This is a genomic window from Acidimicrobiales bacterium (assembly GCA_035546775.1).
Classification (GTDB): domain Bacteria; phylum Actinomycetota; class Acidimicrobiia; order Acidimicrobiales; family JACCXE01; genus JACCXE01.
Window position 1 is genome coordinate 1 of sequence record DASZWD010000060.1, and the last position, 57,671, is coordinate 57,671.

At 67.8% G+C, this 57,671-nt stretch carries 59 protein-coding genes (1 of these 59 running past the window's edge); 44 read left to right on the forward strand and 15 right to left on the reverse strand.

Features of this window, described 5'->3' with window-relative positions; genetic code table 11:
* Positions 1-1,490, reverse strand: a 1,490-nt coding sequence (locus VHC63_15055; GenBank protein HVV37926.1) for an ATP-binding cassette domain-containing protein, incomplete at its 3' end; no start/stop codon positions are given.
* A gap of 5 nt (positions 1,491-1,495) precedes the next feature.
* A complete protein-coding gene (locus VHC63_15060) occupies positions 1,496-2,284 on the reverse strand; it encodes a methyltransferase domain-containing protein (protein HVV37927.1) in 789 nt (262 codons plus the stop codon).
* A 142-nt stretch (positions 2,285-2,426) separates the two neighbouring features.
* On the opposite strand from VHC63_15060, the gene VHC63_15065 reads away from it, so the two are divergent.
* Positions 2,427-4,109, forward strand: a complete 1,683-nt coding sequence (locus VHC63_15065) for an ABC transporter ATP-binding protein (GenBank protein HVV37928.1) — start codon at positions 2,427-2,429, stop codon at positions 4,107-4,109.
* Entirely contained in the window at positions 4,096-5,904 is a 1,809-nt protein-coding gene (locus tag VHC63_15070; protein HVV37929.1) for an ABC transporter ATP-binding protein, read from the forward strand. The genes VHC63_15065 and VHC63_15070 overlap by 14 nt, the downstream gene beginning before the upstream one ends.
* Before the next feature lie 74 nt (positions 5,905-5,978).
* Here the strand turns inward: VHC63_15070 and VHC63_15075 are convergent, their stop codons facing one another.
* Both VHC63_15075 and VHC63_15080 read right to left on the reverse strand, forming a co-directional pair.
* Positions 5,979-7,079 carry a serine hydrolase domain-containing protein gene (locus VHC63_15075; GenBank protein HVV37930.1) on the reverse strand — a complete coding sequence of 367 codons (1,101 nt, stop codon included), beginning with the start codon at positions 7,077-7,079 and terminating at the stop codon, positions 5,979-5,981.
* On the reverse strand, positions 7,076-8,143 hold the full coding sequence (locus VHC63_15080) for an MBL fold metallo-hydrolase (GenBank protein ID HVV37931.1): 1,068 nt from the start codon (positions 8,141-8,143) through the stop codon (positions 7,076-7,078). Before VHC63_15080 ends, VHC63_15075 begins: the two co-directional genes overlap by 4 nt.
* Positions 8,144-8,196: 53 nt before the next feature.
* Between VHC63_15080 and VHC63_15085 the strand changes: the two genes are divergently transcribed.
* The 3 genes from VHC63_15085 to VHC63_15095 are packed head-to-tail and all read left to right on the forward strand — an operon-like array spanning position 8,197 to position 13,600.
* On the forward strand, positions 8,197-9,225 hold the full coding sequence (locus VHC63_15085; protein ID HVV37932.1) for an LLM class F420-dependent oxidoreductase: 1,029 nt from the start codon (positions 8,197-8,199) through the stop codon (positions 9,223-9,225).
* Positions 9,226-9,963 carry a hypothetical protein gene (locus tag VHC63_15090; GenBank protein HVV37933.1) on the forward strand — a complete coding sequence of 246 codons (738 nt, stop codon included), beginning with the start codon at positions 9,226-9,228 and terminating at the stop codon, positions 9,961-9,963.
* A gap of 34 nt (positions 9,964-9,997) precedes the next feature.
* Positions 9,998-13,600: a multifunctional oxoglutarate decarboxylase/oxoglutarate dehydrogenase thiamine pyrophosphate-binding subunit/dihydrolipoyllysine-residue succinyltransferase subunit gene (locus tag VHC63_15095; GenBank protein ID HVV37934.1), complete on the forward strand. Its 3,603-nt coding sequence runs from the start codon at positions 9,998-10,000 to the stop codon at positions 13,598-13,600.
* Here VHC63_15095 and VHC63_15100 read toward each other — a convergent pair.
* Genes VHC63_15100 through VHC63_15110 form a run of 3 tightly spaced genes read right to left on the reverse strand, consistent with a single transcriptional unit; the run spans position 13,597 to position 16,018 of the window.
* Positions 13,597-14,094 carry a hypothetical protein gene (locus VHC63_15100; protein ID HVV37935.1) on the reverse strand — a complete coding sequence of 166 codons (498 nt, stop codon included), beginning with the start codon at positions 14,092-14,094 and terminating at the stop codon, positions 13,597-13,599. The genes VHC63_15095 and VHC63_15100 overlap by 4 nt on opposite strands.
* The gene (locus VHC63_15105) at positions 14,091-14,693 is read right to left on the reverse strand and encodes an HAD-IA family hydrolase (GenBank protein HVV37936.1); all 603 of its coding nucleotides are present in this window, start codon (positions 14,691-14,693) and stop codon (positions 14,091-14,093) included. The genes VHC63_15100 and VHC63_15105 overlap by 4 nt, the downstream gene beginning before the upstream one ends.
* Complete coding sequence (locus VHC63_15110; protein HVV37937.1) at positions 14,690-16,018, reverse strand: M20/M25/M40 family metallo-hydrolase; 1,329 nt, start codon at positions 16,016-16,018, stop codon at positions 14,690-14,692. The genes VHC63_15105 and VHC63_15110 overlap by 4 nt, the downstream gene beginning before the upstream one ends.
* Positions 16,019-16,044: 26 nt before the next feature.
* Here VHC63_15110 and VHC63_15115 point away from each other — a divergent pair, with 26 nt between their 5' ends.
* The 4 genes from VHC63_15115 to VHC63_15130 are packed head-to-tail and all read left to right on the forward strand — an operon-like array spanning position 16,045 to position 19,533.
* Positions 16,045-17,418 (forward strand): S1 RNA-binding domain-containing protein, encoded by a 1,374-nt coding sequence (locus VHC63_15115; GenBank protein HVV37938.1) that lies wholly within the window; start codon positions 16,045-16,047, stop codon positions 17,416-17,418.
* Entirely contained in the window at positions 17,415-18,047 is a 633-nt protein-coding gene (locus VHC63_15120; GenBank protein HVV37939.1) for a DNA-3-methyladenine glycosylase, read from the forward strand. The genes VHC63_15115 and VHC63_15120 overlap by 4 nt, the downstream gene beginning before the upstream one ends.
* Positions 18,048-18,056: 9 nt before the next feature.
* Positions 18,057-18,845 carry an exodeoxyribonuclease III gene (locus tag VHC63_15125; GenBank protein ID HVV37940.1) on the forward strand — a complete coding sequence of 263 codons (789 nt, stop codon included), beginning with the start codon at positions 18,057-18,059 and terminating at the stop codon, positions 18,843-18,845.
* Complete coding sequence (locus VHC63_15130; GenBank protein ID HVV37941.1) at positions 18,838-19,533, forward strand: PaaI family thioesterase; 696 nt, start codon at positions 18,838-18,840, stop codon at positions 19,531-19,533. Before VHC63_15125 ends, VHC63_15130 begins: the two co-directional genes overlap by 8 nt.
* A gap of 113 nt (positions 19,534-19,646) precedes the next feature.
* Here VHC63_15130 and VHC63_15135 read toward each other — a convergent pair whose 3' ends face one another.
* From VHC63_15135 to VHC63_15145, 3 genes are read right to left on the reverse strand one after another with little or no spacing between them, the layout of a single operon-like run.
* The gene (locus VHC63_15135; protein ID HVV37942.1) at positions 19,647-20,090 is read right to left on the reverse strand and encodes a hypothetical protein; all 444 of its coding nucleotides are present in this window, start codon (positions 20,088-20,090) and stop codon (positions 19,647-19,649) included.
* Between the two features lie 35 nt (positions 20,091-20,125).
* Entirely contained in the window at positions 20,126-20,623 is a 498-nt protein-coding gene (locus tag VHC63_15140) for a DUF2505 family protein (GenBank protein ID HVV37943.1), read from the reverse strand.
* A complete protein-coding gene (locus tag VHC63_15145) occupies positions 20,624-22,666 on the reverse strand; it encodes an ATP-dependent DNA helicase UvrD2 (GenBank protein ID HVV37944.1) in 2,043 nt (680 codons plus the stop codon).
* Between the two features lie 68 nt (positions 22,667-22,734).
* On the opposite strand from VHC63_15145, the gene VHC63_15150 reads away from it, so the two are divergent.
* A complete protein-coding gene (locus VHC63_15150; GenBank protein ID HVV37945.1) occupies positions 22,735-23,424 on the forward strand; it encodes a hypothetical protein in 690 nt (229 codons plus the stop codon).
* A 7-nt stretch (positions 23,425-23,431) separates the two neighbouring features.
* Here VHC63_15150 and VHC63_15155 read toward each other — a convergent pair whose 3' ends face one another.
* Complete coding sequence (locus tag VHC63_15155; GenBank protein HVV37946.1) at positions 23,432-24,709, reverse strand: alpha-L-fucosidase; 1,278 nt, start codon at positions 24,707-24,709, stop codon at positions 23,432-23,434.
* A 96-nt stretch (positions 24,710-24,805) separates the two neighbouring features.
* On the opposite strand from VHC63_15155, the gene VHC63_15160 reads away from it, so the two are divergent.
* The 9 genes from VHC63_15160 to VHC63_15200 all read left to right on the forward strand — a co-directional run bounded on the left by VHC63_15160 (position 24,806) and on the right by VHC63_15200 (position 32,010).
* A complete protein-coding gene (locus tag VHC63_15160; protein ID HVV37947.1) occupies positions 24,806-25,465 on the forward strand; it encodes an alpha/beta fold hydrolase in 660 nt (219 codons plus the stop codon).
* Entirely contained in the window at positions 25,462-26,877 is a 1,416-nt protein-coding gene (locus tag VHC63_15165) for a Mur ligase family protein (GenBank protein HVV37948.1), read from the forward strand. The genes VHC63_15160 and VHC63_15165 overlap by 4 nt, the downstream gene beginning before the upstream one ends.
* Before the next feature lie 11 nt (positions 26,878-26,888).
* Positions 26,889-27,965: a hypothetical protein gene (locus tag VHC63_15170; protein ID HVV37949.1), complete on the forward strand. Its 1,077-nt coding sequence runs from the start codon at positions 26,889-26,891 to the stop codon at positions 27,963-27,965.
* Positions 27,966-27,973: 8 nt separating this feature from the next.
* Positions 27,974-28,339, forward strand: a complete 366-nt coding sequence (locus VHC63_15175; GenBank protein HVV37950.1) for a metallopeptidase family protein — start codon at positions 27,974-27,976, stop codon at positions 28,337-28,339.
* Between the two features lie 10 nt (positions 28,340-28,349).
* Entirely contained in the window at positions 28,350-28,886 is a 537-nt protein-coding gene (locus VHC63_15180) for an ACT domain-containing protein (GenBank protein HVV37951.1), read from the forward strand.
* A 4-nt stretch (positions 28,887-28,890) separates the two neighbouring features.
* Positions 28,891-29,391, forward strand: a complete 501-nt coding sequence (gene def, locus VHC63_15185; protein HVV37952.1) for a peptide deformylase — start codon at positions 28,891-28,893, stop codon at positions 29,389-29,391.
* A 12-nt stretch (positions 29,392-29,403) separates the two neighbouring features.
* Positions 29,404-29,880: a PH domain-containing protein gene (locus VHC63_15190; protein HVV37953.1), complete on the forward strand. Its 477-nt coding sequence runs from the start codon at positions 29,404-29,406 to the stop codon at positions 29,878-29,880.
* Positions 29,877-30,956 carry a glycosyltransferase family 4 protein gene (locus tag VHC63_15195; protein HVV37954.1) on the forward strand — a complete coding sequence of 360 codons (1,080 nt, stop codon included), beginning with the start codon at positions 29,877-29,879 and terminating at the stop codon, positions 30,954-30,956. Before VHC63_15190 ends, VHC63_15195 begins: the two co-directional genes overlap by 4 nt.
* Positions 30,957-31,035: 79 nt before the next feature.
* Positions 31,036-32,010 carry a class I SAM-dependent methyltransferase gene (locus VHC63_15200; GenBank protein ID HVV37955.1) on the forward strand — a complete coding sequence of 325 codons (975 nt, stop codon included), beginning with the start codon at positions 31,036-31,038 and terminating at the stop codon, positions 32,008-32,010.
* Between the two features lie 99 nt (positions 32,011-32,109).
* On the opposite strand, the gene VHC63_15205 is transcribed toward VHC63_15200, so the two are convergent.
* Positions 32,110-33,735 (reverse strand): hypothetical protein, encoded by a 1,626-nt coding sequence (locus VHC63_15205; protein HVV37956.1) that lies wholly within the window; start codon positions 33,733-33,735, stop codon positions 32,110-32,112.
* 258 nt (positions 33,736-33,993) lie between these two features.
* Between VHC63_15205 and VHC63_15210 the strand changes: the two genes are divergently transcribed.
* From VHC63_15210 to VHC63_15285, 16 genes are all read left to right on the forward strand, one after another.
* Entirely contained in the window at positions 33,994-34,545 is a 552-nt protein-coding gene (locus VHC63_15210) for a LemA family protein (protein ID HVV37957.1), read from the forward strand.
* Positions 34,546-34,551: 6 nt separating this feature from the next.
* Positions 34,552-35,454 carry a M48 family metalloprotease gene (locus VHC63_15215; protein HVV37958.1) on the forward strand — a complete coding sequence of 301 codons (903 nt, stop codon included), beginning with the start codon at positions 34,552-34,554 and terminating at the stop codon, positions 35,452-35,454.
* Complete coding sequence (locus tag VHC63_15220) at positions 35,451-36,485, forward strand: DUF3048 domain-containing protein (GenBank protein HVV37959.1); 1,035 nt, start codon at positions 35,451-35,453, stop codon at positions 36,483-36,485. The genes VHC63_15215 and VHC63_15220 overlap by 4 nt, the downstream gene beginning before the upstream one ends.
* 10 nt (positions 36,486-36,495) lie before the next feature.
* Positions 36,496-37,563, forward strand: coding sequence for a DUF3048 domain-containing protein (locus VHC63_15225; GenBank protein ID HVV37960.1), 1,068 nt, complete (start codon positions 36,496-36,498; stop codon positions 37,561-37,563).
* The gene (pdxS, locus tag VHC63_15230; GenBank protein ID HVV37961.1) at positions 37,560-38,444 is read left to right on the forward strand and encodes a pyridoxal 5'-phosphate synthase lyase subunit PdxS; all 885 of its coding nucleotides are present in this window, start codon (positions 37,560-37,562) and stop codon (positions 38,442-38,444) included. Before VHC63_15225 ends, pdxS begins: the two co-directional genes overlap by 4 nt.
* Before the next feature lie 15 nt (positions 38,445-38,459).
* A complete protein-coding gene (gene pdxT, locus VHC63_15235) occupies positions 38,460-39,032 on the forward strand; it encodes a pyridoxal 5'-phosphate synthase glutaminase subunit PdxT (GenBank protein HVV37962.1) in 573 nt (190 codons plus the stop codon).
* Positions 39,029-39,778 (forward strand): YebC/PmpR family DNA-binding transcriptional regulator, encoded by a 750-nt coding sequence (locus VHC63_15240; GenBank protein HVV37963.1) that lies wholly within the window; start codon positions 39,029-39,031, stop codon positions 39,776-39,778. Before pdxT ends, VHC63_15240 begins: the two co-directional genes overlap by 4 nt.
* Positions 39,779-39,793: 15 nt before the next feature.
* Positions 39,794-41,263: a recombinase family protein gene (locus VHC63_15245; GenBank protein ID HVV37964.1), complete on the forward strand. Its 1,470-nt coding sequence runs from the start codon at positions 39,794-39,796 to the stop codon at positions 41,261-41,263.
* A 203-nt stretch (positions 41,264-41,466) separates the two neighbouring features.
* Positions 41,467-41,664 (forward strand): helix-turn-helix domain-containing protein, encoded by a 198-nt coding sequence (locus tag VHC63_15250; protein ID HVV37965.1) that lies wholly within the window; start codon positions 41,467-41,469, stop codon positions 41,662-41,664.
* Between the two features lie 139 nt (positions 41,665-41,803).
* Positions 41,804-41,980, forward strand: coding sequence for a hypothetical protein (locus tag VHC63_15255; GenBank protein HVV37966.1), 177 nt, complete (start codon positions 41,804-41,806; stop codon positions 41,978-41,980).
* Positions 41,977-42,825, forward strand: a complete 849-nt coding sequence (locus VHC63_15260) for a bifunctional DNA primase/polymerase (protein ID HVV37967.1) — start codon at positions 41,977-41,979, stop codon at positions 42,823-42,825. The genes VHC63_15255 and VHC63_15260 overlap by 4 nt, the downstream gene beginning before the upstream one ends.
* Complete coding sequence (locus VHC63_15265; protein ID HVV37968.1) at positions 42,822-44,138, forward strand: hypothetical protein; 1,317 nt, start codon at positions 42,822-42,824, stop codon at positions 44,136-44,138. The genes VHC63_15260 and VHC63_15265 overlap by 4 nt, the downstream gene beginning before the upstream one ends.
* A 147-nt stretch (positions 44,139-44,285) precedes the next feature.
* Positions 44,286-45,026: a hypothetical protein gene (locus VHC63_15270; GenBank protein ID HVV37969.1), complete on the forward strand. Its 741-nt coding sequence runs from the start codon at positions 44,286-44,288 to the stop codon at positions 45,024-45,026.
* Positions 45,027-45,123: 97 nt separating this feature from the next.
* Positions 45,124-45,420, forward strand: coding sequence for a helix-turn-helix domain-containing protein (locus VHC63_15275; GenBank protein HVV37970.1), 297 nt, complete (start codon positions 45,124-45,126; stop codon positions 45,418-45,420).
* Positions 45,407-45,901, forward strand: coding sequence for a hypothetical protein (locus VHC63_15280; protein HVV37971.1), 495 nt, complete (start codon positions 45,407-45,409; stop codon positions 45,899-45,901). The genes VHC63_15275 and VHC63_15280 overlap by 14 nt, the downstream gene beginning before the upstream one ends.
* A 615-nt stretch (positions 45,902-46,516) precedes the next feature.
* A complete protein-coding gene (locus VHC63_15285; protein ID HVV37972.1) occupies positions 46,517-46,867 on the forward strand; it encodes a hypothetical protein in 351 nt (116 codons plus the stop codon).
* A gap of 735 nt (positions 46,868-47,602) precedes the next feature.
* On the opposite strand, the gene VHC63_15290 is transcribed toward VHC63_15285, so the two are convergent.
* Complete coding sequence (locus VHC63_15290) at positions 47,603-49,777, reverse strand: tyrosine-type recombinase/integrase (protein HVV37973.1); 2,175 nt, start codon at positions 49,775-49,777, stop codon at positions 47,603-47,605.
* A gap of 512 nt (positions 49,778-50,289) precedes the next feature.
* Between VHC63_15290 and VHC63_15295 the strand changes: the two genes are divergently transcribed.
* From VHC63_15295 to VHC63_15305, 3 genes are all read left to right on the forward strand, one after another.
* The gene (locus VHC63_15295) at positions 50,290-50,730 is read left to right on the forward strand and encodes a hypothetical protein (GenBank protein HVV37974.1); all 441 of its coding nucleotides are present in this window, start codon (positions 50,290-50,292) and stop codon (positions 50,728-50,730) included.
* A 1,000-nt stretch (positions 50,731-51,730) separates the two neighbouring features.
* Positions 51,731-51,952 (forward strand): hypothetical protein, encoded by a 222-nt coding sequence (locus tag VHC63_15300; GenBank protein HVV37975.1) that lies wholly within the window; start codon positions 51,731-51,733, stop codon positions 51,950-51,952.
* A gap of 144 nt (positions 51,953-52,096) precedes the next feature.
* On the forward strand, positions 52,097-52,468 hold the full coding sequence (locus tag VHC63_15305; protein HVV37976.1) for a hypothetical protein: 372 nt from the start codon (positions 52,097-52,099) through the stop codon (positions 52,466-52,468).
* Positions 52,469-52,632: 164 nt separating this feature from the next.
* On the opposite strand, the gene VHC63_15310 is transcribed toward VHC63_15305, so the two are convergent.
* Positions 52,633-52,911 (reverse strand): hypothetical protein, encoded by a 279-nt coding sequence (locus VHC63_15310; protein HVV37977.1) that lies wholly within the window; start codon positions 52,909-52,911, stop codon positions 52,633-52,635.
* An 866-nt stretch (positions 52,912-53,777) separates the two neighbouring features.
* Here VHC63_15310 and VHC63_15315 point away from each other — a divergent pair.
* Together VHC63_15315 and VHC63_15320 are read left to right on the forward strand one after the other, a co-directional pair.
* Entirely contained in the window at positions 53,778-54,125 is a 348-nt protein-coding gene (locus VHC63_15315; GenBank protein ID HVV37978.1) for a hypothetical protein, read from the forward strand.
* A 10-nt stretch (positions 54,126-54,135) separates the two neighbouring features.
* A complete protein-coding gene (locus VHC63_15320; GenBank protein HVV37979.1) occupies positions 54,136-54,483 on the forward strand; it encodes a hypothetical protein in 348 nt (115 codons plus the stop codon).
* Positions 54,484-54,488: 5 nt separating this feature from the next.
* Here the strand turns inward: VHC63_15320 and VHC63_15325 are convergent, their stop codons facing one another.
* Positions 54,489-55,259: a hypothetical protein gene (locus VHC63_15325; GenBank protein HVV37980.1), complete on the reverse strand. Its 771-nt coding sequence runs from the start codon at positions 55,257-55,259 to the stop codon at positions 54,489-54,491.
* A gap of 205 nt (positions 55,260-55,464) precedes the next feature.
* Between VHC63_15325 and VHC63_15330 the strand changes: the two genes are divergently transcribed.
* The 4 genes in view from VHC63_15330 to ruvB are tightly spaced (at most 57 nt apart) and all read left to right on the forward strand, a layout consistent with a single transcriptional unit that may run on beyond the window.
* On the forward strand, positions 55,465-55,917 hold the full coding sequence (locus VHC63_15330) for a peroxiredoxin (protein ID HVV37981.1): 453 nt from the start codon (positions 55,465-55,467) through the stop codon (positions 55,915-55,917).
* A 57-nt stretch (positions 55,918-55,974) separates the two neighbouring features.
* Positions 55,975-56,475 (forward strand): crossover junction endodeoxyribonuclease RuvC, encoded by a 501-nt coding sequence (gene ruvC / locus VHC63_15335; protein ID HVV37982.1) that lies wholly within the window; start codon positions 55,975-55,977, stop codon positions 56,473-56,475.
* Complete coding sequence (ruvA, locus tag VHC63_15340; protein ID HVV37983.1) at positions 56,472-57,086, forward strand: Holliday junction branch migration protein RuvA; 615 nt, start codon at positions 56,472-56,474, stop codon at positions 57,084-57,086. Before ruvC ends, ruvA begins: the two co-directional genes overlap by 4 nt.
* Positions 57,086-57,671 carry the 5' portion of a Holliday junction branch migration DNA helicase RuvB gene (gene ruvB / locus VHC63_15345; protein ID HVV37984.1) on the forward strand. 467 nt of this gene lie beyond the right edge of the window, so 586 of the gene's 1,053 nt are visible here — the first part of the coding sequence; it begins with the start codon at positions 57,086-57,088; its stop codon lies beyond the right edge, outside the window. Before ruvA ends, ruvB begins: the two co-directional genes overlap by 1 nt.

The following is a 57,671-nucleotide window of genomic DNA, read 5'->3' on the forward strand; positions in this document are numbered from 1 at the left end:
GCGATAACCGTGCCTTCGAAGGACGCGAGCGCGTCTTCGAGCGCTTCGGCGGAAACGAGGTCGAGGTTGTCGGTCGGTTCGTCGAGCAGCAGCAGCGTGGCGCCGGACAGCTCCAGCAGCAGCACCTGCAGGCGCGCCTGCTGGCCTCCGCTGAGCGTCTCGAAGGGCTGCTCGGCCTGGTTCTGCAGTTCGTAGCGACGCAGGCGCGCCATCGCCTGGCCGAGCGTGAGGCCGCGCGCTTGGAGGATCTTGACCACGTACTGGCCGATCAGCTCGGGGTGATCGTGGGTCTGGGAGAAGTGGCCGGGCACGACGCGGGCGCCGAGTTCGGCCTTGCCCTCATGGCCGATGTCCTGGCCGGCGAGCAGCTTGAGGAAGTGGGTCTTGCCGGTGCCGTTCGGGCCGATGACGGCGACGCGCTCGCCGAACCAGATCTCGCCGGTGTACGGATCGGTCAGCCCGTCGATGGCGAGGTCCTCGAGGATGACGACGCGCTTGCCGGTGCGCCCGCCGCCGAGCTCCATCTTGATGTTCTGTTCCTTCGCCGCTTCCGGCGGCGGGCCCTCGGCCTCGAAGCGCTTGAAGCGCGTCTCCGCGGCGCGGGCGCGCGCCGCGTTCGCATCCGACATGCCGGCGCGGATCTTCATGATCCGCATGTAGTTCTTGAGCCGGTCGCGCTCGTCTTGCCAGCGCTTGAAGTCGTCGTCGAGCTTGGCGAGACGCGCCTGGCGCGCCGCGTGGTACGTGGCGAAGCCCTCACCGTGGGTCCAGGCGCCCGAGCCTTCGAGGGTGAGCACGCGCGACGCCGAGTCGGCGAGCAGCTGGCGATCGTGGGTGATGTAGAGGATCGTCTTGCTCGACGCCCGGATCTGCTCGGCGAGCCAGTTCTTGCCTCGCACGTCGAGAAAGTTGTCGGGCTCGTCGAGCAGGAGGATGTCGGCCTCGCTGCGCAGCAGCACTTCGAGGGCGAGGCGCTTCTGCTCGCCGCCCGAGAACGTCGTCAGCGGACGGTCCTTGATCTGGTCGTAGGGCTGGCGGATCGAGGCCAGCGCGGCGGCGTCCCACACGATCTCGAGGTCGTAGCCGCCGACGTCGCCCCACTTGGTGACGGCGTGGGCGACGCGCATCCCGTTGCGTTCCGACGGGTCCTCGGCGAGCGCCGCTTCGGCCGCCTTGAGCTCGAGGGCGGCGCGCGTCTGCTCGGGTTCCGCGAGCGTGATCAGCAAGTCGGTGGCCGTCTCCATCTGGCCGCGCATGCCGACGAGCTGGCGCATGACGCCGAGGCGGCCGTCGATGCGAATCGTGCCCTCGAGCACCTTGCCCTCGATGTCGTCGCCCGCGATCAGGCGCAGCAGCGTGGTCTTGCCGACGCCGTTGTCGCCCACGAGCGCCGTCTTGGTGCCGTTGCCGACGGTGAAGGACACGTCTTTGAACAGCGTCCGGCCACCCGGGACCTGGTACGCCAACTTGTCGACATTTATTGCGCCCACGGCGGCTACTTCCTACAGATGACTTCGCCGTGCACGACGATGAAGCTGGCGTCCGGTTGCGCCGCCCAGCGGCGCCACGCCGCAGCAATCTCTTCGAGTTCGCCGGGCGTGGTCAACCCATATTCCAGCGTTTGGGTGGCGAAGGACGATTCGAGGGCACGGTCGGCCCACAATCCGCCCCACCACTGCCGGGTCTCGGGCGTGGCGTAGGCCCAGTTCGACGCGCTGAACACGACGTCGTCGAAGCCCGCCTCGGCGGCCCAGTGGGGGAGGAACACGCCGGCGTCGGCCTCCGCCGCGTTGTGGTCGGTCAGCTGGTGGTACAGCGCCAGCCAGCGGTCGAGCACGGGGTCGGCGGGGTACCAGGCGAAGCTCGAATAGACACCGTCGCGCGCCGCCACGATGCCGCCGGGTTTGAGGACGCGCCGCCATTCGCGCAGGGCGGCGACGGGGTCGGTGAGGTGCTGGAGTACCTGATGGGCGTGCACGACGTCGAACGACGCGTCGGGAAAGTCGAGGTTGTAGGCGTCGCCGACGGCGAACGCCACGCCCTCGGCGCCGAGGGCGCGTGCCGCGGCAATTGCGTCGTCCGCGGCGTCGATACCGATGACGCGGCCGGGCGCCACGCGCGTCGCGAGGTCGACGGTGATCGAGCCCGGGCCGCAACCCACGTCGAGAACGTCGAGGCCCGCGCGCAGGTGCGGAATCAGGTAGGCGGCCGAGTTGTCGACGGTCCGGTTGCGGTGGCTGCGCAGCACCGATTCGTGGTGGCCGTGGCTGTAGGTGTCGGGCATGCGCCGTCCAATAAATCACGTGCCTGGCATTCGGCCAAAGCGGCAGACTGCTCGATGGACTGGGGGAAGGTCACCAATGCATCTACAAGCTCTCTGGCGAGTGCGGAGTTACGTCCGGCCGCACTTGCGATCGATGATCCTGATGACACTGGCTGCCATGGGCGGCACGGTGGTCGCCGCCTACCTGCCGCTCGTCACCCAGCGAATGATCGACGGGCCGCTCAGCCACCACCACCGGCCGGGGGTCGCACCGCTGGCGCTGCTGGCGCTGTCGGTCGGCGTCGTCGATGGCGGCCTCGCCTTCGTTCGTCGCATCATGCTCGCCTACGCCGCCACCGACCTCGAGACGGCGATGCGCAACGACTTCTACGCCCACGTGCAGCGCCTCGACCTGGCGTTCCACGACCGCTGGCAGACGGGCCAGCTGCTGTCGCGGGCCAACAGCGACGTGTCGGTCATCCGCCGCTTCATCGGCTTCGGTCTCGTCTTCCTGTTCGTGAACACGTTCACGTTTCTCTACGTGTGCGCCGAGTTGGCGACGCGCCACGTCGGTCTGGCCGTGCTCACCTTCGTCGGCTTCCTGCCCGTCATCTTCATCTCGAAGCAGTTCAACGCCACGTACGGCACCGTGACGCGCCGCGTGCAGGACCAGATCGGCGACCTCACGACGCAGATCGAGGAGGCGGCGCAGGGCGTGCGCGTCATCAAGGCGTACGGCCGGCGCGAGACGATGCTCGCCAAGTTCATGACCGCCGCGACGGCGATCCACGACACGTCGATGGAGCAAACGCGGCTGCGGGCCCGCTTCTTCGGCCTGCTGGGCCTCATGCCCAAGCTGGTGCAGGCGATGGTGCTGCTGGGCGGCGCGTACGCGGTGTCGCACGCCTCGCTGTCGCCCGGCAACCTCGTTGCCTTCTTCTCGCTCCTCATCCTGCTGGTGTGGCCCGTGGAGTCGCTGGGCGAAATCCTGTCCATGGGCGAGGAAGCGGCCACGGCGGCGCAGCGCATCTACGAGGTCTTCGACACCAAGGCCACGATCGCCGACGCGCCTGACGCCGTCGACGCGAAGGCCGCCGGTCCGGCGTCGGTGCGCTTCGACCACGTTGGCTTCACCTTCCCGGGTGCCGACACCGCGGTGCTGCGCGACGTCAACCTCGAGATCCAGCCGGGCGAAACGCTGGCGCTCGTCGGCGCCACCGGGTCGGGCAAGACGACGCTGCTGGCGCTGATCGGTCGACTCTCGGACGCGAGCCAAGGGCGCGTGCTGCTCGACGGCGTCGACGTGCGCGAGCTCACACTCGAGTCGTTGCGGGCGCGCGTATCGGTCGCCTTCGACGACCCCACGCTGTTCTCGGCGTCGGTGCGCGAGAACGTGTTGCTCGGTTCCCCCGATCTCGGTGACGGCGAACTGGCCGAAGCGCTCGACGTCGCCAGTGCGTCGTTCGTCCACGAGTTGCCGTGGGGGCTCAACACGCGGGTGGGCGAGCAGGGCATCTCGCTGTCGGGCGGGCAGCGCCAGCGGCTGGCCCTGGCGCGCGCCGTCGTCGGCAAGCCGGCGGTACTCGTGATGGACGACCCGCTGTCGGCCCTCGACGTGCGCACCGAGCAAGCGGTGCACGAGGCGCTGCACCAGGTGCTGCGCGACGTCACCGCCATCATCGCCGTGCACCGCCCGTCGACCGTCGCCCTCGCCGATCGCGTCGCCTTCCTGCACGACGGCCGCATCGCCGCGACGGGCACGCACGCGGAGCTGCTGGCCACGAACCCGGCGTACGCCGCCGTCATCGGTGACGAAACGGAGGTGCTGGACCATGACGCTGCCTAACGACGCGGCCACGCCCAACGAGGCCGACTGGCGGGGGGTCGCGGCCGAGGACATCGACGACGTCACTTCGTCGCTCGGCGCGTTCCTGCGCGGCCGCAGCAAGCGGCTGCTCTTCTCGCTGCTGCAACCGCACAAGCGTGAACTGTCGGAGTCGATCGCCGTCATCACCGTCTACAGCCTGTGCAGCCTCGCTGGGCCCTACCTCGTCAAGCGCGCCCTCGACGACGGCATCCCGCGCATGATGCACGGCGGCAGCCCGGCGCACCTGCTCGTCACCGTCGGCCTGTTCGTGTTGTGCGCCGCCATCGCCGCGGTGGCGGACTACGAGTTCAACTACCTGACGGGTTCGATCGGCCAGAAGGTGCTGCTCGAACTGCGCCGCCGGTTGTTCGACCACTTCCAGCGCCTGAGCATCTCGTTCCACGAGCGCTACACGTCGGGCCGCGTGATCTCGCGGCTGACCTCCGACGTCGAGGCGCTCGCCGAGTTGTTGAACTACGGCCTCACGACGCTGTCGTGGTCGGTGCTCTACCTCGTCGGCATCACGGCCTTCATGCTGTACCTCGACGTGCCGCTCGCTCTCGTGGCGCTGAGTTCGCTGCCCTTCGTGATCGCCCTCACGTGGTGGTTCCGGACGCGCTCGGCGCTGGCGTACCGCGCGACGCGCGAGGGCGTGACCGGCGTCATCGTGCAGTTCGTCGAGACCGTCGGCGGCATGCGGGCGGTCGCCGCCTTCCGGCGCGAGCCGCGCAACGACGCGATTTTCGCGGACCTCGACGACAAGTACCGCCGCGCCAACGTGTGGTCGATGCGGCTGGGCGCGGTCTACGGGCCCGGGTCGCGCGTGATCGGCAACTGCGCGGCGGCGGGCCTGTTGCTGGTGGGCGGCTGGCGCGTCATCCAGGGCGACGTCACCATCGGCACCCTCGCGGCGTTCCTGCTCTACATCAAGCAGCTGTTCGAGCCGGTGCAGGAGATCTCGCAGTTCTATTCGATCTTCCAGTCAGCCGCCGCCGCGCTCGAGAAGCTGTCGGGCGTGTTGGAGGAGGCGCCGACGGTGCTCGAGCCGTTGCAGCCGGCCGACGCGTCGTCGCTGCACGGCGGCGTCGAGTTCGACCACGTCACCTTCGAATACCGCCCCGGTCGTCCCGTGCTCCACGACGTCGATCTGCGCATCGAGGCCGGGACGACGATCGCCCTCGTCGGCCGTACCGGCGCCGGCAAGTCGACGATCGCCCGTCTGCTGTCGCGGTTCTACGACCCGACGCAGGGCGCGGTGCGGCTCGACGGCATCGACCTGCGCGATCTTGCCGACGACGACCTGCGGCGCGCGGTGGTCGCCGTCACCCAGGAGTCGTTCCTGTTCGAAGGGTCGATCGCGTGGAACATCGGACTCGGCCGTCCAGATGCCTCGCGCGCCGAGATCGAGGCCGCGGCGCGCGCCATCGGCGCCCACGACTTCATCGCCGCGCTCCCCGAGGGCTACGACACCGACGTCGCCAAGCGCGGCGGGCGCCTGTCGTCGGGGCAGAAGCAGCTGGTGTCGTTCGCCCGCGCCTTCCTCGCCGATCCCAAGGTGCTGATCCTCGACGAGGCTACGTCGTCGCTCGACTTGCCCACCGAGCGTCTGGTGCAGGCGGCGCTCGACACCCTGCTCGCCGACCGCACCGCGGTGATCATCGCCCACCGCCTGTCGACCGTCGAGATCGCCGACCGTGTCCTGGTCGTCGACGACGGCCGCATCGTCGACGACGGCCCACCCGGCACCGTCCTCCCGACCCTGAGAATCGCGTAATCGCCGCCGAACGCAAACCGAACTGGGCGCGTCATATGGCGCAAAACACCATCTGACGCGCCCAGTTCGGGCGCTTAGGGCTGGGTGACTTCGGCGGCTAGGGAGGACAGGGCGACGCCGCGCTTGGCTTCGCGGATCATGTGCTGGTCGAGACCGTTGGTCAGGTAGACGAAGGACAGCCCGGACTCGGGGTCGGCCCAGGCGATCTGGCCGCCGGCGCCGTTGTGGCCGAAGGTGCGGGGCGACTGGGTCTTGCCGAAGCCGCGCATGCTCGCCTTGCCGTCGTCGCCGGCGATGATGACGCCGAGGGCTCGGTTGGCCGGCGTGTTGAACAATGGGTCGCCGAAGCTGTTGCGCACCTTCGACGTGGCGTCGCGCAACACGTCGTCATCCCAGATGCCCTTCTGGTTGTGGAGCAGCTCCTGGTAGAAGAGCGCGTAGTTACGCGCCGTGGTGACGCCGCCGCCACCGGGCACACCGAGGGCGCGGCGCGCCGGCTGGTTGAACGAAAGGAGCGCCTCGGGTGTCACCTCCGTCGCCGGGAACTCCCGCACGCCGAACGTCGCTTCCATCTCGTCGGGCGAAATCGGCTCGCCGACGTTGACGAGCGTGGCGATGTTGTCGCCGTCGCTTTCCGGAATGCCGAGCACCCGCGGGATGCCGATCGGTGTGGTGACGCGTTGCTCGATCACGTCGAGGAAGTTCTGCCCCGTCGCCACCTCGATGAGTTCGGCGAGCACCCAGTGCGCGGTCGTCGCGTGGTACTCGTAGCGCGTCCCCGGCTCCCAGTTGGTCTTCCAGTTGGCGAAGCGACTGCGCCGGCCTTCCGAGGTGGCCATCTCCATGTCCCACCCGTTGCGGGGGAAGCCGGAGGTATGCAGCATCACCTGCTCGACGGTGATGTCGTCCTTGCCGTTGCTGGCGAACTCGGGGATGTAGTCGGCGACGCGCGCGTCGACCTTGATCGACCCTTCGGCGATACACGTCCACACCGTCGAGGCCACGAGCGCCTTGGTCGCCGAGAAGATCGTGTAGCGCGTGTCCTCGTCGGCGTCGCCGAGGACACCGGACGACACGATCTCGCCGTCGAGGCCGAAGGCCCATTGGCACGACGGCAACAGTCCGGCGTCGACCTCACGACGGACGCGGGCTTCGAACTTCTCGACGTTGATCATGCGGTCACCTCGTATCGCTTGACGTTGTTTTCGACGGTCATGTCGGCGCGGCCGGCCTGGCGCAGGAACTCCAGGTGGGCGTAGCACTCGCCGTCGGCCATGTGCCCGATCTTGTCGGGGTGGAACAGGAAGGTGGACAGCTCGCGCACCGTGGCCGGCTTGCCCAATTCGGCCGAGCCCTTGCGCAGGCGGTCGAAGCGCTCCTCGTGGTGCTCGATGATCTCGCGGCATCGCTGTGCCGCGTCGTCGATGACGACGCCGTGGGCCGGCAACGCGCAGCGCACGTCAGGTAGAGCGGCGGTGCGCTCGAGCGACGCGAAGTAGTCGAGCAGGGGGTTGCTGCCACTGGCGATGCCCGAGATGTAGGGCGTGATGTGGGGCAGCACATGATCGCCGGTGAAGACGAAGCCGCCCTCGGGATCGTGGATGCACAAGTGGTCGAGCGTGTGGCCCGGCGTGTGCACCGCGAACATGTCGCGGCCCGCCAGGCGCAGCACGTCGCCGTTGCGGACGCGTCGCGCCGGTTCGGGCAGGCGGTAGTTGCCGAAGATGCGCGAGCGCATCAGGCGGAACTGCAGACGGCGCCCGCGTGGTGGGCCGACCTCGCGGGTCTCGCCGTCCCACGGGTTTGGGTCCAGGAACGGGTTGCCCTCGGGCAGCGAGTGGTCGTGGGCCATGTCGGTGTCGCCGTGGTTGCACGGCGCATCGGCGTTGCTCCAGAACGTGCGGAAGTTGTTGTGCGTGACGAGCTGGGCGTTGGCCTCGGTCGCCAGCCGTCCGGCACAGCCGAAGTGGTCGGGGTGCGAATGGGTGACGAGCACGGTGTGCACATCGCTCAGCTTGTAGCCGGCGTTCTTGAGGTGGGACTTGACCCACTTCCACGTGTTCGGCCCCGGCACGCCGACGTCGATGATGGCGAGGCCGCGGTTGTCGACGAGGCCGTACATGTTGACGTGGCCGAGGCCCGGCATCTGGATCGGCAGCTGCATCCGGATCACGTTTTGGCCGAGGTCGACGACGTCGGCGGTGGCGGGCGCCTGCTCGCTCTTGCGGTATTCAGCCATGTGGTCGCTCACCGTACTTGACCAACCGGTCAAGTTGTCGCGAGGCTGCGCCCATGAAGATTTCCACCGCAGTGAACTACGCCGGCGACGTGGTCGCTGCCGCCGACCAGGTCGCGCAACTCGAGTCCGCCGGCATCGACACCGTGTGGGTCGCCGAGGCCTACTCGTTCGACGCCGTGAGCCTCATGGGCTACCTCGCGGCCAAGACCAGCACCGTCAACATCGGCTCGGGAATCCTCAACATCTACTCGCGCACGCCGTCGTGCCTGGGCCAGACGGCCGCCGGTCTCGACGCCGTCAGCAACGGTCGGGCCATTCTCGGTCTCGGCGCGTCGGGCCCGCAGGTCATCGAGGGTTTCCACGGACTGCCGTACGACCGGCCGCTGGCCCGCACCCGCGAGATCATCGAGATCTGCCGGATGATGTGGCGCCGCGAGCCCGTCGAGCACAAGGGCATCTACAACTTGCCCTTGCCCGAAGGTCAGGGGACGGGCCTCGGCAAGGCGCTCAAGCTGATCAACCATCCGGTACGGGCCAACATCCCGATCTACGTGGCCGCCATCGGTGAGAAGAACGTGACGATGACCGCCGAGATCGCCGACGGTTGGATGCCGATCTTCTTCATGCCCGAGAAGGCACACATGGTGTGGGGCGACGCGCTCAAGGCCGGCAAGGCGAAACGCGACCCGTCGCTGCCCGAACTCGACGTGGTTGCCGGCGGCCTGCTCGCCATCGGCGACGGGGTCGAGGGTCTGCGCGACTTCATGCGTCCCGCCTTGGCGCTCTACATCGGCGGCATGGGGGCGCGGGGCAAGAACTTCTACAACGAACTCGCCTGCCGCTACGGCTTCGAAAAAGAAGCCAAGGAAATCCAGGACCTCTACCTCGACGGCAAGAAGCAGGAAGCCGCGGCGGTGGTGCCGGCCGAGATGCTCGAGTCGATGACGCTCGTCGGCCCCGAGGGATACATCAAGGAGAAGATCGCGGCGTTCAAGGAAGCGGGGGTCACCAACCTCCAGGTGACCGCCGGCGGCCCGAACGCCATCACCGATCTCGAGAAGCTCAAGGCCTGGGCCGACTAGTTGCTGACGCTGCTGCTTTTGGCCGGCCTCGTGCTCGGCCCGCTGCTGCTGGCGCGCCTACCGCGTCTGCCCGCTGCTCCCGGTCCTGTCGTCGTGTCGCCGCAGGCGACGGTCGACATCACGGTGCTGGTCGAGGGGCAGCCGGCGGAACTGCCGACGCAGCGGCCGTTGCCGGCGAACGCCGGCGGCTCCACCGTGACGATGGCGCCGACGGTGCAGCTGGCGACGCCCGAGGCGTTGCTGCGCATCGCCACCGCGCTCGAGGACAACCCGTCGATCGCGGTGTACCCGTGGCGCAAGACGGCCACGCGCAAAGAAGCCCTGGCGACCTTCTTCGTCTTGTACGAAGCGATGACGATGGCGCCGTCCGCGCCGCCGACGGGGCTGGTGGCGCGGCGACCCGACGCGTCCGACGACGCGCCGCCCAAGGTGTACCTCGGCGGCCACGTCGTGGCCGAGCGCGTGGCGGAAGGCTGGGCGGAGCGCGACACGCAGGAACAGCCCCTGGCGCTCGTCGGCGCGATGGTGTTCTTCATCACCGTGGCGCTGTGCGCGGTGCGCTTTGTCGCCGACCCGTCGTGGGCCACTTTTGCCCTCTACGCCGCGGCGGTGTTCTCGATCAGCCTGTGCTTGCGCCAGGTCGGCAAGTTCGCTCGCCTGGCCACGATCCTGTATCCGGTGACGCTGGGCTACTGGGTTGTGCACGCCCTGATTGCGCCCTTCCGCCGCAAAGCCTGAGGTGTGACGATCGGCCGGTAACCTTGGCCACACAATGGCTGACGTTGGACCGAACGAATGGCTGGTCGAGGAGATGTTCGACCAGTACAAGGCCGACCCGAACTCCGTGCCCGAAAGCTGGCGCGAGTTCTTCGCTGACTACCGGCCGAACGCAGCACCGGTAACGAACGGTTCTTCGCCGGCGCCTGTGGCGCCGGCACCGCCCGCCGCGGCGCCAACTGGTCCTGCCCAGCCCCCGAAACCGGTCGTGGACAGCACCAGTTCGGAGAGCGAGGAACCCGAAGGGGTCCCCTTGCGGGGGGCGGCGGCGCGCATCGTCGTCAACATGGAGCAGAGCCTCGGCGTGCCGACGGCGACCTCGGTGCGCCAGGTCCCGGCCAAGCTGCTCGAGGTCAACCGCAAGATCCTGAACAACCACCTGAGCCGCACCCGCGGCGGCAAGGTGAGCTTCACCCACTTCATCGGCTACGCCATCGTGCGCGCCGCCAACAAGGTGCCGGTGATGAACTCATCGTTCGTCGACGGCAACCCGGCGCGCGTGGTCACGCACAAGAACCTGGGCCTTGGCCTCGCCGTCGACCAGACGAAGTCCGACGGCTCCCACACGTTGCTGGTGCCCGTCATCAAGAACGCCAACCACCTCGACTTCCACGGCTTCTGGTCCGCCTACGAAGAGCTGATCCGCAAAGTGCGCACCGGCAAGATCACCCCGGACGACTTCGCCGGCGCCACCATGAGCCTCACCAACCCCGGCACCATCGGCACCGTGAGTTCGGTGCCGCGGCTCATGCCAGGCCAGGGAGCGATCGTCGGCGTCGGTTCGCTCGACTATCCGGCCGAGTACCAGGCGGCCGATCCCTCGACGCTGGCCAAGCTCGGCGTGAGCAAGGTCATGACCCTCACGTCGACCTATGACCACCGCATCATCCAGGGCGCCGAGTCGGGCGAGTTCCTCCAGTGGGTGCACAAGTTCCTCCTCGGCGAGGAAGCTTTCTACGACGACATCTTCCGCTCGATGGGGGTGCCCTACGAGCCGGTGCGGTGGCGGCGCGACGCCACGGGCGACAGCCTCGACGAGGAACGGTCGCGCTACGCCAAGCAGGTCCACGTCCACACGCTGATCAACATGTACCGGGTGCGCGGCCACCTCATCGCCGACCTCGACCCGCTGGCGGCCAAGGACCCGCACATGCACCCCGAGCTCGACCCCGCCACTTACGGGCTCACGCTGTGGGACCTTGACCGCGAGTTCTACGCCGACGGGCTCGCCGGGCGCGACGTGATGACGTTGGGCGACATCCTCGGGTTGCTGCGCGACGCGTACTGCCGCACCGTGGGCGTCGAGTACATGCACATCCAGGAGCCGGATCAGAAGCGCTGGATCCAGGAGCACGTCGAGGGCGTCTCGACGCAGCTCACGACCGACGAGCAGCAGTGGATCATGTCTCGGCTCAACGCGGCGGAGGCCTTCGAGAAGTTCCTCCACACCAAGTACATCGGCCAGAAGCGTTTCGGCCTCGAAGGCGGCGAGTCCGCCATCCCGCTCATCGAGACGGTGATCGACGAAGCGGCGGCCGCCGGGGTCGGTGAAGCCGTGCTCGGCATGGCTCATAGAGGTCGCCTCAACGTGCTGACCAACGTCATCGGCAAGAGCTACCGCGAGCTGTTCCGCGAATTCGAAGGCGACCTCGATCCCGACACCGTCCAGGGTTCGGGCGACGTGAAGTACCACAAGGGCGCAGTGGGCACCTTCACCGGTCGCCACGACCTGCCGATCGCCGTCACGCTGGCGTCGAACCCGTCGCACCTCGAAGCCGTCGACCCCGTCGTCGAAGGCATGGCGCGGGCCAAGCAGGACCTGTTCCCCAACTGGGACGACACCAAGCGCGGCGCCACCGTCATGAGCCTGTTGATCCACGGCGACGCGGCGTTCGCCGGCCAGGGCGTCGTCGCCGAGACGCTCAACCTGTCGATGCTGCCGGGCTACCGCACCGGGGGCACGGTGCACCTCGTCATCAACAACCAGGTTGGTTTCACGACGTCGCCCGAGTCGGCGCGCTCGTCGGTGTACGCCACCGACGTCGCCAAGATGGTGCAGGCGCCGATCTTCCACGTGAACGGCGACGACCCTGAGGCGTGCGTGCGCGTCGCCAAGCTGGCGTTCGCGTTCCGGCAGGCGTTCGAGAAGGACGTCGTGATCGACATGGTGTGTTACCGCCGCTTCGGTCACAACGAAGGCGACGAGCCGAGCTACACGCAGCCGCAGATGTACGAGCGCATCGAGCAGAAGCGGTCGGTCCGCAAGCTGTACACCGAAGCCCTCGTCAAGCGCGGCGACCTCACGATGGAAGACGCCGAGCGCATGCTCGACGACTTCTCGGCGCGTCTGCAAGCGGCGCTCGAAGAGACGCGGGAGTCGAAGCGGCCGATGCCGACGAGCCTGCCGGCGCCGCCGCCGACCGTCGTGGCGCTCTCACCGTTGACGGGCGTCGCCCGGGACGTGCTCGACCGCGTGGCCCAGGCGGTGCACGAGTTCCCGCCGAACTTCACCGTGCACCCCAAGCTGCAGAAGCAGCTCGAAGCCCGCGCCAAGCTCTACGCCGAGGGTCACGTCGACTGGGCACTCGGTGAACAGATGGCGTTCGGTTCGCTGCTCATCGAAGGCACCGACGTGCGCATCGCCGGTCAGGACACGCGGCGCGGCACGTTCAGTCATCGCCACGCCGTGCTCGTCGACTACCACACGGGTGTCGAGCACGTGCCGCTGTGGGATCTCGGTCCCGACCAGGGCCGCTTCTTCATCTACGACTCGCTGCTGTCGGAGTACGCGGCGCTCGGCTTCGAGTACGGCTACTCCGTCGTGCAGAAGGACGCGCTGGTCGCCTGGGAGGCGCAGTTCGGCGACTTCGCCAACGGCGCCCAGATCATCATCGACCAGTTCCTCGTGGCGGCCGAGGACAAGTGGCAGCAGACGTCGGGTCTGGTGCTGCTGCTGCCGCACGGCTACGAAGGCCAGGGCCCGGAGCACTCGAGTGCGCGCCTCGAACGATTCCTCGGCGCGTGCGCGGAGGACAACATCACCGTGGCGTCACCCACCACCGCGGCGCAGTACTTCCACATCCTGCGTCGCCAGGTGCGCGGCGACCGGCGCAAGCCGCTGGTGATCATGAGCCCGAAGTGGCTGTTGCGACGCAAGGAGGCGTACTCGCCGATCGAGGATCTCGTCGAGGGTCGCTTCCACGAAGTGCTCGACGACGCGTCCATCACCGATCCCGACAGCGTGCGCCGCGTGGTGTTTGCCGGCGGCAAGGTCGCCGTACAGGTCACCGAGGAGCGCGACAAGCGCAGTGCGCCCGTGGCGATCGTCCGGGTGGAGCAGCTCTACCCGTGGCCCGAGGAACAGATCGCGGCGATTCTCGACAAGTACGCTCACATCCAGGACGTCGTATGGCTCCAGGAAGAGCCGCGCAACATGGGCGCGTTCACGTACCTGCGGGGCAAGCTCGCGCGCGTCGTCGGTGACGAGTTCCCCATCATCGAGGTGACCCGCGTCGAGTCGGGTTCGCCCGCTGCGGGCTCCGCCGCCAGCCACGCCATCGAGCAAGCCGACCTGTACGACCGGGCGCTCACCGTCTAACCCTGGAGCCACACCTCCGGGCCTGACCCGGCGTACAGCGACGTGTTGACGCGGTGCACGCCGCGGGCCCAGTAGTCACCGACGTGTTCGGGGAAGGCGTGGGTCTCGTGGGGCTGGAGCGTCGCGTGGTCGTATCCCAGGTCGACGGTCTGGGGCGCGGCGGTGTTGTTCACGAACGTGAGCTGGTTCTCGGAGTGCACGATGACGCAGCGCGGCGACGGCACGTCGGGATTGAGCGTGATCTGCGCCGCCCCACCCTCGGGCGCATTGCCGCACCCGCTGGCCGCCGGCGTCGACGCATCCGGCTCGATCAGTGTCGTCGGGGTCGTCGGCGACGTCGTCGGTGTCGTGGTGGGTGTCGTCGTCGGCGTCGAATCGTTCGGCGCGGTGATCGCCTGGGGCGCCGTCGTGACGGGGTCGGCGAGCTTCGGTTCGTCCTTGCCGCACGCCGCCAGACCGGTCAGGAGCAGCGCCACCGCCGCGAGCCGCTTCACAGCCCGAGGTGGCCCTTCAACTCGGCGAGCGCGTCGCCCGGGTCGATGAACTTGATCGTCGTCATGCCCATCGCCTTGGCCGGCTTGAGGTTGATACCGAGGTCGTCGAGGTAGACGCACTCGACCGGCGTGACACCGAGGGCGTCGCACGCCAGCGAATAGAAGCGCGGATCAGGTTTGCGGACGCCGACGCGGCTCGACTCGACGATGACCGTGAACTTGTCGTGCCACTCGCTGGGCTCCATCGGCGCGAAGTTGTTCGTCACGCCGGCGTTCATGAGCCCGGCGTCGTTGATGGCGTCGATCATGGCGAAGACCTCGGGACGCATCTCACCGCGCAACGCCTGGAGGACGGCGAGGGCGTCGAGGCGGTAGCCCAGCGCGGCGGCTTCGGCTTCGAAGGCGCGGGCGAACTGTTCGATCGTGTACTCGTTGCGCTCGAAGTGCGCCCACGCATTGGTATCCGGGTTGGTGGCGTTGAGCGTGCGGATGAAGTCACGCGGCAAGCCGTTCGCTTCCTCGTAGCGATTGAACGACTCGAACGGGCTCGTGGAGATCACCCCGCCGAAGTCCCACAGCACTGCCTTGAACACGCTCACCCTCCGAGGAGATCCTTCGACAGGACCTGCCACATCTGCGTCGACAACTCGAGCGACTCGACGTCGACCCGCTCGTTGTCGCCGTGGAACATCGCGCCGTAATCCTCGTAGGACATGTTGCTCGAGAACAACCCGAAGCCGTAACTCGGGATGCCCATGCGGCGGAAGAAGCGAGCGTCAGTGGCGCCGACCGTCAGGAACGGGATGCATTCGGCGCCGCCGGGCACGAGGGCGTTGCCGACGCGGTTCATCGCGTCCCACAGCGGCGTGTCGAAGGGCGACGCCGTCGACGTCTCGTCGGTCATCACGTCGATCGACACGCGATCGGACAACTCGCCGAGCACGTCGTCGAGCATCGCGCGGATGTCCGAGCCGGTCTGGCCCGGCAGGGTGCGGATGTCGACTTCGAGCTCGACGCGGTCGGGGATGACGTTGGTCTTGTGACCGCCGTGGATGACCGTCGGCGCGAACGTCGTGTGGGTGCAGGCGTGGGCTTGGCGGGCGAGGGCAACCGGCAGCGTCTCGACCAGCTTGTTGAGTTCGACGGGGTCGACGAGCAGCTCGGCGAATTCGGGCGGGAACATGCCAGTGACGAACTGGCGCCACACGTCGTGGATCATCGTCTCGGGCTTGTACTCGTTGAGGCGACGCACCACCTCGGCCGCGGTGACGAGCGCGTTGTCGGTCCGCAGCGGCTGGCTGCCGTGGCCGGGCGTCCCCTTGACCGTGAGGCGGCACCAGTACGTGCCCTTTTCGCCGACGATCACCGGCAGCTTGGTCCCGTTGGGCGTGGGCATCGGGAACCCGCCGGCCTCGGTGATGACGTAGTCGGCGCGCACGGCGTCGGTCTCGTGGTCCGCCATCCACCCGGCACCGTGCGTGCCCAGGGCCTCTTCGTCGGCGACGGCGAAGTAGATGAGCGTGCCCTCGGGCCGCCACCCCGCGTCGGCCAGGTTGCGGGTGGCCACGGCCATCGACGCCGTGAGGTTGAGCATGTCGACGGCGCCGCGGCCCCACACTTCGCCGTCGACCAGCTCACCGCCGAACGGGTCACGCTCCCAGCCCTCGGTGGCGGGCACGACGTCGGTGTGGCCCATCAGCATCAGCGTGGGCGCATCGGGATTCGTCCCTTCGATGCGGGCGACGAGCGACTTGCGCCCCGGCGTCGGCTCGTAGGTCTCGAGATCGATGCCCGGACCCTCGACGACGGACTGCAAAACGTCCGACGACCGGGACTCGTGGCCGGACTCGGGCGTGCCGTCGTTGACGCAGGCGTTGCGGATCAGCTGCTGGAGAACTTCGGTGACGGTGACGCTGTTCGGCACACCCGCACCCTAGAGTCCGTAACGCAATGCCGCAGAAGCCCCACCATGTGATCGTTGACGGCTCGAACATCGCCACCGAAGGGCGGTCGATGCCGAGCCTCGCCCAACTCGACGAAGCGGTGCGCGCCTTCATGGCCGAGTTCCCCGACGCGCAGATCACCGTCGTCGTCGACGCCACCTTCGGTCACCGCATCCCGCCCGAAGAGGTCCCGGCGTTCGACGAGGCCGTCGCCAACGCCGAGATCGTCTCGCCACCCGCCGGTGCGTTCGGCCGCGGCGACGCCTTCCTGCTGCGTATCGCCGAGAAGGTCGACGCCGACGTGCTGTCGAACGACTCGTTCCAGGAGTTCCATGGCGAGCACGAGTGGCTCTTCGACCGCGGCCGCCTGATCGGGGGCAAGCCCGTCCCCGGCATCGGCTGGATCTTCACGGCCCGTTCGCCCGTGCGGGGTCCGAAAAGTCGCGAGGCGGTGCGCCGCGCCCGCAGCGCGGTCGTCAGCGAAGCCATCAAGACCGCCACCGACGAAGCCACGTCGTCGCGCAGCCGCCGTGGCGGCCGGCGCCGGCCGTCGCCCAAGGGTCCGGCCGTCCCGCAGGTCGGCGACGCCCGACTGGCGCCGTTGAGCGCCGAGGAACTCGCCGAAGAAGAAGAGAAGCGGCGCCGCCGGCGCGGCCAGGTGCCGTCGGATCCGGTCAACGAGCCGATGGTCTTCCTCGGCTTCGTGGCGTCGCACCGGCCGGGTTCGACCGTCGACGGCACCGTCGAGGAGTTCACCAGTCATGGCGCGTTCGTGCGCGTCGGCGAAGCGCGCTGCTACCTGCCGCTCTCCGCGATGGGCGACCCGCCGCCGCGCGCCGCGCGCGACGTCGTGGCCAAGGGCGAGACGCGGGCGTTCGTGGTGCAGGCCTTCGACCCGCCCCGCCGCGGCATCGAACTCGCCATTCCTGAGTTCGCCAAGGTGTCGGGGGCGCCGTCGGAGGAGACCGTCGAGCAGGAGATCAACCGCACCAAGAAGCCGGCGAGCAAGAAGGAGGCCGCGCCGAAGAAGGCGCCGGTGCGCAAGACGGCGGCGAAGGCGGCGGCCAAGCCTGAGGCGCCGGAACTTGTGCTCGACGCGCCGGCCGAGACCGAGCCCGCGGCGCCAGTCAAGAAGCGCGCCGCCAAGAAGGCGGCGGCGGCGACGGAGGCCCCGAGCGCCGAGGCTCCCAAGAAGACCGCGACGAAGAAGGCCGCGGCGCCCAAGAAGGCGGCGGCCAAGAAGGCGGCGGCACCCAAGACGGAGGCCGCCAAGAAGGCGGCAGCCAAGAAGACGGCGGCACCGAAGAAAGCAGCGGTCAAGAAGACCGCCGCCAGGAAGACGACGGCCAAGAAGGCCGCCGCCGCGCCGACCGAAGAGTGACCGGGCCCGCCGAAGTCACCAAGGCCGAGCGGGCCCTCACCAAGCTCGACCCCGTCCTCAAGCGCCTCATCGCCGAGGCGGGGCCGTGCACGCTCGGCACCCCGACGCCGGGCACCACGTTCGTCACGCTGGCACGCGCCATCGTGTTCCAGCAGCTCGCCGGGCGCGCCGCGTCGGTGATCCACGGCCGCTTCGTCACCGCCATCGGCGGCAAGGTGACTCCCCAAGCCGTGCTGTCCACGCCCTTCGAGGAGCTGCGCGCCGCCGGCCTGTCGGGTAACAAGGCCACGTCGCTGATCGACTTGGCCAACGCCCACCTCGACGGGCGCATCAACACCCGCAAGATCCCGTCGATGACCGACGACGAGATCGTTGAGCACCTCTGCATGGTGCGTGGTATCGGTCGGTGGACTGCCGAGATGTTCCTCATGTTCCACCTCGGCCGCCTCGACGTGTGGCCCACGGGCGACCTCGGCGTCCGCAACGGTTACGGCAAGGCGTGGGGCCTGCCGACGACGCCGACGGCGAAGGACCTCGAACCCCTCGGCGACCGTTTCCGGCCCTGGCGCTCGGTCGTCGCCTGGTATTGCTGGGCGGCGGTGGAAGTGACCCCGCCCGAGGGCTGGTAGGTAATAGGCGTGCGCATCGCCACCTGGAACGTGAACTCGCTCACCGTGCGGATGCCCAGGATCGAGGAGTGGTTCGCCTACGCCGAGCCTGACGTCGTGTGCATGCAGGAGACCAAGGTGGCCGACAGCGCCTTTCCGTACTTGGCGTTTCAGTCGATGGGCTACGAGGTGGCGCACAACGGGACGGGCCGGTGGAACGGCGTCGCCATCGCGTCCCGCGTCGGCCTCGACGATGTGACCCTCGGCTTCGGCAAGGTCGACTGTCCGACCTTCGACAGTGACGACGTCGAACCGCGGGCCGTTAGTGCGACGTGCGGTGGCGTGCGGGTGACGTCGGTGTACGTGCCCAACGGCCGGGGCCTCGCCGACCCGCATTACGAGTACAAGCTGGCCTGGCTGGCGGCGTTGCGCGACGAGATCGCCGCCACCTCGTCGCCCAGCGAACCCGTCGTCATCGGTGGTGACTTCAACATCGCGCCCGAGGACAAGGACTGCTACGACCCGAAGAAGTTCCTGACCGACACGCATACGTCGCCGCGCGAGCGCGCCGCCCTGGCGGAGATCTGCGGCTGGGGCTTGGTCGACGCCTTTCGCACCCAGTACGACGCCGAGCGGCTGTACTCGTGGTGGGACTACCGGGCCGGCGACTTCCATCAAGGACGCGGCCTGCGCATCGACCTGGTGCTGGTGAGCACGCCGCTGGCCGACAAGGTGACCTTCGCCCTGATCGACCGCAACGCCCGCAAGGGCAAGCAGCCGTCGGACCACGCCCCCGTGATCGTGGACATCGATGTCTGACCACGACACCGATCGGGCCAACCGCATCAACGCGGTCACGCAGGCGCCCGTCGCCACCGAGCAGCGCGTCGCCGCCCGTGAGATGACCGACGAGCTGCGGCGGTTGATGGAAAGCGTCGTCGCCACCCAGGCCGACGCGGAGGCGATGCGCGCTGCGACGGCACAGCTGCGGGAGATCGCGGATGTCATCGGCGCCTACCCGCGTGGTCGCGTTTACGACTTCAGCGAATCGTCCGTCGCCGGTGACCCCGGCGCGTTCTTCGACAACAGCCCGGTGGCCGGGCTCGCCAACCCGCTGGCGCCGCCGCTGCGCATGCGCGCCGAAGATGACCGGATCATCGGGGAAGTGCGCTGGGGCAGCGCGTACGAGGGCGCGCCCGGGTGCGTCCACGGCGGCTATGTGCTCGCGGCGTTCGACGAAGTGCTCGGCCTCGCCCAGGACCTCGGCGGCCAGCCCGGCATGACGGGCACGCTGACGACGAAGTTCCGCCGACCCACGCCCCTGCACACCGACCTGCGGTTCGTGGCGCGCATCGATCGCATCGAGGGCCGCAAGACCTTCACTGTCGGCGAGCTCTACGACCCCGACGACAACCTGCTCGCCGAAGCCGACGCCGTGTTCATCACCGTCAACATGGGCAAGCTGAAGAAACTCGCCGACGAACGCGAGAAGCAGCGCCCCCGCTGACCCGCATCGCCCCATCGCGTTTCGAGCACCGTTAGCGGGGTGATTTGCGGCCGCGCCGGGTCGGATCACCCCCGTATGGGTGCTCGAAAGTGGGAGGGGGAGTGAAGGCCGCGCTAGCGGCGGAGGAGGCCGACGGGCGCCGGGATCTGGCGGCGTTCGACGTCGGCGGTGAAGAGGCGGTAGATCTCGTCGGCCGCGTCTTCGATGATTTTGGGCAGAGGCAGCGCGGCGGCACCAGAACCGACCAGCGGCTTCGGCTTACGAGGCGAAACCCAACCGGCTGAGCCGCCGCGGCCTCGGTACACGATGAGCCCGGACACGGGGTCGGGCACCGCATCGAGCGCGATCTGCACGGCGAGCGTCTGGCGGTACCGCTCCCAGTCGGCTTCGCTCTCGAAGCGGACCTCGAACACGACGCCCCAGGTGTGGCTGTGCCAGTTCCAGTCGGTGGCGCCGGTGCGGAGTGCGGTTTCGACGAGGCTGTCGCCCACGTTTTCCTGCCAGGCGCGCGCCGAGAAGGGTCCGTCGAAGACCTCGATCGACATCCAATACGCCATCGCGCCGTCAAGGGTAGGGGACAAACCCCCAGGATTCAATGGTCAAAGTGGGTCAGATACGACTGAACCGCGACCTGTTCGGCCGCGGCGTGCTCTTGGAGGCCCGACACGATCGCCCGCTCGACACGGCCTCCGACCAGGGGAAAGTGCACTTTGATCTCCGCCTCCGTGCGCCGGATGGTGGTGTCGCCCTGGGCGCTCAGGGCGAACGTGCCCGAACAGCTGAGGCGGCTGGCGTAGTGGTCCGGGACGATGTGCCAGGTGGTGACGTGGGTGGCGCGGTCGAGTTCGGATACTTCGACCCAGGACAGCAAGTGCGGGTCGACCACGGCGGTGACGGCGGAATTGAGGTCCCCGGTGAAGTGGTACCGAACCCGCTGCTGAACCCGATCGCCCTCGGTGCGCTGGTCGAGCAGGTCGGCGCCGCCGACCTTGGGCAGCGTCGCCAGCGTCGCCAGGAGCTCGGGCGAGCAATAGGCGGCTTCCACGGCGGTGAGGGGAGCGGCGAACCGCTGCTCGATGAAGAAGCGCACCTAGGAAGCTTCGTCGCGCGCCGCCGCTTCGGCCAACACCCGCAGCACGTCGGCGCCGTAGCGGTCGATCTTGACCGGGCCGACGCCGGGCACGGCGAGCAGCTCGCGCTCGCTGCGCGGCATGACCTCGGCGAGCGCGGCCAACGTCGTGTCGTGGAAGATGACGTACGCCGGCATGCCGGCGGCGCGCGCCGTCTGCGCCCGCCACGCCTTGAGCGCGCTCAGCACGTCGGCATCCGCGTTGGCCCCGGCCACCCTCGACGTGGCCGCCGTCCGGGCGCGGCGCGCCTTGGACAGCGACGCCAGCCGGTCGCGTTCGGCCGCGATCTTGGCCCGCAGGTCGCTCGGCGCCACGCCCTGGCCGAGCAGAGCGATCGTCATCTCGATCGCTTCGAGATACGGCGACGCCGTGCGCGGGATGGCCTTGGCGCCGAAGCTGCGCCGTTCCGCCCACGTGCAGCGCAGCGCTTCTTGGGCGCGGGTAAGCGCGACGTACAGCAGGCGGCGTTCTTCCGCCTCGGCGGCCGGTGTTGCCGCGTGACCGATGGGCACGAGGCCGCGCTCGAGCCCGGCGATGAACACCACCGGCCACTCGAGGCCCTTGGCGCGGTGGAACGTGACGACCTCGACGGCGTCGCCGGCGGTGTCGGGCGCTTCGGACTTGACCGTGGTGCTGAGCCAGGCGAGGAAGCCGGCGGTGGTGCCGCCCGGTTCGAGGGCGTCGTACTCGGCGGCGAGGCGTACGAGCTCCTCGACGTTGGCGCGCCGCTCATCGGTGCCGTCGCCTTCGGCCAGCAACTCGTCGAGATCGGTGACCGCCGAGCGGATCGGCGTGCCGGCGGGTTGGCGCCGCAGGGTCGCGATGGCGTCGCGCACCTCAGGCTGGTGGAGGAACCCACCGTCGCCGCGTACGCGGTAGGGCACGCCGGCGTCGGCCAGCGCTTCGCAGATCGGGACGGCCTGGGCGTTCGTGCGTACGAGGATCGCGATCGACGACCACGCGCGGCCGGGCGTGTGCGCCTGGCGCGCGGCACGGGCGAGGCCACGCGCTTCGTCGGTGTCGCTCGCGTAGGCCTGCACGATGGGCAGCGGACCGTTGGGGGCATGGGCGATCAGCTCGGCCCCGGCGCGCCCGGCGAACCCGTCGGCGAGCACGGCGTTGGCCGTGGCCAGGATCTGGGGAGACGAACGGAAGTTGTCGGCGAGGGCAACGACCTCGGCGTCGGCATACCGCTCGGTGAAGTTGGTCAGCAGCGTCGGGTCGGCGCCGTTCCAGCTGTAGATCGCCTGGTTCGGGTCGCCCACGACGCACAGGTCGAGGCGGTCGCCCATCCATCCCTGGAGCAGGCGGTGTTGCACCGGATTGACGTCCTGGAACTCGTCGACGAAGAGATGACGGAAGCGCCAGCGCGTAGCGGCGGCGAACGGGGCGTCGTCTTCGAGGACCGTGCCGGCCAGCCACAGCAGGTCGTCGAAGTCGACGAGGCGACGACGCTTCTTCTCGTTCTCGTAGCGCTCGAACAGCGCGGCGAACGCGTCGGCGGCGACGGGTGGCTTGCGACCGGCCCGCGCCGCTTCGACCTCGTAGCGCGCCGGCGATACGCCGCGCGCTTTGGCCCACTCGATCTCGCCGGCGATATCGATCGCCTGGACGGCGGGCCCGAGCCGACGGCCGCCGAGCAGCGGGGCGATGATGCGCACCTTGCGGTCGAGGATCTGCGGTTCGGTCTGCCCTCGCTCGCTCCACCACCGCCGCAACTGACCGAGGGCCAGCGAGTGGAACGTCCCGGCGGCGACGCCGTCGCGCAAGCCGAGGGCCGCCAGCCGGTGACGCAACTCGCCTGCCGCCTTGCGGGTGAAGGTGACGGCCACGGTGTGCTGCGCGTCGGCCGTGTTGGTGAGGACGCGGTAGGCGATCCGGCGGGTGAGCACGCGGGTCTTGCCTGACCCGGCGCCGGCCAGGATGCACAGGGGCTGCGCGTCGGACGTGACCGCGGCGGCCTGTGCCGGCGTCAGACCTTCGAGCAGACGTTCGACTCCCACCCCTCGCAACGTACCGAGAGGGTGTGACGCGTTCGCGGATGCTCGGCGATGCTTAACCTGACGCGATTGTGCGCAAAGTTCTCATCTTGGTCGCGTCGGTGGCGTTGCTCGGCGGAGCCTGCAAGAGCGGCGGTGGCGACACCGCGTCGACGACAACCATCGCCGAGGCCGCCACGACGACGACGGCCGCGTCGGGAGAGGCAATGCAGGCCAAGGCGCTCGCCGCCGCGGACCTGCCTCCCGGCTACAACCGCGTCAGCCTCGACGTCGACAAGAACGACACCACGCCGATGGGGTGCGCCGCCATCGACAACGTCGACGAGCAATTCCAGAAGTCGATCGTGCACTCGGTCGAGGCGTCGTTCCAGAACGGCGACGACACCACGACGACGCAGTTCGTCGACGAGCAGGTCACCTCGCTGGGGTCGGCCGACGTCGCCAAGAACTACTTCGACGCCGAATCCGCCGGCATCTCGGCGTGCACGACCTTTAGCCACTCCGACACCGACGGCACGCGCACGTCAGGTGAGATCGCAACGTACGCGTTCCCGAAGATCGCCGACGGTTCGGTCGCGGCCGCGCTGAGCGGAACCGTCACCAATCCCGACGGGTCGTCGGCGACGCTCGGTGGCCCGATCGTGATGGTGCGCAAGGGCGCGTTCATCGTGCAGCTGACCTTCCTCCACCTCGGCAACGCGCCCGGGCTCACGGGCAACGACGTGATCAACGTCGCCCAGAAGGCCGCCGACAAGGTCTAACCCGCGGTCAGAACTCCCCGTCGATGTCGATGGCGAGGACGGTGGCGAACTCGTCGATCTCGCCCTCGGGCACGAACACCGTGATCTCTCCCGTCGGATCGGGCAAGAACGATTGCATGATTTCGGTATGGCGCTTGAACTTGAGCGCGGCGCCGGTGCCGAGCGCGGTCACGGCCTTCACCCGCTTGACCGGGATGCCGCGCACGGTGACGGACTCGTAGGGCTTGGCGATGGCGATGGCGTAGATCCGCCCGTCGCGGCGCGTCGAGGGCCCGTAGAACTGCCACGGCTCGAGACCGGGCGTGACCCCGACGACGGCTTCGCGGTGCTTGGCCATCCAGCGGGTGACGGCGTCGAGACGCTCGATCTGCACGTCGGGGATCGACCCGTCGCCCATCGGTGACACGTTCAACAGGAAGTTGCCGCCCTTGCTCACGATCTCGCAGAGCGTGTGGATGATCTGGGTCGACGACTTGTAGTTGGTGTCGGTCGGGACCCACCCCCACGAGTCGTTCATCGTCATGCACGTTTCCCACGGGCCGGGGAGCGGCTGGGCCGGCACGAACTGTTCCGGCGTGGTGAAGTCGGCGACGCCGTAGAGGCGGTCGTTGATGACGATGTTGGGCTGGAACCCGCGGATGAGTTGCTCGAGTTCCTTCGGCTCCCACCACGGCAGCGGGCGCTCCCAGCCACCGTCGAACCACAACTCGTCGATCTGGCCGTAGTGGGTGAGCAACTCGGTCAGCTGAGCCTTCAGGTAGGCGCGGAACTTCTCGGCGTCCTCCTCGCTCGGCAGGGGCGGCGACGAGCCCAGGACGTAGGGCTTGTGCTCTTCGGCGAAGGCCGGGTACGTCGGCTCGTGCCAGTCGCACAGCGAGAAATAGAAGCCGACGCGCAGACCCTCGGCGCGCAACGCGTCAGCCAGCGGACCGACGATGTCCTTGCCGTAGGGCGAATGCATGATCGACCAGTCGGTGGTCGCGGTATCCCACATCACATAACCGGAGTGGTGCTTCGTCGTGAACACGAGGTAGGTCGCACCGGCCTCCTTGACACGGCGGGCGAAGGCGACGGGGTCCCAGTTCACCGGGTCGAAGGTGGCGGCGCTGGCGTGGTACTGCGCGACGGGCACGTCCCAGCTGCTGGGCAGCACCGAGATGCCACCGGTCAACGGCCACGAGGTTTCGAGCCCCTGCTGGCTGGCGTGGTCCCAGTGCACGAACACGCCAAAGCCTGCTCCGATGAACCAATCGTCGAGCCCCTGCGAACGAAATCCGTCAGTCACGGCGCTGGAACGTAGTTTGAGGGCGCTGTGCTGAGCACTTTCGCCGAGGGGCGAATCTTTGGGGACACTTACGGCCGGGGGGACATCGCCCGGGTTGTGGCGCTGCACGGGTGGGGACGCACCCACGCCGACTTCGACGCCGTGCTGGCCGGTTGTGACGCCATCGCCCTCGACCTTCCCGGCTTCGGCGCGACCCCGCCGCCGCCCACCGCGTGGGGTTCGCCCGAGTACGCGGCCCTCGTGGCCGAGGTCCTGCGGGCCCTGCCCGAGCCACCGGTGGTGGTGGGTCACAGCCTCGGCGGCCGCATCGGCGTGCACGTGGCCGCGGCGTATCCCGAACTCCTGCGCGGCCTGGTACTGACGGGCGCCCCGATCATCCGCGTCGGCGCCGCGGCCAAGCCGAAGAGTGGGTATCGCATCGTGCGATGGCTCCACCAACGCGGCGTGATCTCCGACGCGCGCATGGAAGCGGCGCGGCAGAAATACGGCTCGGCCGACTACGCCAACGCGTCACCCGAAATGCGCGCCACCTTCGTGAAGCTCGTGGCCGAGAACTACGACGACGCCATCGCCGCTATCCGCTGCCCGCTCCGACTCGTGTGGGGTGACGACGACACCGCCGCGCCGCTCGCCGTCGCCGAGCAGCTGGCGCAGCGCACCGGAGCGCCGCTCACCGTCGTGCCCGGCGCCGGCCATATGACGCCGCTGACGGCCACCGACGCCCTGCGCGTCGCGATCAAGGACCTTTGCGCGTGATCGTGGTCGTTGTCGCGCTGCAACTGCTCACCCTGCTCGACGCGTTGCGCTGGCTGCGCGTCGCCCAGCGCGAGCACTACCTCGCCGGTTCGGTCACGCGCTTCGCCGTCCGCTGGTTCCGCGTCGGCGTCGGCCTGCCGTTCTTCGGGCGCACGTCGAAGCTGGTGTGGACGCGCCGCCTGCGCGTGCTGGCGGCGCTCACGGTGGTCATCGACGTCGGGGTGCTCGCCGCCCTTGCCGCGCTGGCGCCGCTGTGGCTGGCGTCGTTGCTCACCCTGGTGCTGCTGCCGGCGACGGTCGACGGCGCGCTGCTGGTGGCCACGCCGATCGAAGAGCGCGCCCTCAGGCCGTTCCTCACGCAGGCCGCCGACAAGCTGAAGACGATCGCGCCGACGATCGTCGGGATTACCGGCAGCTACGGCAAGACGTCGACCAAGGTCGTGCTCGCCCACCTCGTGAACGGCACGAAGTCGGTGGCCGCGAGTCCGGCAAGCTTCAACAACCGCGCCGGCCTCGCCCGGGCCGTCAACGAAGGCCTCAGCCCCGGCACCGACGTGTTCGTCGCCGAGATGGGCACGTACGGCCCGGGGGAGATCGCCGCGCTGTGCGCGTGGTGCCCGCCGACGATTTCGATGATCACCGCCATTGGGCCCGTCCACCTCGAACGCTTCGGGTCCGAGGACGTCACCCTGACCGCCAAGTCCGAGATTCTGGAGACGGCGAGCACCGTCATCCTCAACGAGGACGACGAGCGGCTGGCCAAACTGGCCGACTCCATCGCCGCGGAAGGCAAGAAGCGCTTGTTGCGAGCGTCGGCCACCCGCGTCGACGCGGATGTGGCCGTGCTCGCCGACGACGACGGCGCGCGCGTGTACGAGAACGGCGCGCTGGCCGGCCGCGTGGCGCAGTTGCCGACGGCGCCGACCAACGTCGCCTGTGCCATCGCGGCGGCGCGGGCGCTCGGCGTGCCGATGGCCGACATCGTGACGCGCCTCGACTCGGCGCCGGTGGCGTCGCATCGCCTCGAAACCGCGACGGCGCCCTCGGGCGCGGTGGTGCTCGACGACACGTTCAACTCCAATCCGGCGGGCGCGCGGCGGGCGCTGGCGCGGCTGGCGTCGTCGGGCTCGCCCGGCGGCCGCAAAGTGTTGATCACGCCGGGCATGATCGAGCTCGGCCCCCGGCAGTTCGAGGAGAACGCGAAGTTCGCCACCGACGCGGCCGCCGTGGCGTCGATCGTGGGCGTCGTCGGCCACACCAATCGCAAGGCGCTGCTCAAAGGGCTCGCAGGTACCAACGTCGAGGTGAAGAAATTCCGCACGCGCGAGAAAGCGGCGGCGTGGGTACGCAGCAACCTGACCGCCGGCGACGCCGTGCTCTACGAGAACGACGTGCCCGACATCTATAGGTAGGCTCGCTCCCTGTGGCTGAGGCGTTGGTTCTTTTCGGCGGCCCATCTCCCGAACACGACGTGAGCGTGCACACCGGCTTGCAGGCGGCGCGCACGCTGGGCACGAGCGAGTCGCTCTACTGGACCCGCGCCGGCGACTTCGTGATCGTCGACTCGTCGCTCGAAGGCAAGGACTTCGCCGACGGCGTGCCCCGCGGCGCCAAGCCGGCGCGCATCGCCGTCGGCGGGGGCATCAGCGCGAAGGGTGGTCTCGGTCGCGAGAAGAGCTACGACGCCGTCGTCGTCAACTGCTGTCACGGCGGCCCGGGCGAAGACGGAACGATCCAGGCGACGCTCGATCTTGCAGGGGTGCGCTACACCGGCCCGTCGGTCGAGGGCGCGGCACTCGGCATGGACAAGCTCGCCTTCGGTGCGGTGTGTGCTGCTGCCGGGATCCCCGTGCTGCCCCGCGTGGCGCTGACCGATGTGACCAAAGCGGAGTTCGACGGTCCGTACATCGTGAAGCCGCGCTTTGGCGGCTCCTCGATCGGCATCGACGTGGTCGACACGGTGGACACGGCGCGTGCCCGACTCGGTGCCAACCCGCACCTGGCGCGCGGCGCAGTCATCGAGCCGTACCGTCCCCAGTCCGTCGACTTGAACGTGGCGGTTCGGCTGCACCCCGAGTTGCAACTCAGCGCGGTCGAAAAGCCCACGCGTGCGGGCGGCGACATCTACTCCTACAAGGAGAAGTACGTCGGCGGTGAAGGCATGGCCACCGCGCCGCGGGAGCTGCCGGCGCAGCTGCCCTCCCACGTCGAAGACAAGCTGCGGGCCTACGCACGCGAGGCCGCGACGCTGGCCAACGTGCGCGGCGTCGCCCGCATCGACTTCCTGCTCGACGGCGACGCGCTCTATCTCAACGAGATCAACACCATTCCGGGTTCGCTGTCGTGGTTCCTGTGGGTCGACCCGGTGGTGCCGTTCAAGCAACTCCTCGACGACATGATCGCCGAGGCCGCGGCGCGCCCGACGGCGCAGTACTCCGCCGCCGGCGCCGACGGGTCGGTCCTGCGCAACAGCGCCTCCATCGCGTCGAAGCTGGCATAGTGGCCTGCGTGTCGGTCGACGTATCCCCGGCGCGCTTCGCCACCCTCGTCGGCGACGCCCTCGACTCGATCCCCGAAGACATCGCTTCGAAGATGGACAACATCGCCGTCGTCGTCGACGACTTCGCGCCGCCCGGACGGCTGCTCGGCCTCTACGAAGGCGTGCCGCTGACGCAGCGGGCCAATTACGGCGCCGGCGGCGTGGGGGCCGGCATGGTGATGCCTGACCGCGTCACGATTTTTCGCCGCTCGATCTGCGCTATTTGTGAGACCGACGAACAAGTCGTCGACCAAGTGCGCGTCACCGTCATCCACGAAGTCGGGCATCACTTCGGTCTCAGCGACGCCCGCCTGCACGAACTCGGCTGGGCGTAAGCCGCCGCCGATGGCGCGCTTTTCGCTCGCGGCGATCGGGGCCGATCGACCCGGCATCGTCGCCGCCGTCACCGGCGTGCTCGTCACCCGCGACTGCAATATCGAGGACACCGCGATGGCGATCCTCGGTGGCCACTTCAGCATGATGCTCGTCGTGTCCGGCCCACCCGAACTCGACGCCGCCACGCTCGAGGCGGCGCTGGCGCCGGTCGCCGCCGATCTTCACCTGGTCACGATGGTGCGCACGATCGACGCGGTGAGCGTGGTGTCGGCTCCGGGGGAGTTGTGGACCGTCAACGTGCACGGCGCCGATCACCCCGGCATCGTCAACGGCATCGCGCAGGCGCTCGCCGACCTCGGTGTGAACGTCGTCGACCTCGCCACCCGCGTGGTTCCCGGCGACGGGGGACCGGCCTACGTGATGCTCCTCGACGTGTCGTTGCCCGAAGGCGTCGATGGCGCCACGTTGCAGCAGCGGCTCGACACGGTCGCGGCGCAGCTCGGCGTGACCTGCCGCGCCCACGAATCCGCAGCTGACATCCTCTGACGCGGTGGCCGTTCGCCCCGTCGTCGGACTTCCGGATCCTGTATTGGCGACGCCGACGCCTCCCGTCGTCGCGTTCGACGACGCCCTCGGCGAGCTGATCGTCGACCTGCTCGACACGATGCGGGCATCGCCGGGCTGCGTGGGTCTGGCCGCACCCCAGATCGGCGTCAGCGCGCGCGTCGCGGTCATCGACCTGCGCGGGCACAAGAAGGCTCCGGTGAACCACGGCGAGCTGGTGCTGGTCAATCCCATAATCGAGTCGCGGTCCGACGGCGACATTGCACGCGAAGGGTGCATGAGCGTCCCCGACTTCACCGCCGACGTCGCCCGCGCCAGTGCACTCGTGGTGGCGTGGCAGGACGCCACCGGGGCGTCGTTCCGCGACGAGTTCCGCGGCTTCGAGGCGCGGGCGGTGCAACACGAGCTCGACCATCTCGACGGCCTGCTCTTCCTCGACCGCGTCGCCGGTCGCGCGGCCGTCTTCCGCCGCAAGGTTTACAAGTAGCGTTCCGGTCCCATGGCCTTTCCGGAGAAGCTGCTGAACGAGGGTGAGGAAGTCGTCATCGACGTGCACCCCCATTGGTGGATCTTCGCGGGCGTCGTGACCCGGCTGGTGCTGGCGATCGCCGTCGCGATCTTCATCGTCGTGCAGTTCGACGGGAAGACGGTCAACTACATCGGCATCGCCCTCATCCTGTTGGCCGTGTTGAACCTGCTCGTGGTCTACATCCGCTGGCGGTCCACCGACTTCGTCCTCACCACCGACCGCCTCGTGACGCGCCGCGGCGTGTTCAGTCGTGATTCACGCGAGATCCCGCTTGACCGGATCATGGACCTGTCGTGTCACCAGTCGTTGTTCGAGCGCGTCATCGGCGCCGGCGACCTCATGATCGAATCCGGCGGCGAGCGCGGCCAAGAAGTGTTCTCCGACTTCGGCAACCCGTTCGAACTCCAGAACGCCGTGCACCGCACCATCGAGGCGAGACACCAGTGACCCAACCGATCCGCATCGGCATGGTGTGCCCGTACAGCCTCACCATCCCGGGCGGCGTGCAGATGCAGGTGGTGGCGCTGGCGCGGGCGCTGCGCGACCAGGGCCACGTGGTGCGCATCCTCGCGCCCTGTGACGGGCCGCCGCCGGAACCCGACGTGACGGCCCTCGGCGCGTCCATCCCGTTCGCCACCAACGGTTCGGTGGCGCCGATCGCACCGGACCCATCGGCCGCGGTGCGCACGATTCGGGCGCTGCGTAGCGAGCAGTTCGACGTGGTGCACGTGCACGAGCCGCTCGTGCCGGGCCCGTCGCTCACCGCGGTGCTGTTCTGCGACACGCCGATGGTGGGCACGTTCCATCGCGCCGGCGCCAGTCGCGCGTACACCTTCCTGTCGCCGATCACGCGGCGCTTCGGCAAGCGGCTGACTCGGCGCGTCGCGGTATCGCAGGACGCGTTGCGCACCGCCCGCGACGGCGTCGGTGGTGAGTTCACCGTCTTGTTCAACGGCATCGACGTCGAGCGTTTCTCGACCGCCGAACCGTGGCCGACGACGGGCCCGACGGTGCTGTTCTTCGGCCGCCACGAACCGCGCAAGGGCCTGCGCTGTCTGCTCGAGGCCGCCGCGGCGCTACCCGACGACGTGACGCTGTGGATCGTGGGGCAAGGCCCCGAGACCGACGCGCTCAAGCAGCAGTACGCCAACGACACCCGCCTGCACTGGCTTGGTCGCGTCGACGACGAGGAACTGGCGCGCCGCCTCGCCGGTGCCGACGTGTTCTGCGCGCCGTCGCTGTTCGGAGAAAGCTTCGGTGTCGTGCTGCTCGAGGCGATGGCGGCCGGCACCGCCATCGTCGCCAGCGACCTACCGGGCTATCGCGCCGTGGCCCGTCCCGACGAAGACGCCGTGCTGGTGGCGCCCGAAGACATCGACGGGCTGGCCAAAGCGCTCAACGAACTCCTCGACGACCCGGCGCGTCGCGCCGAGCTGGTGGCCTCGGGTCGGGTACGCGCCGAGGACTTTGCCATGCCCAAGCTCGCATCGGCCTATGTCGAGATCTACCGCTCGATGCTGTAGCGATTCGCAAGATTTTTTCGGGCCACGAGTTATCAATGAATCCGCTTTGCCCAGGGAGGCCTTTTTCGTGCCCAAGCCAATGGAACAGCTCAAGCGACTTCGCCTGGGCCCGCTCGACTTCGTAGCGGCGCCGAAGGGCCGCGCTCGCAAGCTGTTCGACAACCGCCTCCTCAGTGGCAAACCCGATCAAACACCCATCGTCCAGCAGCCGCGCGTGACGCGTGAGGAACTCGAGCAGCTGGCGAAAAGCTCACCGGAAGCGGCGGCGATCGTCGATCAGATCGGCGGGCACATGTGGTATCACACGCTCGATTTGGGTCACGGGGTGCGCACACCGGGGTTCGCCGACCACCGTGCCCAGATGCCGCTCTACAAATTGCCGGAGGACATGTCGGGCATGCGCTGCCTCGACATCGCGACCTTCGACGGATTCTTCGCCTTCGAGTTCGAGCGCCGCGGCGCCACCGACGTCGTCGGCATCGACCTTCCGAAGAAGATCGACATCGACTGCCCCCGCCTCATGCTGCGCGACCCCGAAGGCTTCGGGCTCACCGGTTCGGGTGGCGACGGTTTCAAGACGGCCCAGCGGATCCTCGGCTCCAAGGTGCAGCGCGTCGAGCGCAGCGTTTACGACCTCGATCCGAAGGTCGACGGGATGTTCGACTTCGTGTTCATCTCCGACGTGCTCCTCCACCTGCGTGACCCGCAACTCGCCATCGAGCGCGCCTACTCGGTGTGCCGCGGCGAACTCGTGATCGCCGATGTGTACTCACCCGAGCTCGACGCGCTCGGCGACGTACCCGCCGCGCAGTTCCTCGCGCCGGGCGAGGTGTGGTGGTACATGAACGTCGCCTGTCTGCGTCAGATGATGGTCGTCGCCGGCTTCGAGCCCGTCGTAGAAGTGAACCGGTTCGTGCTCGACGCCATCGGCGGCAACCGACTGCACAAGGTCGTCCTGCGCGGCACGCGCGCCGAGAACCCGTCGTGGTACGTGAAGGAACTCGCCAACCGCGTCGGCTCGAACGAACGCAAACGCCAGGCGCGCACGGTCTGACCCCGGACGCGCCGCAGCCCCTGGGGTGGTCAAAACCCAGGGGCTGCGGAGGTTGCTCGAGCCGACGGGGATCGGCTCAGGTGTTACTTGGTGTTGCTACTAAGCCCGGTGCGCCAAGACGAAGCGGCGAGAGGCGACAGCGGCGATGACCAGAGCCATGCCGAGGAGCGCCATCTGGGCGTTGCCGCCGGTACGGGGCAGGGACCCGTTCGTCGTGGCAACCGGGGTGGTGAAGCTGGCGCCGGAAGTAACGCTCGCCAGCTTGATCGAGGCGCCACCGGCGAGGGCGTTGACCGCCGTGCCGAGGAGGCCGTTGAGGGTGGTCATCGCCGTGTCGACGACGGGCAGGGTGCCGCCGAGGCCCGTGAGGACCGAACCGATGCCGGCGGTGCCGGCCTGACCGAGCAGACCGTTGACGATCGAGGTCAGGTTGAGCGGCGGGACGATCGACGCCGAGAGGGCGCTGACGCCGGCGAGGGACTTGACGTAGCCGCCGTCCTTGGTGACGCCGGTGGCCGCATCCTTCTGGAACATCGAGACGTGCACGAGGCTGGCCAGGTCAGGGCTGATGGCGCCGAGCACGCTCGACAGCGTGCTGTTGACCGTGTTCACGACGCTGTTGACCTGGGCGAGGGTCGAGCCGAGGTCGAGGCCGGGCAGCGTCAGGCCGCCGACGTTGATCGAGCCGATCTTGGCGACGATGTCGGCCACCGAGTCGTTGACCGACTCGCCGGCCTTGGTGTTCGCACCGACTTCCACGCCGCCGAGCTTCAGCAGCGAGACGTTGTCGAGGGCCTTGAGCGCCGTGTTCAGCACCTGGCTGACGAGCGCCTGCACCTGGTCGATGGTCTGGTTGACGAGAGCCACGGCGTCGCCGACCGTCGGCACCGGCAGGTTGAGCCCGCCGAGGATGCTGCCGACCGTGCTGTCGAGCGTCTGGGTAACGGTGCTCGTCGCAGTGGTGAGCTGCGTCTGGAGGGCGTCGAGGGTGCTGTTCAGTTCGTCGACGAAGCTGTTCAGCGTCAGGGAAGTCGGGACGCCCGCCACCGGCACGCCGAGGGTGGAGAGGATGGAGCTCACGGCACCGAGGGGGAGCGCGGTCAGCGGGATGCCGAGACCGTTGAGCAGAGCGCCGAGGTCGAGCACGTTGATCGTGCCGGCCTTGATGGAACGGCTGCCGTCAGCGTCGCTGGTGGCGGCGGTCGTGCCGAGCGTCGACTCGAGGCCCGCGGCCTTGATCAGGCCACCCACGAGGGTCAGGTTGCCGAGCGTGGACGTGAGACCCGACTTGGCGACGCCACCGTCGAGGCTTGACGTGAGGCTGGCCGGCTGCAGGACGCCACCGAGGATCGAGACCGGCAGGCTGATGCTGCCGATGCTGCTGAGGTTCAGGCCGGGGCCGGCGACGCTGGGCTGACCGCCCGGGGTGCGGGACTCGACGACCGGCAGGCTGATGTTGTTCAGCGGCGCCGGCAGCACGCTCGAGGTGATCGAAAGGGCGTTGAGCCGGCTGAAGGCCTCGGGGGCCGCGACCGACGGGTCGATGGTCGAACGCGCGTCGTCGGCGAGGACCTTCAGGTTGAGCAACGAGCCGTTCGAGCCCAGCGCGACGTTGAGCAGCGAGCTCGACGCAGCGGAGGTTCCGACGCCAGGCGTTGCGGCGTGGGCCGGACTGACCAGGGTGGCAGCACCGGCGAGGGACAAAGCGGTGGCAGTGGCAGCCACTCGTGCGAATCGCATGGGTATGGGATCTCCCCAGAAGTTGTGGATGGACGGGGTGTGTCCCAAGCAATGTGCCGAAGCGAGGAGTGGCTAACCATCGTCCCTCCGGACCATTTCCCACGCGCGTTTTGCCTAGCCAAAACTGACTAGTCACGACCCTGTTTGTGCAGGTCGCGGCATTTGCCGACCAGCTTTGGCCGATTCGCGGATTGCCGCGTGGCCGTCGCCGTAGTCACTCCGCCGAGCCCTACACTGCGCGACATGGGTCTCGTCATCGTCATCGTCGTGGTGGTTCTCATCATCGGCTTCATCGTGATGGGCATGTACAACCGTCTCGTCCGGCTGCGGAATCGCATCGAGAACGCGTGGTCGCAGATCGACGTGCAGTTGCAGCGCCGCCACGACTTGATTCCGAACCTCGTGGAAACCGTGAAGGGCTACGCCGCCCACGAGAAGAGCGTGCTCGAGGGCGTCACCCAGGCGCGCGCCAACGCCATCAGCGCCCAGGGCCCCGCCGACAAGGCGGCGGCCGAGAACGTGCTGAGTGGTGCGCTCAAGTCGCTCTTCGCCGTCTCGGAGGCCTATCCCGACCTCAAGGCAAATCAGAACTTCCTCAGTCTGCAGGAGGAGTTGACGGCCTCCGAGGACAAGGTTGCCTACGCGCGGCAGTTCTACAACGACACCGTCCGGTCGTATAACACGTCGATCCAGTCGTTCCCCTCGAACGTCATCGCCAAGCAGTTCGGTTTCACCGCCCGCGAGTACTTCGAGGCCGGCGACGAGTCGCGCGGCCCGGTGCAGGTCAAGTTCTAGAACCCCTTGTACGACCAAGTCGCGTCGAACAAACGGCGCTCCGTCATCCTGATCGGCGCCTTCGTGGTGCTGGTGTTCCTCGTCGCCTGGGCATTCAACGAACTGCTCGGCTACGGCGTGGCCGGTCTGCTGGCTGCGCTCGTGATCGCGCTGGTGAGTTCGGTGGCGGCGTACTGGAAGTCCGACGCCGTGGCGTTGGCGATGAGTCACGCCAAGCCCGCTGACCCCACGGAGTACGCCCGCCTGCACAACCTTGTCGAAGGGTTGTGCATCGCTGCCGGTCTACCCAAGCCCCGCGTCTATGTGATCGACGACCCGGCGCCGAATGCGTTCGCGACCGGGCGCAACCCGCAGCACGCGGCAGTGGCGGTGACAACCGGATTGCTCGACAAGATGAACCGGGTCGAACTCGAAGGGGTGCTCGCCCACGAACTCAGCCACGTCAAGAACTACGACATCTTGGTGTCGACGCTCGCCGTCACCATGGTGGGCATCGTGGCGCTGCTGTCGGACTGGGGGCTGCGGGCGATCTTCTGGGGCGGCGGGCGCCGGCGCGACGACGACAACATGGGCCCGCAGGCCATCTTCGCCATCCTCGGGTTCGTGCTCCTGATCTTCACCCCGATTGCGGCGCAGTTGATGCAGTTCGCCGTCTCGCGGCGGCGTGAATCGCTGGCCGATGTTTCAGGCGTGGCGCTAACGCGGTATCCCCCCGGTCTCATCTCCGCGCTGGAAAAGCTCAAGGAGGACCAGACCGTCGTGCACTCTGGTTCGCGCGCCACTGCGCATCTGTGGATCGAGGCGCCCGTCGCCCGCCGTCAAGAAGAAGGCCGCCTGGCGTGGCTGGGCCGCCTCTTCGACACGCACCCGCCGCTCGAGGAGCGCATCGAAGCGCTGCGCGAACTGTGAGACGCGTCGTCGTGGCGGCCGTCGTGGCCGCCGCCCTGCTTGCCGCGTGCGGGTCGAAGGGCTCCGACAAATCGTCGACCACGACGCGCAAGGCGGCGACGTCGACGACCGCGGCGGCGGCGTCGGCCGACGTCGCGCCGCTGACGGGTCTGCCGGCCGACGCGGCGACGCGCAACCGCCCCGCGCTGATCGTCAAGATCGACAACTACGCCGCCAAGTCGTATCCGCAATCAGGCATCGGCTCGGCCGACATCGTCGTGTGCGAAGGCGTCGAAGGCGGTATCACCCGCCTGATGGCGATCTTCCAGTCGAAGGACGCCGCCACGATCGGGCCGATCCGCTCGGCGCGCTCGACGGACCTGCACATCGCCGAAGCGATCGGGAAGCCGCTGTTCGCCTACTCGGGCACCAACGGCGACTTCCAGTCGCTCATCGACCGGGCGCCGGTGATCGACCTGCACCCCGACAAGCTGCCGACGGCGTATCACCGCGACGGCTCGCGCCCGGCGCCGTACAACCTGTTCTCGAGCACGCACGTGTTCTACGAAGCCGCGGCGGCGAAGGACGCGACCGCGGCGAAGCCGCTGTTCCATTTCGCCGCTGCCGGCACCACGGCGGAGGGCAGCGCCGTCGCCAAGCTCGACCTGCACTGGAAGATGCCCGACCGGGCGACGAGTACCAGCGTCGAGTGGACCTGGCCGGGGGGTGCGCCGCACCGCGTGCAGGAGGGTCAGGCGACGACCGACGCCAACGGCGCCGCCATCGCCCCGCGCAACATCGTGGTGATGTTCGTGCAGTATCCCGACACCGGCGAGCGCGACCGGTCCAATTCGATCGTGCCCGAAGCGACCCTCACGGGTGGGGGCGAGGCCTGGGTCATCCGCGACGGGAAACTCACGAAAGGCACCTGGGCCAAGCCCGCCGATGCGTCGCCGATCGAACTCAAGGACGCCGGCGGCAAGGCGATCGACCTGCTGCCCGGCCAGACCTGGGTCGAGCTGCCCGCGCCAGGTAACGCGTCCGTTGGTTAGTCGCCGCCTGATGGCGGCGATCGCACTGCTGTTGGTGGCGACCGCATGTTCAGGCAAGAAGTCGTCGTTCAGCGAGACGGGCAACGGCGAACTGGCGCCGACGATCCCTTCCACGTCGACGACCGTCGACACCGAGGCGTCGCCGTTGACCGGCGCGCTCGTCAGCCCGTCGGTCGCACGCCGGCCGGCGGTGATCGTCAAGGTCGACAACTCGCCCCAGGCGCGCCCCCAGATCGGCCTCAACGACGCGGATGTGATCTACGAAGAACGCGTCGAAGGCTCCGTCGTCCGCTTCTTGTCGGTGTTCCAGTCGAAGGACGCGACCGTCGTCGGGCCGGTCCGTTCGGTGCGGTCGACGGACGCGGCGGTGGTGGCGCCGATCGGCGGCGTATTCGCGTTCAGCGGCGGCATCACGCCGTTCATCAACAAGGTGAAGGCGACGGGCGTGCTGACCGTCACCGAAAGCGACGACCCGAGCGTCGGTGTCTACAAGCGCGCCGGCAAGGTGCGGCCGTATGCGACTTACGCGAACACGACGAAGCTGCGGGCCCAGCTCAAGCCCGGCGTCGCCCCGCCGCCACCGCTGTTCGCCCGCGTGCGCCCTGGGACGTCGTTCGGCCAGGCCAATCCCTCCGCGCAGCCGATCACCGGCCTGCGGGTCGTGTTCGGTTCGCTGACGACGGCGGACTGGACGTGGGACGCGTCGAAGCAGCTGTGGCTGCGCTCGACCAACGGGACGGTGCACGTCCTCGAAGACCACTCGCGCCTGTCGACGAGCTGCATCATCCTCGAGACCGTCCCGTACCAGCCGACGCCGTACACCGACCGCGCCAACTTCGGCGTCGACGAGGCGGTCATTACCGGGACGGGCAAGGCCCAAGTTGCCTGCGACGGCGCCGTCGTGCAGGCGCGCTGGTCGAAGCCCACGCAGAAGGCGGTCACGACCTACGTCGACACGGCCACCGGGTCGCCCATCCTGCTGCCCGTGGGCCGCGTGTGGGTCTCGCTGGTGCCCACCAACGGCGTAATAACGATGAAATCGGCGACGGCGACGACCACTACGCTGGGGAAGCGATGAGCGAGAAATCTGTCGGAACCGACCGCGTCAAGCGGGGCCTCGCCGAGATGCTCCGCGGCGGCGTCATCATGGACGTCGTCGACGCCGAGCAGGCCAAGATCGCCGAGGATGCCGGCGCAGTATCGGTCATGGCGCTCGAGCGCGTGCCCGCCGACATCCGCCGCGACGGCGGCGTCGCCCGCATGAGCGACCCGGCGCTGATCGAAGGCATCAAGGCGGCCGTCACGATTCCCGTCATGGCCAAGGCGCGCATCGGCCACTTCGCCGAGGCGCAAGTGCTCCAGGCGCTCGGCGTCGACTTCATCGACGAATCTGAGGTGCTCACCCCGGCCGACGAGGCGCACCACATCGACAAGTGGGGCTTCGACGTGCCCTTCGTGTGCGGCGCCACCAACCTGGGCGAGGCCCTGCGGCGCATCAGCGAGGGCGCGGCGATGATCCGCTCGAAGGGCGAGGCGGGCACCGGTGATGTCGTCCACGCCGTGCGTCACCTGCGCAAGATCACCCAGGACATCCGCGCCATCGGCACTGCCGACGCGGCCGAGCGGTACCGCTGGGCCAAGGAGTTGCAGGCGCCGATCGATCTGGTCGAAGAGATCGCGACGATCGGCAAGCTGCCGGTCCCGATGTTCTGCGCCGGCGGCATCGCCACCCCTGCCGACGCCGCGCTCGTCATGCAGCTCGGCGCCGAAGCCGTGTTCGTCGGCTCGGGCATCTTCAAGAGCGACGACCCGGCGCGGCGCGCCGCCGCCATCGTCGAGGCGACCACGCACTACCTCGACGCCGACGTGGTGGCCAAGGTGTCGCGCGGCCTCGGCGAGGCGATGCGCGGCATCGACGCGGCGTCGGTCGAGACGCCGCTCGCCGACCGCGGGTGGTAGGGCCGGTGCCTCCAGGTGTTGGTCGGCATCCTGGCCGTGCAGGGCGCGGTCCAGAACCACGCTGACGCGTTCGCGCGCCTCGGCGTCGACACCGTCGCCGTAAAGCAACCGCACCACCTCGAAGGCGTCGACGCGCTCGTGTTGCCGGGCGGCGAGTCGACGACCATGTCGATGCTGCTCGAGCGCAGCCTCCTTTTCGACCCCGTCGCCAAGCTGCTCGAGGACCGGACGCCGGCGCTGGGCACGTGTGCGGGGATGATCCTGCTGGCGAGCGACGTCCTCGACGGGCGCGCCGACCAACGCAGCTTCGGCGCCATCGACGTCGGGGTGCGGCGCAACGCGTGGGGGCGCCAGGTCGACAGCTTCGAGACGGACGTGGCTGTGTTGGGGATGGACAACCCGTTCCACGCGGTGTTCATCCGTGCACCGCGCGTGGAGCGCGTCGGCGACGACGTCGAAGTCCTCGCCGCCATCGACAACGAGCCGGTGCTGTGCCGTTCAGGCTCGGTTCTCGTCTCCAGCTTTCACCCGGAGCTTTCCGGCGACGTTCGCATTCACCAGTTGTTCTTGGAAGGATTTGTGTCGTGAGTGGACATTCAAAGTGGGCGACCATCAAGCACAAGAAGGGCGCGGCCGACGCGGCGCGGGCGAAGCAGTTCGCCAAGCTGCTGCGCCAGGTCGAAGTCGCGGCGCGCGAAGGCGGCGGCGACCCGACGATGAACGCGTCGCTGCGCGCCGCGATCCAAAAGGCGCGCGACAGCTCCGTCCCCATGGACAACATCGAGCGCGCCACGAAGCGCGGCGCCGGTGAGACCGAAGGCGTGCGCTACGAGTCGGTGATGTACGAGGGGTACTCAGCCGGCGGTGTGGCCATGCTCGTCGACGCGCTCACCGACAACCGCAACCGCACCGGCGCCGAAGTGCGCTCGATCTTCTCGAAGAACGGCGGCGCCATGGCCGAGCCCGGCGCGGTGTCGTGGCAGTTCGAGCGCAAAGGCGTGATCATGGTGCCGGCCTCGGTCGGCGAGGAGCAGCTGATGGAGGTCGCCCTCGAAGCCGGCGCCGAGGACATCGCGGAGCAAGGCGACGTGTTCCAGGTCACGTGCGCGCCCGCGGATCTGTCCGCGCTGCGCACCGCGCTCGAGGAAGCCGGCATCGCCATCGACTCGGCGGAGACGACGATGCTGCCGCAGAACTCCGTCCCGGTCACGGAAGAGAACGTGGCCAAGCAGGTCCTGCGCATGATGGACGCGCTCGAAGACAACGACGACGTCCAGAACGTCTACGCCAACTTCGACATCTCCGACGAGTTATTTACAACAGTGTTGGCGTAGACGTACCATGGGCCAATGGCCCTAGCTGTCAGAGACGGCGCCGTGGGCGCTGGTCGCGCCGCCATCTACGCCCGCATCTCCAAGGACGAAGCGGGCGACGCGCTCGGCGTGGAACGGCAAGTCAAGTTGTGCCGCGACCTCGCTCGTTCGCACGGACTCCACGTTGCCGCTGACGACGTGCTCGTTGATAACGACATGTCGGCGTACGCGAAGCGACGTCGTCCGCAGTTTGAGCGGCTCGTCGACATGCTCGACAACCGCGAGGTGGACGCCGTCGTCGTATACCACTCCGACCGGCTTTACCGGCGCACGCGAGACCTTGAGCGCCTCGTCGACGTGATCGAGGGCGGCAATACAACTGTGCACACCGTCGCCGCGGGTCTTGTAGACCTGTCAACAGCGTCCGGCCGCATGGTCGCACGCATGTTGGGCGCGGCGGCCCAACATGAGAGCGAACGAATGGGCGAACGCATCCAAGCGAAAATGGACGAACTGGCGGCGAAGGGCACACCACCCTCAGGGCCGCCGCCGTACGGGTACGCGCCAGGTTATGTGGTCGACGAATCCGAGCGCGACGTGCTGCAACTCATGGCCCGCCGCGTGCTTGAGGGCGCGTCGCTGCTGCGCGTCGCCCGCGAACTCGACGCCGCGGGCATTAAGCCGCGCAAGGCCGCCAAGTGGAACTCGACCTCGATTCGTACCGCGTTGCTGAACCCGGCGGTTATCGCGCAACGCATCCATCGGCGCGAGGTCGCGGGGCCGGGAACATGGGAGCCGGTGCTCGACCGTGACACCTACGAGAAGCTGCGCGCCGTGCTCGCCGACCCGTCGCGTAAGCACACCCGCCCCGCTCGCAAGTATCTCTTGGCGGGCCTCGTGTTCACGCCCGAGGGCGACCAAATGAACGGCCGCATGGACCGTGGCGCTGGCGACGACCCGCGGGGTAACGCGCGCAACCGACCGACCTACGCGACGCGCACCGTTCGCCCGGGCGCCGGGCGTGGCGCGCCGGGTGTTCGGCGTGGACCCGCGCAGGCGGTTGACGCGGCGAAACTTGAGACCCACGTCATCGAGGCGCTGTTCGCGGCGCTCGACGGCACCGTGCTTGCCGACGCCTCGACGACCGACGCGTCCGTCAGTGGTGACGTGGAGCGAATCGAACGCGACCTAGCGGAACTCGCGGCCCTGCGCGGTCGCGGCGAGATCACGCTCGCCGAATGGATGGCGGCGCGCAAGCCATTGATGGAACGGCGAGACGCGGCGCTCGCCGCGGTGGCAACGGTACGCAGTCGTCCCGCGCGCGTCGACGCGTTGTTGCGCAACCCGAAAAAACTGCGCAAGGAGTGGTCGACGTTGCCGCTGGAGGTCCAACGCGAGGTTGTCACGGCGTTCATTGACCGCATCATCGTCGAGCGCGCAACGAACGCGCGGCACACGTCGATCGAAGATCGCGTGCCCGTCGACAACATTCGTTGGCGCGCTTAGCCGCGAAGACGATGTTGTCACCGCAGGGGCGTTGGCGTTTGACAAGTTAAAGCTTTATACGTCGAACCCATTGACGCCCCGTTAATCCTCGTGTTCGATGCCTCCAACGGCATCGCTTGGCGACCGTTGTACGCCCGGCCCAAGGTCGGTGTGACCCCGTATGCAATCCCCATTCCTGCTGACGCGCGCAAGGAAACGCGAATTTGGGCAACCCAACTAAAGACGAAATCATTGGCGACGACGGCGACCTTTCCAAGCGCGAAGTCGCGCGCTTGTGCCGCATCGCGATTAGCACCGTAGACGCGCTGATCGCGAACGGCGCCCTCGACGCGTATCGCGCCGGGCGCGTGTGGCGAGTGCGCCGTGAGAGCCTCGATGCGTTGCGGGCGGGCACGAAATGACCGCCGAGGAACGCAGGCGCGCCGTCATCGAATCCCGCCGCCGCCAAGGACTCCCTACCCCGCCGACTGACCGGCGCGCGCTCGTAGTTCTGGAACGCGCGTTGTCGTCGTCGCGACGAACGCAGGACGAGGTGACTTAGTGGCGCGCGCGATCGAGGCCATTTCGGCGTTGCACCGGGAGTACGGCGGCGACGAGCAAGCCCTCGGCGCGTTGGCGCGCGGGTTGGTGCACGACCTCACGGGGCGTATCGCCGATGCCCTCGACGACGCGCTGCTCGACCTCGACGTGCTCGCACAACCTGAGGTCATTGCGTGACGGCCGACCGGGTTTTTGCCGACGAGGCGATCTTCCTTGCGTCGCTCGGTTGGTCGGTGTTCCCCTTGTGCTACCGCGGCAAGGCGCCGTTGACGGCGCACGGACACCGCGATGGCACCACCGACCTCGCACTTGTGGCGCGGTGGGCGCGGAAGTATCCCCGCGCCAACATCGGTGCGCGCGTTGTCGACCATCTCGTGGTGCTGGACGTCGACCCGCGTAACGGCGGCGATGAATCGCTCGCCGCGCTCGGCACATTGCCGTCGACGTTGACGTCGGTCACCGGCGCGGGCGGGCGTCACTTGTTCTTTCGTCGCCCGCTCGGCGAGTTGATGAACGGCGCGCACAAGCTCGGGCCGGGCGTCGACGTGAAAGTCGGTGGGCGTGGCTACGTCGTGCTGCCGCCGTCGGTGCATCCGAACGGGCAGCGCTACGAATGGATGCGCCCGCTCGCCGAAGTTGCGGCGTTGCCCGCGCATGTTGTCGAGCTGTTGCGGCCACCCGTCATTGAGGCGCGGCCGATGCGTCACCACGACGCATCGGCCGCGCCGCGGCCGGGCGACGTGTTCAACGCTACGACGTCGTGGTCGGACGTTTTGGAGCCGCACGGCTGGCGCTTTGTTGGCCAGCGCGGCGACCTTGGCTATTGGTGCCGACCGGGCAAGCGCGCCGGAGTTTCGGCGACGACCAACGCCCTTGGCACGGACCGGCTGCACGTGTTCACGTCGTCGGCGCCGCCGTTGCTGGCGGACACGAGCTACGACCGCTTCGGCGCCTTCGCTGCGTTGCACTACGGCGGCGACCTCACAGCGGCGGCGCGTGCGTTGCGGGCGGTGGTCACATGACCCACGTCGACGTACACGACACCATCGACGCGCTTGCGGCGAGCATCGACCTTGGCGAAGCGGCCGCGGGCGGCTGGCCGACGCTCGGCGATGCGGCGCTGCACGGCATCTTTGGCGACATTGTGCGCACGTTGGAGCCGCACACCGAGGCCGACCGGGCCGCGCTGCTTGTTGACGCGCTCGTCGAGTTCGGGAACGCCGTGGGCGCGGGACCGCACGCGGTCGCCGATGGCGCGAAACACCCGGCCCGGCTGTACGCGGTGACCGTCGGCGCCACTTCGCGCGGCCGCAAAGGCACCGCCCACCGGCAAATCTCGCGCCTGTTCGCCGAGGCCGATCAGGTGTGGAGCAAGACGCGCGTGATGGGGGGCCTCTCCACGGGCGAGGGTCTCATCGCCGCCGTGCGCGACCCGATGAGTGAGGACGACAAGAGCGCGCCCACCGACAAGCGGTTGCTTGCCGTCGAGCCCGAGTTCGCACGAACGTTGACAGCGGCGGCGCGCGACGGCAACACGGTGTCGGCCGTGCTCCGCGACGCGTTCGACACGGGCGACATCGGCGTGATGACGAAGAAAGACCCGATGCACGCCGCTGGCGCGCACATCTCAGTCCTGGCCCACATCACCGTCGAGGAACTGCGCCGCAAGCTGAGCGACACCGAGGTTGCCAACGGCTTTGCCAACCGGTTCTTGGTCATCCTCGCGAGGCGGTCCAAGTTGTTGCCCGAGGGCGGCGCGTTGCCGCCCGCTGAGTTTGATCGCTTGGTTCGCTTAGTTCGCCGGGCGTTGGGGGAGGCGCGCAAGATCGGCACGCTGACGCGGGACGACGACGCCAAGGCGTTGTGGGCTTCGATCTATACCGACCTTGCCGAGCAGGTCGACGACGGTCTCGTCGGTGCAATCACGGCAAGAGCCGAAGCGTTGTTGTTGCGTCTGTCAGTGATTTACGCCATTGCTGACGGCACCAACCAGATCACCACGACGCACGTGCGTGCTGCTCACGCGGTGTGGAGCTACGCCGAAGCATCGGCCCGTTTCATTTGGGGCGACGTCACGGGCGACCCGATCGCCGACACTCTCATGACGGCCGTCACGAAGGCTGGCCCCGCCGGGCTTACCGGCAAAGAACAAAGCGCGTTGTTCAGTGGTCACAAGGACGCCAAGACTCTCGACCGCACCCGCTCGCGCCTCATCACCGAGGGCAAGGTCATCGCGGTTTCGTCACCAACCCGCGGCCGACCGATCGACGTCATCTTCGCTCCCGCATACGCGGAACAAGCGAACAAAGCGAAGCAAGGCGAGTGGCGCCAGTGATCTACCCCGGCGAACAAAGCGAATCATGCGAAGTAACGCGCGGCCGCACCCCCAAGGGCTTCGCAATCCCTAGGGCCGCTGGCGCGCTCTCAACCCTGGCCTCGTTAGGCCTCCTGGGTTCGCGCTCACGTTCGTACAAGCCCGCCGATGCCCCAGGAGGCCATTGAGATGCCCACCTGCGCCGGTTGCGGCGACCCGATCCCACTCTCGCGAGGCACGACGCCACGCAAGTGGTGTAGTGACGCCTGCCGGGTCGCCAAGGCCCGCAAGACGCCGCCCAAGCCGTCGCCCCCGACGGTGTCACCCCCGCCCGACGTCGCCAGCTACGAGCCGGGCGAGCGTGGCCTCGTTGACGCCGTGCGGGCGTGGCTTAGCTCGTTGCCGCCGTCGCTCGACGCCGTTGACGCCGCCGAGGCCGAACTCGTGGTCGACCTGGCGGAAATGGTCGAGGCCGGGAGCGTGCCCGCGGCCCGCGAGCTGCGGATCGCGCTCGCCGACGTGCGCAGCGCGGCCGACCCTGACGCCCGCGACCGGGTGAGCGAGGCGGCGCTCGTGCAGGCGGTGACGGCGATGGTCTCCACCGCCCCGGCGATGGGACGGGCGATGACCGACGCCGAACTCGCCGACCACATTGCGGCCGAGGCCGACTTGCCCGACGGCTGGCGCTCGACGCGGGCCGACGGGCCGTTGATTGAGTGGCTGGGGCGCCGTAGCCGCGAACTCATGGCGACCGCCGACGAGGCCGCGTTGCGTCGACTCGACGCGTGGATAACCCGGCATGCCATTGGTCTCGCGTACGTGCGCGAGCAGGGCCGCTGGCACCACTGGAACGTGCGCGACCGCCGCGACGCGTTGCTCGACCCGAACGGCGACGATGACGCCGCTTAGCGAGTTGTACGCGCTGAGGCTCGATGACGGCGCACGTCGGCACTTGCGTCGCGCGCTTGATGGTCACGCCGCATGGTGCCGATCACAGGGCGTCGCGATGCCGTCGGCACTCGCTGCTCTCGCGTTTGTGGTCAATGGCGGCCACGAGCGGCCAACGCTTGGCGCTTCGGGCGCCAACGCCGATGATTGGCTCGTGCCGATGGTGTTCACGTACGACGAGGTCGCAAGTCTGCTGCGCACGAGCGACCGCACCGTTCGGCGCCTCGTCCGGGCCGGCGACCTGCCGGTCATCAAGGTCGGCGGCCAACCGCGGGTCGCCCGCGCAGACCTTGATGACTACGTCGCCCGCCTACGCGCGCGTCGCGAGAGTGAGTTGAGCAATGGACCGGAATAAGCGGCAGTCCGACGACTCGGCTTCGCCGGTCTCGATCGTTCGCAAGCGGGAGTCGGAAGTTCCCGGTGGCTTTGAGCCGCGCCAATTGGCTATCGAAGCCCACGACCGCCTCGTCGCGGAGGCGTTCGGAGCCACGGCCGCGTACGCCAGCAGCCACGTGGGCAACGGGTTTGCACTCGGCTGGGCCTTCCCCGGCGAGTGCTGCACCGCCTGCGTAGCGCGTGACTTGCGCGACGGCGAGGCGGTGTTAGCTGACCCGGCGGCGTTGGATGGTGCGATCGACGTGTTGTTGGGTCTCGATGAGGGCCGCGGTCGTGGTGTCGTTCTGGCGCAACAACTGATGATCGTTCGCGAGGCGTGGCGAGACCGCGGGCAGCGCCAAGCGCGCGACCTGGTGCGTGCGTTGGAATATCTCGACCGGTGCGGGCAGCTTGATTTCGTCCGCAGACACTTGAGCGAGCACGGCGCGGTGGGCGCATGAACGCGGACTCGCGCACCACCGGGCTCCGGCGGCCGTTGCCGGGCCCGCACAACCGCGAACAGTTGGCGGCCCTCGCAGATATAGACCGTCGGCGCCTGGAGGTCGCGAACGCAATGGTCGAGCACATGCTCGGGAAACCGCCGTCGCAGCCCAGCAAACGCGTTTCACCTGTGGCGCGCTCGCACATTGCACGGTTGCGCGCAGACATGGCGGTCCTTCGCGTCGCGAACTCAGGCGAGCAGTTCGCGGCGGCCTCCCAAATAGTTACGGCGCGGCTCGACCGCATACGCGAGGCCCTTGGATAAGCGGTAGTGCTCGCCGCCGAACTCGACCTTGCCGTCGCGTCGGAAAGGTCGCCCGTTGGTCAAAGCGGCGGGCCGAGTAGCTCGCCGATGCGGCACTCCAATCCGCCGTCGTGATGTTCCTCGCGGGTGACATCCTCCTAAGCGCCCCTCGGTTAGGCGTCACACCGTCGGCGTACCGTTCCGTGACGTGGCAAGTCGCCTGCGCATCGAACTCGTGCCAAGCCGCTTCGGCGCGGCAGCCTTGCCAACCGCCTTCCCCGTGCGCGTTGGAAGGCCTCCGCAAGCAGGTGCGAGCCGAGCATGGCGGCGCGTGCGACTACTGCGGCGCCACCACCACGCGCTTGTTTGCCATGAGGAGTGGGACTACGACGAGGCGCGCCGCGTCGCCACGGTGACGGGCTTCGCGGTGGCGTGCACCGAATGCAACCTCGTCTTGCACTTTGGGCGTGCCGAAGTAAACGGGCTCGGCTTCAAGGCGAAGGCCCACCGCGCACGCATCAACGGCGTCAATGCACCCGAGGTCGAGCGCGAGGTCGCCGAGGCGTTGTCGACGTGGAACGTGCGCTCAGGGCTTAGGTGGACCGTCGCGATCGCGCCTGCGGTCGTCGAGCGGTTCCCGTTCCTCGAGGGCGCCCTCGACGTGTCCTTGTGGACGCAGTAGGTGCCTAGGGCCCATCCGCTACACCTTTGTGACGGCCGCGCCGTTCACGCCACGAGCGCCCGGCCAACCCCCGCCGAAAGGCGAGGTTCGGGCGTCATGTGGTGGTGTATCTGCGTCCCGTAATCGCCTGTTCCAAGTGCGCCCAAGTGGGCTTGACGTACTTGCCGGTTGTCGTCAGGTGGGCGTGACCGAGGATCGATTGCACGTCTCGTATGTGGGCTCCTGCGTTGAGCATGTCGGTGGCTGCGGTCGCTCGCAGGTCGTGCGCGCGGAGGGGTAACCCGGCTCGTTGCGCGAGTTTGCTTACGCGATGCGAGACGGCTCGTGGTGTGGCTCGTCCGTCTCGGCGGCGGGCTGTGACGACGGGGCCAGAGGCGGGCTTCTCGGTGATGTTCAGCAGCTTTTGGGATTCAGTCGAGATCGGTACGTAGCGTTCGTGGCTTGCTTTGCCGCGAACGGCTGCGACGAGGGACTCGGCATCGATGTCGCGCCAATCGAGTCTCGCCACTTCGACGCAGCGCAACCCTTCTTGAACCATGAGTGACACGATTCGCCTGTCGTCGAGGGTTTCGCATTGCTCGTACAGCGCCTTGATTTGTGCTCGTGTGCCGGGCCGCGGGACGCGCCTGGGGCGGCGTGGGCCTCGTATTGATGCGCAGGGATTCATGGCGACCAAATGGTGACGGCTGAGCCAGTCGCACCATCCGCGTATGTGGCTGAGATATCCGCACTTGGTCATGGCCGACCACGATGGGTTGCTGAGCCATGCGCGGATCGCGTGCTCGGTGACGTCGTTTGTGTCTGACTCGGCGATGTACTCGGCGAGGTGTCGCAGCGTCGCTGCCGTTGCGGTGGCGGTTGAGCCTTGGATCTCGTCGAGCGCGACCCGCTCGTTGATGTACTCGGTGATAAGTCGTTCGAGGTCCATGGCGCTTTTCCTCCTCGGTAGGCAACCGCGATCCGGTACGGCGTCCACACGGCAGCCTCGCCGGTCGCGGCTCTTGCTGCGTTCAGATGGCGAGAGATCCACGCGAATGGTCGATCGTCATCGTCGTGCAGTCGCACGATCTGTTCAGCTATGCGCGCCGGTACGTGGCGCGGGTTCCCGCGCCGATGTGCGTTGAGGTATCCCCGGAGCGTGTGAATATCGGAGGTGGTGAAGACGACGTTGCCGGTCGGTGTTCGGGAGCCAACAACGTTTGCTTGTCTGCGTACTGTTGCCAGCCAGCCGATCGAGATTCCGAGTGCGAGCGCCGCCTCGCGCAACGTGAAGTACTGGCTGTCCGGCGAGCTTGGGATCGGCCAGGCCCGTGGGGCGAACTCTCGTGATCCCGCCTCTTGCCCGACCTGCAGGTGACGAAAGGTTGTCGACAACGCCTTGTGTCCGGCCGCGTCGCGGATCGCATGGACGGGGGCGCCGCTCTCGACGAAGTGGGCGATTGCCGTCGCTTGCAGTGTCTTCGCGCTTCCCGACAGTTCGGCCCGCTTGAAGGCTGAGAGCACCGTGCCTGTAATCCGTTGGCGGGACATCCGTTGACCGGATGCGCCGACAAACAGCGGGCCATTCGTCCGATCACCAGCCGCGAGATGTCTCCGCACCGCCAAGGCGACCTCGACGCTGAGTGGGATCAATCCCGTTTCGGGATGCTTGAGCACCAGGTGATCCACATCTACGTCGCCTATGCCGAGGCGATGCATCTGCGTCGCCGTGAGCGCGTGGCACAACATCAGCAGCAGGATGAGCGTGACCGTTGGGCCACGGTTCGCTTTCAACAGCACCGCGCAATCGTCGTCGGACAGTCGTCGCGGGGCGTTCGCGACGAGACGGGGCGTCTTGAGCGCTTTTGTCGGGTCAGCGACGATCAGCCCGGCCGCCAGCAGCTCGCGGATGAAGCAACGTACCGAGATGGTGCGGACGCGAACCGTGTTGCGAGCGCACTCTCCCTGCGTCAGCCATGCGCGGACGGAGTCATAGGTCAACAGATCGGCGCTGGCTGCTAACTGTCGAAGCATGAGCGCCTGACTGGCGTACGTCACGGGAAGCCAATCTGACCGTCGTCGTTCCAGATACCACTCGACAAGTTCGGAGAGCGACGCAAGCTCGCCCGTGACTGGACCAGCGCACGCGCTTGGAGACAGCGCCCAGCGGAAGGCCCAGCGCGCCGGCGACGCGTTTTCCGGCCGGGGACGATCGCCCGAACCCGGCTGGCGGTTGACGGTGCGGACCGGATCAGTCACGAACCGGGGCAGATAGTCGTCGATAGCGCTCGGATCGTCGTGGCCCAGAAACGCGCGTAGCTGTTCCACGCTCGCACCGGATTCGGCCAAACGCGCAACAGCTTCCGCCCGTAGCGCCTTTGGCGGAGCGGACACGCCTGCCCGGTCGAGTGCCCTTCGAGCCTCCAACCAGATCTTCGTTTCATTCAGCCCTTGTGGCCAGCGTCTCTCGGACGCCACGACGAAGCCATCAGGCCGTGCGAACGGGCCGCGCGCACGCGCGACGTGGTCGTATGCGTCGCGCAGATCCAGCACTCGCTCGCGACCGGCCTTCCCACGGACAATGAACTTTCGACGCCGAAGATCCACACATGCCCACGTCAGCCGCGCAACCTCGACTCGGCGCAAGCCGCAATACCCCATGAGAGCCACAACCAACGCCTCGCGTGGCGAAGCCGTCGAAAGCACAAGCTCGACATCGATTCGAGCGTTGTCCAACCGGGACCTGTGTCGCGCGCTCGACGTCGGGATATCGAGGAGTCGCTCATCGGTCGGGATGACTCCCGTATCGAATAGCCACGTCACGAACCCACGAAACGAAGCTCGTCTATTTGCCTGGGTGTATGGCGTCAGGTCTGCCATCAGTTGACGCCAGTCAGCAGGGATATCGCCCAGCTCGTCGATCCGTGTCACTCCTGCGACGGTGAACAACCTGAAAAGCCGAGACCGCTCCGTCCTAGCGGTCTTCGGTTGCCAAATGTGGAGCGCCGCCCGGTCAGCGGCGTAATCGGTCGCGAGGTCCCTCAGGCGCAACGAAGGCGAGTATTGCGGCGTCATGGCGTGACCTCCTGCGCTCGTCGACGGTACGCCGAACGAACAGAAACGCAACCGGCAAGCGGGCCGTAGTATCCGCGGCCGTGTACGACGCGCGGCGAGCAAAGACTCGTGATTTGTCAGTCGGTGTCGCCCTCGGCGCGGTTGCCGCAGCTCTGGTTACGTGGGGCCCTCACGCGACACCATTGGTAATCGCCGCGCTCGCGCTCGTCGCGATCGTCATCGACTTAAGCCGGCGACGACGCGAACCAGATGTAGGCGTACGAGCCCAGCAAAAGCCGAGCGTGCACAGAATCCGCGAGCCTCGCTGCCATCACCAGCCGTCGGCGCCAGCGATGCGCGCTCGCAGTACGGCCTCGACACGCCACTAGATGGCAGGGCGACACAGGGGACCACAGCGTCGATCGCATCACATCCTCGCCATCGCGGCGATCGGGCTCGGCGCCGTGGTGTGCTCACTCATCGCGATCCAAACGGTGACCGAAACACGCCATCGTCCGCGAATTCCATTGCAGTGGGGATTCGACGGGACCCCCGGCTGGCTAGTCCCCCGCGTCGCCGGTATTGCTTTGCCATGCGGGGTGTTCGTCGTCGGGTCCTTAATCGGCGGCTACCTCGTGTGGAAACATGAACACGAACGTCTCGCAGTCGGAATCACCCTTGTTGTCGACGCCTCGGCTGCGCTTACCAACTGGTACCAAGCTCACCAGCCGGGAACGATGTCTTCGGTGGTGCTGACGACGGCGATGGTTGCATTGGGAGTCGTGTGGCTTGTCATTGATCGCTCAATGCATCATCGGGCGCCGACGTGAACGGTTCGTCACGGCACACGTTCGGCAGTAGGGCGCGCGCTCGTCGCCCCAGCGCGAGGTTGATCCGAAAGCGCGGCCACTCGCGCGGTCAGGTCGTCGAGTTCGTTGCGCATCCCGTCGATCTTCTCGGCGAGGTCCGCATCGGGCCGGTCGCGGCTCGCTGGACCAGCGTCACCCACCCCCGGAGCGGAGGACACTTGTCCTACTCGCCCGCCGCCGCGTACCTTCGTCGTTGGTCCCGCCGACTTTGGTCCAGCGCATGGAAGAGAGTCGGCGGGACCGCTACGCGTTCGCCAGTGGTTCTGGTGCATACGCGCCCGCGCGTGAGTAGCGTTCTGTCACGGACTAGTGGGGGGAGCAATTCTCATGCGCCGTCGATTGATCGTGGCTGGGTTCGTGATCGTGTTGTCGTCCTTGGGTGCCGCGGCCTTCGCTCAGACGGCCACCACGACCACCAGCACGACGACGAGCACCACCACCTCGTCGTCGACGACCAGCACGACGGTCGCGACAACGACAACGACGGGCACGCCGCCGACGACAGTCACAACTACGGCGCCCGCGACGACAACAACAGCCGCGCCGGACGATCAGAACTGCTCCGACTTCCCGAGCCAGGCGGCAGCGCAGGCGCATCTCCGCGCCGACCCGTCAGACCCTGACCGCCTCGATCAAGACAACGACGGCATCGCGTGCGAGTCCAACCGCGCACCGTTCGACCGCGTGCCTGTCGTGCGATCGTCACGGACCACGCCGACCGGCCAACTGCCGACTACTGGTGCCGATGCGTGGATTCTGGCCGGTGGGGCGCTCGTGCTGGTCGGTGCCGGGGCACGGATGCGCGGCCGACGCGCCGGCGGCACTCACTGGAACGCGTGAGCCACGCGGACCCGAGTAGCGCTCTTCTTCTGCCAAAGAACACCGATGTAAGCTTGGCGTTCGTTGCGTTCGCGGAGGCGCACCACGAGATTTGGTAACGGAGTGCTGAGGGGGGCCGTCAGTGGCCGACAGCGAACGCGAAGACGGATTCGCGAACATGCGCGAGATGGGCTGGGTCATCGCCCGCACCACTAAGAAGGGCTACACGATCTTCCATTGCCCCTGTGGAGATCACTCGATCACCTTTTCGAAGACGCCCTCGAACCCCAACCATTACCGCGAACGGGTCAATCACGCCTCAGTGATCTGTTGCCATGGTGACGCCACCGAAGCCACCGATTAGATCGGTAATGAATTGCCGCCGAAGGACCCTATTCCGACCCCAGGTGGCACTCCCGATGGTAGACATGGCTCTACAACAGGTAATACTTAGTTGCACAGGACAACACACCTTGGGGCAAGCGGAACAGGAAAGGTGGTGATGGGCATGGCGAAATCCAATGAGTTAGAGCTGCGCGTCATGTTCAAGGTCCAGGCCTCCTGCCCTAACGCCACCCCGGATGAATTTCGTCAGGGTCTCGAAGAGCAGCTGGGCGACGTCATGGAAGAGTTGCTGCAAGACGAGCGAGTCGTCGACCCGATCATCGGTACTGAGTACTCAACCGGCACGGTCACGTTTGAGTTGATCGTTGCTGGCAGCGACGAAGCCGAGATTGTCCGTATCACTAGCGGCGCGATCCGCGCCGCCATTCACGGCGCGGGTGGGGCGACGCCTGGCTGGTCGCTTGCCGACGGGAACGAAGGCAAGGCGCCGATTTACACCCGTATCGGATTCGAAGCGGACTTCGTCGACGCCTAAACGCAAACTGCCAGCACGACAAGGGTCACCAGTCGCGCGGCGACCCCCACATTCGCGAACGCGCACTTGCCGAACAAGCAACCGCGGTCAGGATTCTGCGTGCGTGAATTTGACGACCATGTTCAGCCCGTCTTAGCCAACTTGCTCTCGTTGCGGCGCATGCTTTAACCGCGCGCTGCGTGCGCGGTCATACCGACGCCGAGTTCGTACTCGCCCGACAGCTCAAGGAAGGCGGCGGCGTACGCGGCCTGGAGCACTTCCTCGGGGCTCGGTGGACGAGACCGATAGACCGACACCTCCGACACAAGCGCCAACAGCTCCAGACTCGAACTACTCAGTGCCGGATTCCCGATGTTCGCGTGCAGCGTCACGTCCATGACTCGTCTGTCGGCTGTCGGGCGAATCTCGCCGGTCAGCCAAACGGCGTCGCCCGCCTCAACCATGCGGCGCAACTCGTCCCCGGAACTTCGTGATCCGAGAGCGCCTGTGATGGCCGGGATCAATGAAGAGTCTCGCTGTTTCGTCTAGTCCCATCCGCCGGTACGACAACACCCGTAGTTCGATGTCCCACTCGCTCGGCATTGGCCATGTGCCTGGTTCATCCCACGCGCTCGGCCCGCCCTCGACTTGCAGTTTTCGCAATCGGCGCTGGTGCTCGGACCGGTCGCGAAGTAGCTCCACTTCATTCGAACTGATGGCGTCCGCCGCCTGTCGACGCCGCGCAGCAAGCATGTTGAGATATGTCTCCCAGGGATCGGGAGGAAGCGCAGAAGCGTCGGCGGTCGTCCATGCTGCCTTCGATTCGCCGCTCGGCCTCGGCGCCGGAGGGGCGTCGGACGATCGACGCGCCACGACGGGCGCCATGGGCTGCGACGGGCCTGGAGGGAGTTCGACGACACTTACAGCGCGCCAAAGCCTGCGAACTCCCAGGAACAGCCCGCTAGCAATGCCGGCGTACACGATGACGCACGCGAGGATGAACGTGACAACAAGCTGTCCGCCCATCATCCAGAGCGCCGCCAGAATCCCCCCGCCGCAAATGAGTGTCACGGGCAGGCAACCGCGCAGTGGCGACTCGTCCTTGTCGACCACGTGATCGACCCTAGGCACCACGATCCGCTAAGACAACTCATACACCGCTCTCGTGACACAACACGCCGAGAAACATTGAGGGACAGCGCGAGCTAGCACGAGACAAAAGCGCAGGTCAAGGCGAAGGTTTCGAACGTTCCCGCTGGTCACGAAACCCGCCGACTCAGAATCCCGCTTACAGGCCGACTCAAATTCACAACGTCACTACCGTTGGACGATGGCTTCCTGCCCGGAACTCTGGGAGCAACTCTCCGCCGCAGAGAATCGTCGCGACAGGAGCGGGCATCGCGGCTTTCTCGCCGAGGACGTCGTCGTCCACGTCCAGGGTGGCGCGGAGTTGGGCGGCGTCGACGCCTACTGCTTGATGATCGACGGGTTCTGCGGGTTGTCGCCCGACTACAGCGCCGACGTTGAGCGCCGCCTCGACGCGCTCGTCGCCGAACTCGACGAGCTGGTCGCCGACTCTGATCGCCTCGCCCGTCACCTGGGCGTCAAGCGGGCGCCGTCGGGTGCGGCGCCCGCGTGCGCCTCGGCGATAACGAACGCCGCGACACCACCGCCGTAACGTGGCGCGCATGAAGCGCGTCGTAGCCGCGTGGCGCATCACCCTGGCGACGGTCGCCGTCGGCGCGCTGGCGGCGTTCGTCATCGACTACCACGCCGACCACGAGCACGACATCAAATGTCGCCGATATGCCAACGCGCTTACCTTGACGCTCGACGCCACGACTCCCGACGAGGCGGCGTTGCGCAAGCTCACCGACGCCGACCGCAAGGCGGTACTTCGCGACCGCAAGCTGCACGCCGACGCGTTGGCGCAGCTTGAGCCGAGCGACGACGAGGGCATCGCCGCCGAGAACAAAAATTGGGACACGTTCCGCCGCACCGATCGGGCGCAACTGCTCGCCGCTCGCGGCTGCTGAGCCGTTTAGAGGAACTTCGACAGCGGCGCGATGACTTTGTCGCGAAGGTTGCTCGCTATTGCGTTCACGACGGTCGCAACGTGCTTGCCGTTGAGTACGCCGCCGACGAAGTCGACGTCGGCGTCGATTTCGATCGCAACACGGTCGTAGGTCTTTCCAGCAATCGTGAGTTCGCAGCCCGAGTATCTGCCGACCTCGATCGCGCCGTCGTCATCGACGGGCTGAGACTGCATGGCCAACACACCGATGGTCATCGAGTCGAAGAACCGCGAGGCGCCGATCCCAAAACCGGATTGGTGTCCCGTAGCGGTGAACCCAAGATGATGCTTGTCGTCGTTGTTTAGCTCGCGAAGGTTGGCAAGCCACTCGTTCGCTTCTGGGTCTGCCGTTGGTTGCAGGTTCTCAATGATCGTGCGGGCGCCTTTCGGAACGCACCCGATGCACGCGTTGAAATCTGCGGGTGTCGGCGGCTGTTTCGTGGCTATCGGAAACTGGCTCGTCTTGCGCGCTTTCTCATCGAACGCGGCACCCGCAGTCTCGCCGAGCGCGTACGCGATGTTGTCGAGGGACGCCCGCGCTGCGTGGGCGAACTCGCTAATCGCTGGCTCCAATCCATCGGGTTGTCCCGGCAACCACACCCGAATGACACGGACGCCCGTCGCGCCATCCTTTTCGTGGCGAACGACCTTGTGCTTTACCCACTCGTCGCACATGGCGCCAATTTGCTTGGCGCGCTTGTCGGCTTGTGCCAGCTTCTCGGCGAACCCGTAGGCCACGCAGCGAAGGTACACGTCATTATGCCAACGTCATCGTGAATAGATCCGACGAACTCTTCGCCGTGCTCGCCTAGCGCGCGTTCTGGTGTCTCCACGACAGAAAGACCCTGTCGTGGATGCACCAGAAACGCTTAAGGTCCGCGCATGGACGGGTCGTCGGCGGTCGGGTTGGGGTGATGCCCGCGGCGGTGCGAGACTGACGCCGATGGCGATCGGCGTTGGCGACACCGCACCTGACTTCACCTTGCGCGGCACGGGCGACGTCGCGTACACGCTGAGCGAGTTGCGCGGTGCGCCCGTCGTGCTGGCGTTTTATCCCGGTGACAACACGCCGGTGTGCACGAAACAACTCGACTCGTATCAGGGTGACCTGGCGAGCTTCGACGCGGTCGGCGCCAAGGTATTCGGGATCAGCCCGCAGTCGGTCGAGAGCCACGACGAGTTCTCGTGCAAGCGCGGCTACAAATTCCCGCTGCTGGCTGACACCGACAAGAAGGTCGGTGAGGCCTACGGCGTGCTCGGCCCGCTCGGCTTCTACCGCCGCAGCGTGTTCGTGATCGACGCCGACGGCATCGTCCGCTACGTGCACCGCGCCATCGCCGGTATGACGTTCCGGTCCTCGAACGAGTTGATCGCGGCGGTCAAAGCGGCCTCCTAACGCGTACCGATTGCGGTCCACCACCGGCGCACACCCCGCCGGTAGCATCACGAACGCATGTTCGTCCTAGGGGTCGATCCGGGGTTGTCGCGTTGCGGCTACGGCGCGGTGCGCGCCACGCCCGACGGACGCGTCACGGCCGAGGCCGCAGGAGTCATCCGTACCGATCCGGCGGCGCCGCTGCCGCGCCGCTTGTCGATCCTGCTCGGCGACATGCAGACGCTGCTCGACGAGCTGCAACCCGACGCCGTCGCCGTGGAGAAGGTGTTCTTCCAGACCAACGTGCGCACTGCGATGTCGGTGGGGCAGGCGAGTGGCATCGCGCTGGCGCTGGCTGACGCCATGGGCTGCGAGGTCGCGGAGTACACCGCCAACGAAGTGAAGTCGGTGGTGGCCGGCTACGGCGCCGCCACCAAGGAGCAGGTGCAGCGCATGGTCCAGACCCAACTCGGTCTGGCGGCTCCGCCCCGCCCACCCGACGCCGCCGACGCGCTGGCGCTGGCGCTCACGCACGCGTCACTTGGGCCACGTCGCGCGCGGATGGCGGTGGCGCAGTGATCGGTTCGCTGCGCGGCCAGATCCTCGACCGCATGCCGACGGGGGAGTTGCTCGTCGACGTGAACGGCGTCGGCTACCGGGTCCAAGTGCCGACGCGCACGCTCGTCGCCGCCGGCGACCTCGGCGACACGGTGTTCCTGCACGTGCACACCCACGTGCGCGAAGACGCCATCGTTTTGTACGGCTTCGCCACGAGCGACGAACGGGTGGCGTTCGAAGTGTTGCTGTCGGCCCACAAGGTCGGCCCGGCGCTGGCGCTGGCGGTGCTGAGCCATCTCACGCCGATGGCGCTGCGCCGCGCCGTGGCATCCGACGACATCGACGCCCTGTGCGCGGTGCCCGGCATCGGCAAGACTACCGCCGCTCGCTTGCTGCTCGACCTCAAGACCAAACTCGCCCTCGACGCCGACCCCGAAGCCACCCTCGCCGCGGTCAACGGCGACGCCGGTGCGCTGCTCACCAACGCCCGCGCCGACGTGCGCAACGCCCTCGCCAACCTCGGCTACGGGCCCGACGAGATCTCCTTCGCCGTGCGCGGGCTACCCGACGACGGTGACGACGCGTCCGACCTGCTGCGCGTCGCCCTCAAGACCCTGATGGCGGCGCGCTGATGCCCCGCGAGGAGTTGCTCGGCCCCGGCAGCGACCCGATCGAGCGCGCCGAGGAGATCAACCTGCGGCCGCGGCACCTCGACGAGTTCGTCGGTCAGGCCGAGGTGCGCCAGCACCTTTCCGTGATGCTCGAAGCGGCGCGCCGCCGTGGGCGTCCCGCCGATCACGTGCTGTTCGCCGGTCCGCCCGGGTTGGGCAAGACGACACTCGCCGGCATCGTCGCCGCGGAGATGGGCGTGAACCTGCGCGTCACGTCGGGTCCCGCGATCGTGCGCGCCGGCGATCTCGCCGCGGTCCTCACCGACCTGCAGGCAGGCGACGTGCTCTTCATCGACGAGATTCACCGCCTGCCGCGGCAAGTGGAGGAAGTGCTGTATCCGGCGATGGAGGACTTTCAACTCGACGTGGTCCTCGGCAAGGGCCCCGCCGCCCGTTCGCTGCGCCTGGAGCTGCCGGCGTTCACCCTCGTGGGCGCCACCACCCGCACCGGCCTCGTGAGCGCGCCGTTGCGCGACCGCTTCGGCCTCGTCACCAAACTCGACCACTATCCGGCCGAGGACCTCCAGGTGATCGTCGACCGGGCGG

Coding starts and splice junctions, on each gene's coding strand:
- VHC63_15060 (HVV37927.1), bottom strand. CDS start 2,284: ATGCCCGACACCTACAGCCACGGCCACCACGAATCGGTGCTGCGCAGC.
- VHC63_15065 (HVV37928.1), top strand. CDS start 2,427: ATGACACTGGCTGCCATGGGCGGCACGGTGGTCGCCGCCTACCTGCCG.
- VHC63_15070 (HVV37929.1), top strand. CDS start 4,096: ATGACGCTGCCTAACGACGCGGCCACGCCCAACGAGGCCGACTGGCGG.
- VHC63_15075 (HVV37930.1), bottom strand. CDS start 7,079: ATGATCAACGTCGAGAAGTTCGAAGCCCGCGTCCGTCGTGAGGTCGAC.
- VHC63_15080 (HVV37931.1), bottom strand. CDS start 8,143: ATGGCTGAATACCGCAAGAGCGAGCAGGCGCCCGCCACCGCCGACGTC.
- VHC63_15085 (HVV37932.1), top strand. CDS start 8,197: ATGAAGATTTCCACCGCAGTGAACTACGCCGGCGACGTGGTCGCTGCC.
- VHC63_15095 (HVV37934.1), top strand. CDS start 9,998: ATGGCTGACGTTGGACCGAACGAATGGCTGGTCGAGGAGATGTTCGAC.
- VHC63_15115 (HVV37938.1), top strand. CDS start 16,045: ATGCCGCAGAAGCCCCACCATGTGATCGTTGACGGCTCGAACATCGCC.
- VHC63_15130 (HVV37941.1), top strand. CDS start 18,838: ATGTCTGACCACGACACCGATCGGGCCAACCGCATCAACGCGGTCACG.
- VHC63_15135 (HVV37942.1), bottom strand. CDS start 20,090: ATGGCGTATTGGATGTCGATCGAGGTCTTCGACGGACCCTTCTCGGCG.
- VHC63_15180 (HVV37951.1), top strand. CDS start 28,350: ATGGCGCGCTTTTCGCTCGCGGCGATCGGGGCCGATCGACCCGGCATC.
- VHC63_15190 (HVV37953.1), top strand. CDS start 29,404: ATGGCCTTTCCGGAGAAGCTGCTGAACGAGGGTGAGGAAGTCGTCATC.
- VHC63_15200 (HVV37955.1), top strand. CDS start 31,036: ATGGAACAGCTCAAGCGACTTCGCCTGGGCCCGCTCGACTTCGTAGCG.
- VHC63_15210 (HVV37957.1), top strand. CDS start 33,994: ATGGGTCTCGTCATCGTCATCGTCGTGGTGGTTCTCATCATCGGCTTC.
- VHC63_15225 (HVV37960.1), top strand. CDS start 36,496: ATGGCGGCGATCGCACTGCTGTTGGTGGCGACCGCATGTTCAGGCAAG.
- pdxS (HVV37961.1), top strand. CDS start 37,560: ATGAGCGAGAAATCTGTCGGAACCGACCGCGTCAAGCGGGGCCTCGCC.
- VHC63_15245 (HVV37964.1), top strand. CDS start 39,794: ATGGCCCTAGCTGTCAGAGACGGCGCCGTGGGCGCTGGTCGCGCCGCC.
- VHC63_15265 (HVV37968.1), top strand. CDS start 42,822: ATGACCCACGTCGACGTACACGACACCATCGACGCGCTTGCGGCGAGC.
- VHC63_15270 (HVV37969.1), top strand. CDS start 44,286: ATGCCCCAGGAGGCCATTGAGATGCCCACCTGCGCCGGTTGCGGCGAC.
- VHC63_15275 (HVV37970.1), top strand. CDS start 45,124: ATGCCGTCGGCACTCGCTGCTCTCGCGTTTGTGGTCAATGGCGGCCAC.
- VHC63_15280 (HVV37971.1), top strand. CDS start 45,407: ATGGACCGGAATAAGCGGCAGTCCGACGACTCGGCTTCGCCGGTCTCG.
- VHC63_15295 (HVV37974.1), top strand. CDS start 50,290: ATGGCAGGGCGACACAGGGGACCACAGCGTCGATCGCATCACATCCTC.
- VHC63_15305 (HVV37976.1), top strand. CDS start 52,097: ATGGCGAAATCCAATGAGTTAGAGCTGCGCGTCATGTTCAAGGTCCAG.
- VHC63_15310 (HVV37977.1), bottom strand. CDS start 52,911: ATGGTTGAGGCGGGCGACGCCGTTTGGCTGACCGGCGAGATTCGCCCG.
- VHC63_15315 (HVV37978.1), top strand. CDS start 53,778: ATGGCTTCCTGCCCGGAACTCTGGGAGCAACTCTCCGCCGCAGAGAAT.
- VHC63_15320 (HVV37979.1), top strand. CDS start 54,136: ATGAAGCGCGTCGTAGCCGCGTGGCGCATCACCCTGGCGACGGTCGCC.
- VHC63_15330 (HVV37981.1), top strand. CDS start 55,465: ATGGCGATCGGCGTTGGCGACACCGCACCTGACTTCACCTTGCGCGGC.
- ruvC (HVV37982.1), top strand. CDS start 55,975: ATGTTCGTCCTAGGGGTCGATCCGGGGTTGTCGCGTTGCGGCTACGGC.